Source organism: Cupriavidus oxalaticus (genome assembly GCF_038900635.1).
Classification (GTDB): domain Bacteria; phylum Pseudomonadota; class Gammaproteobacteria; order Burkholderiales; family Burkholderiaceae; genus Cupriavidus; species Cupriavidus oxalaticus_B.
Genome location: NZ_JAYMRX010000021.1, coordinates 1 through 54,970, shown reverse-complemented (window position 1 = coordinate 54,970; position 54,970 = coordinate 1). Strand labels below are relative to the sequence as shown.

Below are 54,970 nucleotides of genomic sequence, written 5' to 3'. Positions count from 1 at the left end.
CTGCCGCGTCCGCGCGACCGCGTGGCGCTGGCCGACGACAAGGACTACCACGCCTGCCGTACCGCGGTGCTCGACTTTCTCTACCGCAAGCAGCGCAATCCCGCGCTCCAGGAGGCGGCCTGAGCGTGCGCCCCGCCGTCGCGCCCATCAGCGGCGATGGGCGCGACGGCGCTGCTCCGCTATCATGAACCCAGAACAGACTCCTCCCCACGCCGCCATGACCACGCCAGCCAACCCGTTCCCCGCCGCCCGGTATATCAAGGAGGTCGGCCGTGGCGTCAACGGCGCGCGCGCGCTGCCGCGCGACGATGCCAAGACCCTGTTCGGCGCGATGCTGGCCGGGCGCGTGTCCGACCTCGAACTGGGCGCGATCCTGATGGCCTACCGCATCAAGGGCGAGGCCCCGCACGAGCTGGCCGGCATGCTCGAGGCGGCCCATGAACACTGCCAGCCGCTGCCCGCGCCGCCCGAGCGTCCGGTGGTGGTGATCCCCAGCTACAACGGCGCACGCAAGCAGCCCAACCTGGTGCCGCTGCTGGCGCTGCTGCTGGCGCGCGACGGCATCCCCGTACTGGTGCACGGGACGCGCGTCTTCAATGACCGCGTCACCAGCATGACCCTGTTCGAGGCGCTGGGCATTCCCCTGTGCGCGAGCACGGCCGAAGCCTCGGCACGCCTGCGCGAGACTGGCGGCGACGGGCCGCTGGCGGTGCTGCCGGTCGATGTGCTGTCGCCCGGCCTGTCGCAGCTGCTGGAACGGCGCACCGTGATCGGCCTGCGCAACTCGTCGCATACCGTGGCCAAGATGCTGCAGCCGGTGGGCGAGCACGCGCCGACCGAGGCATTGCGGCTGTACAGCTATACCCACCCGGAATACCGCGAGACGCTGACGGACTATTTCTCGCGCGAGCCGGCCAACGTGCTGCTGGCACGCGGCACCGAGGGCGAAGTGGTCGCCGATGCGCGCCGCAACAGCCGCATCGACTGGCTGCATGAAGGGCACCAGCAGACGCTGGTGGACCCCGCCGGCGGGTCGCTGGCGGAAGTGCCGGAACTGCCGCCCGGCAACGATGCCGGCCTGACCGCGGCATGGATCCGGCGCGTGCTCGATGGCGCCGTGGCAGTACCGGCGCCCATTGCCACGCAGGTAGAAGCCATCCGCGAGTGCCTGAAGCTGGGCACCCGCGTCACCTGGGCGAGTCCGGTCTGAGCGCGATCCGAGCGCTGCGGTCTGAGCCCGGACCGCCCTTTCAGGGCTTGCGCGCCGGCAGCGGGATGCGCTCGCGCTCGTCGCCCGGCACGCGCGGAAACTGGTCGTCCTCCCAGCGCCTGGCGGCGGCCTCGATGGCCTCCTTGCTGCTGGCCACGAAATTCCAGTAGATAAAACGACGGCCGTCGGTGGCATCGCCGCCCAGCAGCATCACGCGCGACGGCGCCGTCGCCATCAGCGTGGCCGGCTGCCCGGGTGCCAGCACCACCATGTGCTCGGCCGGCAGGGGCTCGCCGTCCAGCGCCACCGCTCCGTCCACGGGGTAAATACCGCGCTCCGCATGCTCGGCCGGAATTTCCACGCTCGCGCCGGCGTCCAGTTCGATCGCCACGTACAGGGTGCGGCTGAAGACCTTGACCGGCGAAGTCTTGCCGAAGGCATCGCCTGCGATCACCACCATGCGCACCCCCGGCTGCTCGATGCGCGGCAGCGTTGCCGCGGGATGGTGGAAAAAGGACGGCTCGGCGGTTTCGTGCGACTTCGGCAGGGCCACCCACGTCTGGATGCCGTGCAGGCGCGCGCCGTCGGCGCGCGCGGAATCGGGCGAGCGCTCCGAATGGACGATGCCGTGGCCGGCAGTCATCCAGTTGACGTCGCCCGGCCGGATCGCCTGCTCGCTGCCCAGGCTGTCGCGGTGCATGATCTCGCCTTCGAACAGGTAAGTGACAGTCGCCAGCCCGATATGCGGATGCGGGCGCACATCGGCCCCCTCCCCCGGCGGCATCTGCACCGGCCCCATATGGTCGAAAAAGATGAATGGCCCGACCGTCTGGGTCGCGGCGGCCGGCAGCAACCGGCGCACGGTGAAATCGCCCAGGTCGCGCACATGCGGCTTCAACAAGTGTTCGATAGCAGACATAACTCCTCCGGGTATGAGAGAGGCCGGCAAGCATGCCAGCTTGCCGCCGCTTGCGTCGAGTGTAGCCGTTGGCGCAACGAATCATTCCACCGGCGTGCAGAACCGGCGGGCACGCATTCGCTCTAACAGAAGTGTCTCCAGCCGCGAGTATCCCCGGCGCCGCTTAATAGCGACTTCGCTATGCGGTGCGATAAATCCATCGACGGGAACTATCAAGGCCATTGGGACTCCAATTAGCACTCACCCGGTTGGAGTGCTAAGATGCGTTGCAGTGCCGCCGCCGTTCCCATCAAGACGTACGGGACGTGCGAGGCATGACCCGGCAACCAAATCCGCCGGATGCGAAAGGAGCGATTGAGTGAACGCAGTCTTGTCTGCCGACCAAACCCTGACGAACAACCGTCTGCCGACGGCACCCCGTAGCGGGAACAGCTTTGCGCTGACCTTCCCGGCGACCGTCGGCAATCTTGACAGCTATATCCAGGCTATCCACCGGATTCCGTTGCTGACCGCGGAGGAAGAGCAGCGCCTGGCGCGCGACCTGCGCGATAACGATTCCGTCGATGCCGCCCGCCAGCTGGTGATGTCCCATCTGCGCCTGGTGGTGTCGATCGCCCGCCAGTACCTGGGCTATGGCCTGCCGCACGCCGACCTGATCCAGGAAGGCAATATCGGCCTGATGAAGGCCGTGAAGCGCTTCGATCCCGAGCAGGGCGTACGCCTGGTGTCGTATGCGATGCACTGGATCAAGGCCGAGATCCACGAGTACGTGCTGAAGAACTGGCGCATGGTCAAGGTGGCGACCACCAAGGCCCAGCGCAAGCTGTTCTTCAACCTGCGCAGCCACAAGCAGGGTTCGCACACGTTCACGCCGGAGCAGGTCGAGGCCGTCGCGCGCGAGCTGAACGTAAAGCCGGAAGAAGTGATGGAGATGGAAACCCGCCTGTCGGGCGGCGACCTGGCGCTGGAAGGCCAGGTTGACGACGGCGAAGAGGAATTCGCCCCCATCGCTTACCTGGCGGACAACCACAACGAACCGACGCGCGTGCTGGAAGCCAAGCGCCAGGACCGCATGCAGGTCGAGGGCCTGGAAGAAGCGCTGGGCCGGCTGGACGAGCGCAGCCGCCGCATCATCGAGGCGCGCTGGCTGAACGTATCCGACGACGGCTCGGGCGGCGCCACGCTGCATGAGCTGGCCGCCGAGTTCGGCGTCTCGGCGGAGCGCATCCGCCAGATCGAAGCCGCGGCGATGAAGAAGATGAAAGGGGCGCTGCAGGCATTTGCCTGATCTCGCGCGGCCCATGCAAAAAGCCGGTCCATCTGGACCGGCTTTTTTTGTCCGGGATCGCAACAGTGCGGCGTTATGCCGCACTGCCCGGCGTCAGGAAAGCAGCTGCTTCAGGTCGTGCGCGATCGGCTCCGGCCCCTGGCCGTGGCGGATGAAGAGCCGCAGCCGGCCTTCCGGATCGAACACATAGCTGCCCGCCGAGTGATCCACCGTGTAGTTGTTGGGCGAGCTGCCCGGCACCTTGGCATAGAACACCTTGAAGTCCTTGGCCAGCTTCTGCAGCGCGGCGTCGTCGGCCGGGCGCAGGCCCAGGAAGCGCGGGTCGAAGGCGGGAACGTACTGCGCCAGCAGCGCCTGCGTGTCGCGCTCCGGATCGACCGTGACGAACAGCACCTGGACCCGGTCGGCATCGGGGCCCAGCTGCTCCATCACCGCCTTGAGTTCGGCCATGGTGGTCGGGCACACGTCCGGGCAGTGCGTGTAGCCGAAGAACATCACCACGGCCTTGCCCTTGAAGTCGGCAATGGTGCGGACTTTGCCGTTGTGATCGGGGAGCGAGAAATCCTTGCCGAAGTCCGCGGCGCCGCTGATATCGACATTGCGGAACGACGCCTTCTGCTGCCCGCAGGCGGCTAGCGCCAGCGCGAGCGCGGCAAGCACGGAAAAGCGGCGGAAGGCTGAGAACAGGCCGGGAGCGGGTCTGGGCATGCGCGAAAGCTTGTGTAGAACGATCAGGGTTGGAAACGTCGGCGAAAGTACCCAGTATCGCCGATGGCGCCGCCGCGCCGCGCCGGCCGCGGCAACATGCCGCAGCCCGCTGCGTCGCGGTACTGGTCAGACCTGCGGCACGAACTTGAAGTAATGGTCGACCAGCAGCGCCGCGAACAGCAGCGACAGGTACAGGATCGAGAAGCGGAAGGTGCGTTGCGCCAGCTCGTCGGAATAGTTGCGGTACATCTTCCAGGCGTAGGCGAGGAAGCCACCACCCAGCCCCAGCGCGGCCGCCAGGTAGATATAGCCGCTCATGCCGTAGACGAACGGCAGCAGCGTCGCCGCGATCATGATCAGCGTGTACAGCAGGATATGCAGCAGCGTGTAGCGCTCGCCGTGGGTGACCGGCAGCATGGGCAGGCCCGACTTGGCGTAGTCGGCGCGGCGGTACAGCGCCAGCGCCCAGAAGTGCGGCGGCGTCCACGTAAAGATGATCAGCACCAGGAACCAGGCCTCGGCCGGCACTTCGCCGGCGACGGCGGCCCAGCCCAGCGCCGGCGGCATCGCGCCGGACAGCCCGCCAATGACGATGTTCTGCGGCGTGGCCGGCTTGAGCAGGATGGTGTAGACCACCGCATAGCCCAGGAACGTGGCGAAGGTCAGCCACATCGTCAGATCGTTGGCGAATTCGTGCAGCATCCACATGCCGGCGCCGCCCAGGATGGCGGAGAACACCAGCGTCTGCGCGGTGGTGATCTCGCCGGTGGCGGATGGGCGCCAGGCGGTACGGCGCATCAACGCGTCGATCTTCTGCTCGACCAGGCAATTGATGGCGAAGGCGGCCCCGGCGAGCAGCCAGATGCCGGCGGCGCCGCCGATCAGCACGCGCCACGGCACCATGCCCGGCGTGGCCAGGAACATGCCGATGATGGCGCAGAAGACTGCCAGCTGCGTCACGCGCGGCTTGGTCAGGGCGGCATATTGCCGGGACAGGTGCCGTATCCGGCTCAGCTTGCCCAGTGAATGAGGGTGTGTAGCGGTAACCACGGAAGGGGTCTTGTCTTTCATGTGGCGCGGGCGGCGTTCGGTGCGGGGGCAGTGGCGCGGGCGGCCCCGAGTGTGAGCCCGGCGAGCCCTATATTGTAGTGGAGGCGGACCAGCAGCATCAGGAGCACCGCCGCGCCGCCGTTGTGGGCGACCGCGGCCACGAGGGGCCAATCGAACACGATATTGGACATCCCGGTCGCCAGTTGCAGCACCAGCATGCCCAGCAGCCAGCCTGCCTGCCGGTCCAGCCCCTCCAGCCGGCGCGCGCGCAAGCCGAACCACGCCAGGTAGCCCAGCACCACGAATGCGAAGCCCCGGTGCACCCAGTGGATCGCCACCAGGGCGGCGTGCGGGATGTAGGCGCCATCGGCCGTCATGCCGAGCTGGCGCCACAGCGTGAAGCCGTGGCGGAAGTCCATCTCGGGCACCAGCTGGCCGTTGCACAGCGGGAAGTCGGTGCAGGCAAGCACCGCGTAGTTGGTGCTGACCCAGCCGCCCAGGAAAATCTGGATCACCAGCAACAGCAGGCCGATGCGCACCGGCCAGTGCAGCCGCGCTGCCTGGGGTGCCACCGGGTGCGGCGGGTCGCTGCGCGAGCCCAGCCGGATCAGCGCGGCCAGCAGACCCATGCCCAGCATCAGGTGCGTGACCACGATGATCGGCTGCAGCTTCATGGTCACCGTGAACGCGCCGAACGCACCCTGCACGCACACCAGCACCAGCACGCCGGTGGCGAACCATGGCGACTGCTTCAGCTCGCGGCGCTTGACCCAGGCCAGCACCATCAGCGCGATGATCAGCACGCCCACCGCCATGGCGAAGTACCGGTGGATCATTTCGATCCATGCCTTCATCAGCGTCACCGGGCCGCTGGGCAGCGCGGTCTCGGCCGCGCGGATCGGCTCCATCGCTGCGTGCGGGTTGGAATGTCCATAGCAGCCCGGCCAGTCCGGGCAGCCCAGGCCGGAGTCGGTCAGCCGCGTGAAGCTGCCGAACATGATCAGGTCCAGCGTCAGGAACGCGGTGATCCAGACCAGCTTGCGGTACTTGTTGCGATCGCCCTTGACCAGCACGTAGCTCAGCGGCAGCAGTGCGATCAGGACGCCGATGATGGCCAGTTGCAGCAGCATGCCCGTCCCCTTAACCGATGCGCGAGACCTTGAGCAGCTTCTTCAGGTCGCCGCTCAGCTTCTTGGGGTCCGGGTCCTGCGGGAAGCGCATCATCAGGTTGCCAAGCGGATCCACCAGGAAGATGGTGTCCTCGGCACGCTTGCCCGGTTCGGCCTGCAGCCATTGCTGCGCCACCTGGCGGTCGATGCGCAGGAAGCGCACGCCGGCGTAGGGCTCGTTGTAGGCGGCGCTCAGGCGCTCGTCGACCTTGCCGTCATCGGTGATCAGCCACACCGGCACGATGCGCTCGCGGTCCTGCCCTTGGCCCGCGCGGATCTGGCGGATGGTGAAGAGCTTCTTTGCGCAAGCCTCGTCGCACGCGGACGGGTCGGCCATCACCAGCAGCCACTTGCCGCGGTACTGCTCCAGCGGCACGGCGTTGCCTTGCTCGTCGGTGACGCGCACCGGCGGCATCGGCCGTTGCGGATCGACCAGCGCGCCGTAGTTGGTGGCGCCGCCTCTGGGCTTGATGACGTAGTAGGTGAAATACGAGGCGATCACCGGCGAGGCGCACACCAGCAACAGCATCAGCATCTGCAGGCGGCCGCGGCGCGTGCGCGCGTCGATGCGGGGATCCTGCGGCGAGGCCGGGTTCGCCGGGTTCGCCGGGTTCGCCGGAGTCCCGGCGGGCGCCGGGGCGGAGTCTTGCTGTGCCATGGAAGTACGTCTGTCCTTGTTCATCTGCAGTCAGGGACCGTCCGGGGACCTGCCCGGGCGAACCTGCCATTCGTTCATGCGTTGTTGCGGGCCGCGGACGACGCCGCGCGCCGATGCGCGCGCCAGCCCAGCACGGCCACCAATACCACCGTCAGCGCAGCCAGTCCGAACCACTGGAAGGCATAGCCATAGTGCCGGTCCGCGCCCGCATCGGCCGGCGCCCAGTCGCGGGCGAGGCCGTCGCCGCTATCGTTGCGCTGCGCGACCACCAGCGGCTGCAGCGCCAGCCTCGTTTCGGCGGCGTAGTCGGCGATTTCCAGGTTCTGGCGGATCTTGCTGCCGGCCTCGGCGCTGGCCGCCTGGCCCAGGCTATAGACCCGCGGCACGGCTGCCAGTGCCGTGCCTTCGATGGTCACCTCGCCCGCGGGCGTCGGAAACGGCGCGATCCGGGTGCGGTCCTGCGCATCGCGCGGCAGCCAGCCGCGCAGCACCAGCACCGCCCGCGTGGCGCCGGCACCGTCCTGTGCCGGACCGATCACCAGCGGCGTGACCACCAGAAAGCCGGCACGGCTGTCGCCACTGCGGCCGCCGGCGCCGTGGGGGCGATTATCCAGCAATACGGTGCGGGCCGCGTCGAAACGCCCCGTGACCCGAACCCTTCGGTCCGTCACAACTTGTGACAGCGGCGCGGTGCCCAGCACCACCGGGGGCTGTGCCGCCAGCGCCTGGAGCCGCGCGGCGCGCGCCTCCTTCTCGTGCGCGCGGTTGAGTTGCCAGTTGCCAAGGGCAGCGGTCACGACCACCACCACCAGCGCGGCGGCCAGCGGCAGCACGCCGAGTATGCGGCCTGCCTTCATTGCGCCGACATACCCTGCGGCATGCATGCGGGGCCGGTGCGATAATGTGCAGAGCCGTCATCCATCGCGGCCACTACTACTACGAGACTGCGGCAAGCTCCGCTGCCAACCCGCCCCGCCATGCGCTTTGTCATCATCGTCGCCTTCATCCTGATCATCGCCAGTCTGGCTTCCGCCCTGTTCTTCATGATGCGCGACCGCGGCAAGACGCCCAACATGATGCGCTCGCTGATGCTGCGCGTGGGCTTCTCGGTGGCGCTGTTCCTGTTCATCCTGTTCTCGAGCTGGATGGGCTGGATCCACAGCACGGGCATCCGCATGGCGCCCTGACCTGGCCACCTGGCTGGTTGCCAACGCAAAAGAGAAACGCCGCAGGCTGCCGGGCCTCCTGCGGCGTTTCTCTTTTGCGTTGGCGCCGGCGCCCCGCTGCGGGGTGCCAGCGGGTACGGCAGCTTACAGCCAGTACACCACGACGTAGAGCAACAGCCACACCACGTCAACGAAGTGCCAGTACCAGGCGGCGCCTTCGAAGGCAAAGTGGTGATCCGGCGTGAAGTGGCCCTTGAGCACGCGGCCCAGCACCACTGCCAGCATGATCGCGCCCATGGTCACGTGGAAACCGTGGAAGCCGGTCAGCAGGAAGAAGGTCGAACCGTAGATGCCCGAGGTCAGCTTCAGGTTCAGGTCCTGGTAGGCGTGCATGTATTCGTACACCTGCAGGCACATGAAGATCGCGCCCAGCAGGATGGTCAGCACCATGCCCTGGATCAGCTGGTTGCGCTTGCCGGCCAGCAGCGCGTGGTGCGCCCAGGTCAGGGTCACGCCTGACATCAGCAGCAGCGCGGTGTTGATGGTCGGGATCGGCCACGGACCCATGGTCTGGAACGATTCCACCACGCCGGCCGGCCCCAGGTTCGGCCACACCGCGGCGAAGTCGGGCCACAGGATCTTGTTGTTCAGGTCGCCCAGCCACGGCATGGCGATGGCGCGGGCATAGAACAGCGCGCCGAAGAAGGCCGCGAAGAACATCACTTCGGAGAAGATGAACCAGCCCATCGACCAGCGGAACGAGAGGTCGATGTTCTTGCCGTACATCCCGCCTTCGGATTCGCTGATGGCGTCGCCGAACCAGCTCTTGAGCACGAACAGGAACCACAGCAGGCCGAAGACGCACACGTACGGCGCCCAGGATTGCCCGTTTACCCAACCGGCGGCGCCCGCACCTGTCATCAGCAGGCCGAAGCTAGCCGTGATCGGGTGGCGCGACGGGCCCGGTACGAAGTAGTACGGAGCGTTTGCGCGATTCGCACTCATTCTTTTATCTCCAGCTCAGAGTCTTTGATTCAGTATTCGTTATCCGTGCCGGTTTCCCGGGGCCCCCCGCCTCCTCTGGACGGCCGCGCCGGCGCGGTTGTTTTTCTGCGACTGCCTTGTTGCCTACCCTTCTTGCCTTGCTACCCTGCCGCCTGGCTGACCACCATCCGCACGATGACAATCAGCACCGCGATAAAGACTGCCGCGGCGATCAGCCCGGCGATGACCACATGCACCGGGTTCAGCCGCGCCATGTCGCGCTCGTGCTCCGCGCCCTTGCGCAGGCCGATAAACGACCAGAGCACAGCGCGCATGGTCTGCGCGAAGGACATCTTGCGTTTGACGGCGTCCTTCAGCTCGTCCATCGCGCCCTCCGCCTCAGCTGCCCTTGCCCGCCGGCGCCGGTACCGTCACGGGTGCCGACAATTGGCCTTCGGGAGCCTGCGCCACCGGCGTGCCCACCTCGAAGAAGGTGTACGACAGCGTAATGCTCTTCACATCCTTGGGCAGCGCGGGGTCGATCACGAACACCACCGGCATCTCGCGCGCCTCGTTCGCCTTGAGCGTCTGCTGCTTGAAGCAGAAGCACTCCAGCTTCTTGAAATACTGGGTCGCCTGCTTGGGAGCGTAGCTCGGGATGGCCTGCGCGGAGATATCGCGCGACTGCCCGTTGGCCACCTCGTAGACGATGGTCATCATCTCGCCCGGATGCACTTCCATGCTGCTCTTCACCGGACGGAAGGCAAAGGGCCCGCGCGCGTTGGAGTCGAACTCCACCGTGACCGTGCGGCTCTTGTCGACCTGCGTGTTCTTCACCGAGCCGCCATGCAGCTCGCGCGTGGTCACCACGTTGATGCCGGTGAGGTCGCAGATCTTCTTGTAGAGCGGAACCAGCGCATAGCCGAAGCCGAACATCACGGCGACGATCACGATCAATCGCACCATCATGCCGCGGTTGAAGCGCTTATCGGCTTCCCGCGCTTCCTGCGCTTCCCTGCCCTGCTGGTCGACGCTCATCTCGCTATCCTGCCACCTCAGCCAAGGAACACCATCTTGGCGAAGAACCCCAAAAAGAAAACCACCACGATCGACAGCAGGATCAGGCCCAGGCGCCGGTTGGCGGCCTTCGGGTCCGGGTGTGATGGGCTTTTGTCTGGAGCCTGCATTTTGTGTGACTGGCTGGCGTGGCGGCGGACAGTGCCGCCACCACGCCTTGTTACGCTGGCCGCTTAGCGGACCTGCGGCGGCACTTCAAAGGTGTGGAACGGCGCCGGCGACGGCACGGTCCATTCCAGCCCTTCGGCGCCTTCCCACGGCTTGTCCGCGGCCTTCTCGCCGCCACGATACGAGGGCAGCACCACGAAGAAGAAGAAATACACCTGCATCAGGCCGAAGCCGAGCGCGCCGATCGACGCAATCGCGTTGAAGTCGGTGAACTGGGTCGGGTAATCGGCATAGCGGCGCGGCATGCCGGCCAGGCCCAGGAAGTGCATCGGGAAGAAGGTCACGTTGAAGAAGATCAGCGACCCCCAGAAGTGGACCTTGCCGCGCGCTTCGTTGTACATGAAGCCGCTCCACTTCGGACCCCAGTAGTAGAAGCCCGCGAACAGCGCGAACAGCGAGCCGGCCACCAGCACATAGTGGAAGTGCGCCACGATGAAGTAGGTGTCCTGCAGCTGGATGTCGATCGGCGCCACCGCCGGCATCAGGCCGGTAAAGCCGCCGATGGTGAACACGAAGATAAAGCCGATCGAGAACAGCATCGGGGTCTCGAAGGTCATCGAGCCGCGCCACATGGTCGCGATCCAGTTGAAGATCTTCACGGCCGTCGGCACCGCGATCAGCATGGTCGCGTACATGAAGAACAGCTGGCCGGTCACCGGCATGCCGGTCGTGAACATGTGGTGCGCCCACACGATGAACGACAGGATGGCGATCGAGGCGGTGGCGTACACCATCGAGCTGTAGCCGAACAGGCGCTTGCGGGCGAACGCCGGCACCACCTGCGAGACGATCCCGAATGCCGGCAGGATCATGATGTACACCTCGGGATGGCCGAAGAACCAGAAGATGTGCTGGTACATCACCGGGTCGCCGCCGCCGGCGGCCGAGAAGAAGCTCGTGCCGAAGTGGCGGTCGGTCAGCACCATGGTGATGGCGCCGGCCAGCACGGGCATCACGGCGATCAGCAGGTAGGCGGTGATCAGCCAGGTCCAGCAGAACATCGGCATCTTCATCAGCGTCATGCCGGGGGCGCGCATGTTGAGGATGGTCACGATGATGTTGATCGAGCCCATGATCGACGACGCGCCCATGATGTGCATGGCGAAGATGGCCATGTCCATGCCCGGGCCCATCTGCACCGACAGCGGCGCATAAAGGGTCCAGCCGGCGGCGGTGGCGCCACCCGGAGCCAGGAACGAGCCGGCCAGCAGCAGCGCGGCCGGCGGCATCAGCCAGAAGCTGAAGTTGTTCATGCGCGCGAACGCCATGTCGGACGCGCCGATCTGCAGCGGGATCATCCAGTTGGCGAAGCCGACGAAGGCCGGCATGATCGCGCCGAACACCATCACCAGGCCGTGCATGGTGGTGAACTGGTTGAACAGCTCGGGGCGGAAGAACTGCAGGCCCGGCTCGAACAGCTCCAGGCGGATCAGCAGCGCCAGCAGGCCGCCCGACAGCAGCATGATGAACGAGAACAGCAGGTACAGCGTGCCGATGTCCTTGTGGTTGGTGGCGAACAGCCAGCGGCGCCAGCCATGCGGGTGATCGTGCGCGTGGTCGTCATGCGCGTGATCGTGCGGATGGGCGAGTGCGTCCGGGGTAGCAGTACTCATCGCAAATGCTCCTCTAATCCTGTTCTGTCTTCAGCGGGTCAGCCTGCGACGCGGTTGCCCGCGAGGCTGGCCTGCTTGTCAGCCTTGTCGGCCGGCTTGGCATCGGCCTTCGGCGCTTCGCCGCCGGCCGCGCCGCCGCCTTCGGGGAACTTGCCCGCGCGGGCACCCACGAAGTCGCCCGGCTGGATCACTTCGCCCGTCTTGTTGCTCCAGGCGTTGCGCGTATAGGTCATGACCGCTGCCAGCTCGGTGTCCGACAGCTGCTTCCACGACGGCATGCCGCCCTTGCCTTCCAGCAGGATGTGCATCTGGCCGGCTTTCGGGCCATTGACCAGCTTGGAGCCGTCCAGCCCCGGGAAGGCGCCGCCGCCCTTGCCGTTGGGCTGGTGGCAGACCGCGCAGTTGGCGGCGTAGACCTTCTCGCCACGGACCTTGGATTCGTCCAGCGTCCAGGTCTTGTTGGGATCGTCGGCCTTGGCCATGAGCTCCTTCTTCTTGCCGTCGACCCACTTGGTGTAGTCGGCATCGGAAACCACGCGCACCACGATCGGCATGAAGGCGTGTTCCTTGCCGCACAGCTCGGCGCACTGGCCACGGTACACGCCGATCTTCTCGGCCTTGAACCACGTGTCGCGCACGAAGCCCGGGATCGCGTCCTGCTTGACGCCGAAGGCCGGGACCATCCACGCGTGGATCACATCGTTGGCGGTGGTAACGATGCGGATCTTCTTGTTCACCGGCACGACCAGCTCGTTGTCCACCTCCATCAGGTAGGTGTTCGACTTGGGCTGCTCGTTGTTGATCTGCTCGCGCGGGGTGGTCAGGGTCGACACGAAGGAGATGCCCTCGCCTTCGCCCTTCAGGTAGTCATAGCCCCACTTCCACTGGTAGCCGGTGGCCTTGATGGTGACGTCGGAGTTGGTAGTGTCCTTCATCGCGACCACGGTCTTGGTGGCCGGCAGCGCCATCGCGATCACGATCACGAAGGGGACGATGGTCCAGATCACTTCGACCGTGATGCTTTCGTGGAAGGAAGCGGGCTTGGAGCCCTTGGCCTTGCGGTGCGTGAAGATGGAATAGAACATCACGCCGAACACGGCGACGAAGATCACCGTGCACATGATCAGCATCATCCAGTTCAGCCAGTGAATCTGTTCGGCGATCTTGGTAACGGGCTCGGTCAGGTTGAGCTGGCGCACGGCAGGGCCGCCGGGCATGTCGCTGACCGCGAACGCCGCGTGGCTGGCAAGCAGGGACGCACCTGCCAGACAAACTGCGGATGCCTTCTTCCACATTTTCATTTGTTATCTACCCAATTTACAGATTCAAATCTGCCCCCGCCGCCGCCCCTGCCCTCTCTCAGAGGTGGCGCAAGGCCGCTGCGAGCTCCTGCGCGAACTTGCGTCGCCGGTACGGGTCCACGTAACACCCCACCTGTACCGCACGCCCGCCCGAGCGCAGCGTCACCAGCGCGCGGAGCGATTCACCCAGTTCGACCCGCACCCAGCGCGGGTTGAATTCGTGGCGCGTCACCTGCGTGCCGCTGGCTGTCTCCACGACCAGCATGCCGTCGGTAATGCTGACGCGCTCATAGTCTGTCGCATGGCGCGCATACACAAGCAGGGCGATCCCCAGCCCGGCCAGCTCGATGCTGGCAAACGGCAGCACGAGCCAGGATCCTTGCCACGCGAAAAACAACGCGATGGCAAGCGAGACAGTGAGGATCGAGAGGTAAAACCAGCCGACCTGGCGTGGACTCAGCGAGCAATTCCGCTTCATCAGCCAGTCGTGGGGCGCGGGGAGAGGTCCGTCGTGATTTCCGCCGGAGTCACCACCTGCCGTCTGGAATGCGATACCCAAGTCTTGCATCGCCAACCACCCTGCATCGGATGCACACCCGGGACGTTGGCGCCCGGGCTGCACAGTGCAGGTGCAAAACCAGGACGTTCTTGTGCCAGGGGACCACTGCGACAAACTGGCGCATTATAGGGCGCTTCCTATACACGGACAAGGGCGATCCTTGACCAGGGCGCTTGCGCGCGGCTCGATTCTGTGTATGGAAAATAGCCCGGAATGCCGCGCCAGCCCTCAGTCTGCGGCAATCTGTCGCACGCGCAAGTTAACTCTGTTTTAACCTGACCGACGGGGCTTTGCACGCCCGATCTGGTCCAGCGGCACCACGGCGCGGCCCTGGTCGTCGCGCGCCTGGCCACCGCGCGCCGGCAGCTTCCACGCATGGCCGTAGACGATCTCGAAGGTCAGCGGGATCACGCCATCGGCGTTGCGGCGCCGTTCCAGCGCCTGCGTCAGCGCCTGATACCAGCGGCGGCCGCGCAGGCCCTGCGGCAGCGCGCCGGCCGGGCCGCGCAGGCCGCCGAAGGCCTGCACCTCGTGCAGCAGCGTGGCGGGCGACTCGTAGGTCACGGTCAGCGTTTCCATGTCCATCACCGGCGTGGACCAGCCGCCGTGGACCAGCATGTCGCCAATGTCGTGCATGTCGACAAAACGCAACGTATGGGGCGCGCCATCGACTTCGGCGAAGGCCGCGCGCAGTTCGCCAAGGGTATCGGGGCCGAACAGCGAGAACAGCACCAGCCCTTCGTCACGCGTCACGCGGTGCCATTCCGGGAATACGCGGTGCGGCTCCGGATGCCAGTGCAGCGCCAGGTTAGACCACAGCAGATCGAAGCTCGCGGGCGCAAAAGGCAGTGTGGCAAGATCGCCCTGGACCAGGTCGAACAGCGGCCGCTTGCCCAGCATGCGGCCGAGCCAGCCCGGACGGCGCTGCGGGTCGCGCTGGCCGGCTTCCGCCAGCATTGCCCCGGAGATGTCCAGGCCGGCGATCTGCGCATCGGGGAAGCGGGCGCGCAGCGCCGCCAGCCCCTGGCCATGGCCGCAGCCGATGTCCAGCGCGCGTTGCGGCGCCAGCCGGATCACCTCCATGCGTTCCTGCATGCGGCGGCCGATCTCGCCCAGCAGGAAGTCGAGCTGGCCGAACTGGCGGCTGCGCCGGTCGAAGGCGAGCCGGGTCAGGCGCGCGGGCGGCAGAAAGGCATCGTTACCAGCGGAGCTATCGGGGAGATCGGCGGCATGCAGGGACACGGAAAGGCAGGGCAGCAAGAAAACCAGGAACCGGCGCACGCGCCGGACGAACTCGGCCGCCGCGCCCGATGGGCCGCGGCCGGACGGCAAGTATACGCGCGTGCCGCGATGGGCGCCGCGAGGGGGGCCGAGATGGTCCGCCGCGCCTGGCAGTCCGCTGCCCCTGCGCTGCTGCCAAGTGCCTGCGCGCTGTGCGGCAGCGTGCAGCGGGATGTGGTGTGCGCGCCCTGCGCCGACGACCTGCTGCGGCCACTAAGGCGCTGCCCCGTTTGCGCGCTGGCGCTGGGCCGCCATGCCGGCTGCCCGGCCTGCGCCGCCATGCCGCCGGCGTTCGACCATGCCTGCACGCTGGGCGACTACGCCAGCCCGCAGGACAGCCTGGTGCTGTCGCTCAAGTTCGGCCACGCGCTGCCGCTGGCCGACTGGCTGGCGGACCGCCTCGCTGCCGCCCTGCCGACGGCTTGGGCGGCGCAGGGGCTGTCCCCGCCCGACCTGCTCGCCCCCATTCCGCTGGCGCCGCAACGGCTGGCCGCGCGCGGCTTCAACCAGGCCTGGGAAATCGCCCGCCCGCTGGCGCGCCGGCTCGGCCTGCGCGCCGACCCCGTGCTGCTGCGGCGCCGGCGCGATACCGGCAGCCAGCGCGCGCTGGACCTGGCCGGGCGGCAGGTGAACCTGCGCGATGCGTTCCGGCTGACGCGGCCCGCGCGGCTGGACGGGCTGCATGTGGCGCTGGTGGACGACGTGATGACTTCCGGCGCGACACTGCATGAGGCGGCGCTTGCACTCAAGGCGCACGGCGCGGTACGCGTCAGCGTGATCGTCGCGCTGCGTACACCCTAGCCCGGATGACAGCGCCTGGTGCGCGCGTTAAGCTGCGCACCGTTCTCAAGAAGCTCCGCATCATGTTCAACGTCGTCCTGGTCGAACCCGAAATCCCGCCCAATACCGGCAATGTGATCCGCCTGTGCGCAAACACCGGCGCGCAGCTGCACCTGGTCAAACCGCTGGGATTCCCGCTGGACGACGCGCGCATGCGCCGCGCCGGGCTGGACTACCACGAGTACGCGACCATGCGCGTGCATGAGAACTGGGACGCGCTGATGGCCAGCGAGCAACCCGATCCCGCGCGCATGTTCGCGCTGACCACGCGCGGCTCGACGCCGTTCGGACAGGTGGCATTCCGGCCGGGGGACTGGTTCGTGTTTGGCTCGGAGACGCGCGGGCTGTCGCCGGAGCGGCGCGAGTGGTTTCCGCCGGCGCAACGCATCCGGCTGCCGATGCGGCCGGACAACCGAAGCCTGAACCTGTCGAATACGGTGGCGGTGGTGGTGTTCGAGGCGTGGCGGCAGAACGGGTTCGCGGGCGGCAGCTAAGCGCCCTGCCCCGCTTACTCCGGCTGCACGCCCGCAGCGCGGATGACCTTGTCCCAGCGCGCCTTCTCGCTGACCATGGTCTGGCGCAGCGACGCCGGCGCCGTGCCGGCCGGCACGAAATACTGCGCCCGCATCTTGTCGCGCACGTCGGCGCTGCCGATGATCGCCACCAGCTCACGATACAGACGATCGATCACCGGCTGCGGCGTACCGGCTGGCGCCAGCACGGCCTGCCACGAGATCGCCTCGAAGCCCGGATAGCCCGACTCCGCCACCGTCGGCACCGAGGGCAGCACCGCGGTGCGGCCGGTGGTCGTCACCGCCAGCACGCGCAGCTTGCCCGCGGCGACCTGCGGCATCGCAATGGCCGGCACCATGAAGCCCGCCTGCACCTGCCCTCCCACCATCGCCGTGGTGATCTGCGGAAAGCCCGGATACGGCACGTGCTGCAGGTCGATCCCCGCCATGGCCTTGAGCTGCTCCATCGCCAGGTGCGACGCGCTGCCATTGCCGGGCGAGCCATAGTTCAGCGCGCCCGGTTTCGACCTGGCCAGCGCCACGAAATCGCGCAGGCTATGCACCGGCAGCCGCGCATCGACCACCAGCACATTGGGCGAGGTGGCCACCAGCGTCACCGGGGCGAGCTGGCGGAACGGATCGTAGTTGAGGTTGCGCGACAGCGTTGGCGCGGTGACCAGCGGGCCGTTGATGGTGAACAGCAGCGTATAGCCATCCGGCGCCGCGCGCGCCACCATGCCGGTGCCGATATTGCCGCCGGCGCCGGGCCGGTTTTCGATCACCACAGGCTGGCCCAGCGCGACGGCCAGCTTTTCGGTGACGATGCGGGCGATCAGGTCGGGCGACGAGCCCGGCGGGAACGGCACCACCATGCGGATGGGGTGCGCGGGCCACGATTGCGCCAGGACGCCAGCGGAAGCGCCGGCAGCGCAGGCGGCGGCAAGCGCGATCAGCGCGTGTCGGCGGGTAGGCATGCGGAAAATGTCTTCAGGAGGATCGGAGCGCGCGCGGCGTCATTCATCGCGCGCATCGCGCTGGAGCAATTGCGCAACCGCATCGGCGGCACCCAGGCCATCGAACAGCACGGCGCACACCGCGCGCGCGATCGGCATCTCGACGCCATGCGCGGCGGCCAGCTCGGCCACCGCCTGCGCGCAGCGCACGCCTTCGGCGACGTGGCCCAGGCCGGCCAGGATCTGCTCCAGGCTCTGCCCGGCGGCCAGCTGCTGCCCGACCTTGCGGTTGCGCGACAGGTCGCCGGTCGCGGTCAGGATCAGGTCGCCGACGCCGGCCAGCCCCATGAAGGTCTCGACCCGTCCGCCCAGCGCCAGCCCCAGCCGCGTCATCTCGGCCAGCCCGCGCGTCACCAGCGCGGCCCGCGCGTTCAGGCCGAGGCCGAGCCCGTCGCTGGCCCCGGTGGCGATCGCCAGCACATTCTTGACCGCGCCGCCGACCTCGACACCGGTCAGGTCGTCGCTGCCGTAGATGCGCATGGCGTGGTGGTGGAAGGCCTGCTGCGCCCGCTCCGCCAGCGACGGCACGCTGCCCGCCACCGTCAGCGCGCACGGCAGGCCCTGCGCGACTTCGCGCGCGAAGCTGGGGCCGGTCAGCACGCCGTAGTCGAAGCCTTCGGTGCGGCCGGCGGCGTCGAGTTCGGCGCGCACCATCTGGTGCGGCAGCAGGTGCGTGCCGGCCTCGAAACCCTTGCACAGCCACAGCATCGACACAGGACGGGCGCTGCGGGCGGCCAGCCGGCGCGTCATTTCACGCAGTCCGGAAACCGGCGTGGCGACCACCACGATGCCGTCCGGGTCGTCCGCGGCATGGGCCACCGCTTGCTCGAAATCGGCTTGCACCGCCAGCCGCCCGGACAGCTTCACGCCAGGCAGGTAGGCCGCGTTTTCATGCGTCGCGGCGATGGCCGCGAGTTGCGCGGCATCGCGCCCCCACAGCACCACGTCATTGGTGGCCGCGGCATGGCTGGCGAGGGCGGTGCCCCACGCACCGGCACCGAGAAAGGTCAGTTTCATGGCAGCTCGATCGGAGAAATATCAGGCGCTGGAACTTGCGCACAAACAAAACGGGGCCGCAGCCCCGTTCCGTAGCATGGCGCGGCAGGCCACCCGCTCAGTGGCGAGCCTGGCTGCCGTCGGGCATCACGATGCCGCTGTTGCCGCCTTCGGCCGCCTGGGCTTCCTGCATGGCCGCCTGCAGGCGTTGCTCGTACAGCGCCTGGAAGTTGATTTCCGACAGGTGGATGGCCTGGAAGCCTGCACGGGTAATCACGTCCGCGATATTGCTGCGCAGGTACGGGTACAGGATGGTCGGGCAGGCGATGCCCAGCAGCGGGTCCAGCTGCTCCACCGGCACGTTGCGGATATCGAAGATGCCGGCCTGGTGCGCTTCCACCAGGAATGCCACCTTGTCCTGCACCTTGGTCGTCACGGTGCCGGTCACGACCACCTCGAAGATGCCTTCCTGCAGCTGCGAAGCGCCGACGTTGACCTGCACTTCCACCGACGGGGCTTCCGATTCCAGGAAGATGCCGGGCGAATTGGGCTGCTCCAGCGACATGTCCTTCAGGTAGACGCGCTGGATGTTGAAGAAGGGTTGATCGTCCTGCTGGGTGTTTTGCTGGTCGCTCATGAAAGGCTTCCGGGAGGATGGGCGTTGGGCGCGGCGGCGGCAGCGCCTGCGAGGCGCAAGGACTGGCCGGTGCCCGGTTGGAAAAGTGGAAAGCGCATATGGTACATGACGCGGGTGGCGATTTCACCCGCGCCGGCGCTCGGCTGGCCAGGAATCAGGGAGGAATCAGAGAGTTCTGACCGGCAGCGCGATCAGGCCGCCAGCAGCGGCGTCAGGCCGCCCTGGCGGTCCAGCGCCGAAAGGTCGTCGAAGCCGCCCACATGGGTCTCGTCGATGTAGATCTGCGGCACGGTACGGCGCCCGGTGCGCGACATCATCTCTTCGCGCTTGCCCGGTTCGCGGTCGATCAGGATCTTCTCGATCGTCTCGACGCCGCGGGACTTGAGCAGGCGTTCAGCCATATTGCAATACGGGCACACCATGGTGCTGTACATGACGACGCGGGCCATGCGGGTTCTCCTTCAATACGAGTGGGGCGCCCCGCCCCGCGGGCGGCGCGCCTTGTGACGGATACGGCGGAAATACGGCCAATCAGCGCCGATAATCAGCGGATAGGCCAGCGCCGGAAACCGGTTTCGGCAATCCACGCAAAAGCCGCGCCATCGGCGGCTTACTTGACCAGCGGCAACCCCGCCTGCTGCCAGGCGGCGATGCCGCCCTCGAGCGCATAGATCTCACTGTAACCGGCTTCTTTCAGCGCTGCCTGGGCCTTGCCCGAGCGCTGGCCGTTCTGGCATACGACGATGATGGGGGCCGCCTTGTCCTTTGCAAGACCCGCGGCGCGCGACGCCAGGTCGGCCAGCGGTGCGCTCTTGGCCTGCGGCAGATGGCCCTTGGCGTACTCGGCGGGCTCGCGGATGTCGACCACGACGGCGCCACGCTTGTTGATCAGCTGCGTGGCGGCGGCCGTATTGACGGACTTGGCGCCGGTGCTGCGCGAGATCGCAGGCCAGGCCAGCAGGCCGCCGGAGACCACGGCCAGGGCGATCAGGGCGAGGTTGTTGTAGTCGGCAAAGAAATTCACGTTGGCTTTCCGGTAGGTTGGGTCGGCGGCATTATAAAATATGCGGTTTGGCGTCCGGGCCCCTGTCGCAGCGGGCCACCCGCCATTGTCGCCTGTCCGAGACATGGGACGCCCATGGAGCACTTCGGATCAGGTGACGGCGCGGACGCACGCAGGTTACCTACTCTCTGGAAGCAGCAGCATGTACAAGCTCGTCCTTATCCGCCATGGCGAATCTACCTGGAACCTTGAAAACCGCTTCACCGGCTGGGTCGACGTCGACCTGACCGAAACCGGCGCCGCCCAGGCCCGCCAGTCCGGCAAGCTGCTCAAGGAAGCCGGCTTCGGCTTCGACATCGCCTACACCTCGGTGCTCAAGCGCGCCATCCGCACGCTGTGGCACGTACAGGACGAAATGGACCTGATGTGGATTCCGGTGCGCAACGAATGGCGCCTGAACGAACGCCACTATGGCGCGCTGGCCGGGCTGAACAAGGCCGAGACCGCCGCCAAGTTCGGCGACGAGCAGGTGCTGGTGTGGCGCCGCAGCTATGACACCCCGCCCCCGGCGCTGGAGCCGACCGATCCGCGTGCCTCGTTCGACGATCCCCGCTACGCCGATGTGCCGCGCAACGAGATCCCGCTGACCGAGTGCCTGAAGGACACCGTCGCCCGCGTGATGCCGTTGTGGAACGAATCGATCGCTCCCGACATCAAATCCGGCAAGCGTGTGGTCATTGCCGCGCACGGCAACAGCATCCGCGCGCTGGTGAAGTACCTGGACCAGATTTCGGATGACGATATCGTCGGACTCAACATCCCCAACGGCACCCCGCTCGTGTACGAGCTGGACGCCGACCTGCGCCCCATCCGCCACTACTACCTGGGCGACCAGGAAGCCATCGCCGCCTCGCTGGCGGCCGTGGCCAACCAGGGCAAGGCGCGCTGACGCCCGCCCGGGCAGCCGCGCCGGCGCTGGTGCGCCGGTGTGCGGCCGCCCACCCTGAACCGGGACGTGGCAGGTCCGTTTCTCCGCACGCCCTTATACTGTCGGACACAGGCGCCCCGCTAACCCGGTCTCCCCCGGCGCCGGGCGCCCGCAGCCGGCATAATCCCCATACGTACAATCCGTACACGTTCAGGCAGCCCTCATGCGCAAGACGCTCAAGAACATCAGTCTAGTTTCTGTCGGCCTCGTCGCCGGCGTGCTCGCCACGCTGCAGATCTCGGCGACCGCACAGAACTCATCGGGCCCCCTGCCGCTGGACCAGTTGCGGCTGATGGCCGATATCTTCGGGCAGATCAAGCGCGAATACGTCGAGCCAGTCGATGACAAGAAGCTGCTGACCGAGGCCATCAAGGGCATGGTCGCCAGCCTCGACCCGCATTCGTCCTACCTGGACGAGAAGGATTTCAAGGAACTGCAGGAAGGCACCCGCGGCCGCTTTGCCGGCCTGGGCATCGAGATCTCGCAGGAAGAAGGCCTGGTCAAGGTGATCAACCCGATCGAGGACACGCCAGCGTTCCGCGCCGGCATCCAGCCGGGCGACCTGATCACCCGCATCGACGACAAGCCGGTGCGCGGCCTGCCGCTGGAGCAGGCGGTCAAGCGCATGCGCGGCGAGCCTGGCACCAAGGTCACGCTGACCATCTACCGGAAGAGCGAGGAACGCACCTTCCCGGTCTCGATCACGCGCGCCGAGATCCGCGTGCAGTCGGTCAAGGCCAAGATGCTCGACAACAATATCGGCTGGGTGCGCCTGACCAGCTTCCAGGAACGCACCGTTGCCGACCTGTCGCGCAAGCTGGCCGAGCTGTCGCAGAAGAACCCCAACATGAAGGGCCTGGTGCTGGACCTGCGCAACAACGGCGGCGGCGTGCTGCAGGGCGCGGTCGGCGTGGCCGCGGCCTTCCTGCCGGAAGACGCCACCGTGGTCTCGACCAATGGCCAGGTGCCTGATGCCAAGCGTGTCTACAAGGCGTCGTACAACAACTACCGCCTGTCGTCGCTGGACGACGATCCGCTCAAGAGCCTGCCCTCGCTGTACAAGAAGATCCCGATGGTGGTGCTGACCAACGCCTACTCGGCTTCGGCTTCCGAGATCGTCGCGGGCGCGCTGCAGGACCACCACCGCGCCCAGATCATGGGCAAGACCACCTTCGGCAAGGGCTCGGTGCAGACCGTGCGGCCGCTGACCAACGACACCGGCATCAAGCTGACCATCGCGTACTACTACACGCCAAGCGGCAAGTCGATCCAGGCCAAGGGCATCCGCCCGGACATCCCGGTCGACCAGAACCCCGAGGGCGATCCGGACGACGCGCTGATCACGCGCGAGATCGACACCGAGCGCCACCTGCACAACAAGCAGGAATCGGAAGAGCCGGAGATGACCGAGCGCGAGCAGCGCCGCGTCGAGGAGCTGCGCCGCCTGGAAGAAGAGAACGCGAAGAAGACGCCGGAAGAGCGCGAGAAGGACCGCCGCAAGAAGCCGGTGGAATTCGGCTCCGCCGACGACTTCATGCTGCAGCAGGCGATCGCGCAGCTCAACGGCCAGCCGGTCAAGCGTTCCAAGTCGAAGCTGGAAACCAACCCGCCGGCTGACAACGGCAAGGCGGCGAAGCCGAAGGGCGGCGCCAAGCCGGCCGCCAAGCCTGCCGCTCCGGCCCCGGCCAAGCAGCCGCCGGCAAGCGCGCCGATCGGCGAGCCGCTGGGAACGCCGACGGGCAAGGCGCCCTGAGGCGCTGATCTACACTGCCGGCGTGCTCCCCTCTCCCGCATGCGGGAGAGGGGCCGGGGGTGAGGGCAGGAGTATCAAAGGCTGACACCTGTGCGTTAAAACCAAAGGCCCCGCTTGATCGGGTTCCCAGCTAAGCCACCCCTCACCCCAGCCCTCTCCCCGTGAGGGGAGAGGGAGAACACCTTGCCTCGGCCAGCTCGGGCGGCTTGGGAGCACCCAACACCGCTCTCCTCTTCTGCCCTGTTCGGGATTTCATCATGAGCGACGACGGTCTCAACGACGAACAACTGCTGCGCTACTCCCGGCACATCCTGCTGGACGAGCTCGGCATCGAAGGGCAGCGCCGCCTGCTGTCCGGCCATGCGCTGGTGATCGGTGCCGGCGGCCTGGGTGCCGCCGCGCTGCCCTTCCTGGCCTCGGCCGGCGTGGGCCGCATCACCATCGTCGACAACGACGAGGTCGACCTGACCAACCTGCAGCGCCAGATCATCCACACCACCGCCAACGTGGGCCGGCCCAAGGTCGACTCGGCGCGCGAAGGCATGCTGCGCATCAATCCGGGGCTGGACATCGTCACGGTGCCGGCGCGCGTGGGCGATGCCGAGCTCGGACAGCTGGTCGCCTCGGCCAGCGTGGTGCTGGACTGCTGCGACAACTTCGCCACGCGCCAGGCGGTCAACCGCGCCTGCGTCCACCATGAGGTGCCGCTGGTGTCGGGGGCGGCGCTGCGCTTCGACGGCCAGATCAGCGTGTTCGACCGGCGCCAGCCCGAAGCGCCCTGCTACGCCTGCCTGTTCCCGCCGGCAGAGCCTGCGCCGGAAGTGGCCTGCGCCACCATGGGCGTGTTCGCGCCGCTGGTCGGCATGGTCGGCACGGTGCAGGCGGCCGAGGCGCTCAAGCTGCTGGCCGGGGTGGGCGAGAGCCTGGCGGGACGGCTGCTGATGGTCAACGCGCTGACGATGGAATGGACCACGATGCGGCTGGCCCGCACGCCGGATTGCCCGGTGTGCGGCGGTCACCGAACACTCGGATGAGGCTGCCGCTCAGTCCTGCGGCGCCGAGTGCGCGAGCAGCCAGTCGGTGACTGCGGCGCGGTCGCCGCGGAACACGATGCGCGCATCGCGCTGCGCGCGCTGGTAGGCATACATGGGATCGTAGTAGTCGCGCAGCAGGATCTCGATCCAGCCGCGGTGCAGCGCCACGTCGCCTGACTCGGCCTGCCGCGCCAGCGCCTGTTCCAGCAGCGCCGACAGCTTGCCGTAGCGCTCTCCGCCGAGCCGCGGTGCGATCGCCGCCATGGCGTCGCGCAGCCGGGCGGAATACGCGTCGAATCCCACGCCGTCGCCATGCCCGGCGACGAATTCCGCCTCCAGCCCCTGCACGTAGTCGCGCAGCACGCGCTCCACACGTTCCTCGAAAGACGCCTCCAGCCACACCAGCGGGCTGGCCTGCATGCGCTGCACCAGCGCTTGCGGCACATCACGGCTGCCGATAAAGCGGCCTTCGTCTTCCACCACGAGCGCGCGGAAGCGGGCCTCGATTCGGCGCAGCACATCGATCGCCAGCGCGTTCTCGAAGTCCACCTGTGGCGGCTGCGCCTGCGCGCGCCTGCCAAAGGCCGAGCCGCGGTGCCGCGCATGGCCTTCGAGGTCGATCGCGGCCGGCACGTCGGCCAGCACGTCGGTCTTGCCACTGCCGGTCATGCCGCCCAGCACCAGCCACTGCTGCCCGGCCGCCGCTGCGTCGAGGGTGGCGATCAGGAAAGCGCGCATCGCCTTGTAGCCGCCCGTTACGCGCGGATAGTCGATGCCTGCGTCATGCAGCCATTGCTGCACCAGTTGCGAACGCAGCCCGCCGCGGAAGCAATACAGGTAGCCATCCGGATGCGCGCGGGCAAAGTCCGACCACGCGGCGACGCGGGACGCCTTGTGCTCGCCCGACACCAGCTGGTGCCCAAGCTCGATCGCGGCCTGCTGCCCTTTCTGGGCGTAGCACAGGCCAACGGTGTGCCGCTCGGCATCATCCATCAGCGGCAGGTTGACCGCGCCCGGGAAGGCGCCGCGCGCGAACTCCAGCGGCGCCCGCACATCCAGCATTGGCACGCCACTGAGAAACAGGCTGCGGAAGTCCGCGGTATCAGCACGCATGTGAGGCGGCCTCAGGCGACTTCGACGGCCAGCGCCGCACGTGCCACCATTTCTCCGATGGGCGCCAGCGACAGGCCGAGGCGCTGGCATTCGGCCGCAAACTCCGCTTCGCCAGCCAGCTCGACCGCCACCAGCAGCCCGCCGCTGGTCTGCGGATCGCACAGCACCGCGCGCTGCACCTCGGTCAGCGGCGTGATGCGGTGGCCGTAGCTGTCGAAATTGCGCTGCGTGCCGCCGGGCACGCAGCCCTGGCCGATGTAGTCGACCACGTCGTCGAGCACCGGCACCGCCGCGTAATCCAGCCGCGCGGTCAGTCCGCTGCCGTCGGCCATCTCGACCAGGTGGCCGAGCAGCCCGAAGCCGGTCACATCGGTCATCGCGCGCACGCCAGGCAGTCGCCCGAAGGCGCTGCCAGGACGGTTCAGCACGCACATCCAGTCGCGCGCGAGGTCGCGGTTGTCGGTCCGCAGCATGGCTTTTTTCTCGGCCGTGGTCAGCACGCCGATGCCCAGCGGCTTGGTCAGGTACAGCCGGCAGCCAGGCGTGGCGGTGTCGTTGCGCTTCATGTGGGCGCGCTCGACGATGCCGGTAACAGCGAGCCCGAAGATCGGCTCCGGCGCATCGATCGAATGCCCGCCGGCAAGCGGGATGCCGGCGTCGTCGCAGGCGCGGCGGCCGCCTGCAACCACCTCGCGCGCCACCTCGGGCGGCAGCACGTTGACCGGCCAGCCGAGGATGGCGATGGCCATCAGCGGGTCGCCGCCCATTGCATAGATATCGCTGATCGCATTGGTGGCGGCGATGCGCCCGAAGTCGAACGGGTCGTCGACGATGGGCATGAAGAAGTCCGTCGTCGACACCACACCCCTTCCGCTGTCCGCGCCATCAATCGCATAGACCGCGGCATCGTCGCGCGAGGCATTGCCGACCCATAGCCGCGGATCAAGGTGCTGCGCACCGCTGCCGGCGAGGATCACATCGAGCACTTTGGGGGAAATCTTGCAGCCGCAGCCAGCTCCGTGGCTGTACTGAGTCAGGCGGATGGGACCGGTGGTCATGGCTGGCTCCGTCGCAGCGTACCGGCCGGGCAGGAGCCACTACCCGGCCAGGCACGCCTGGATGAAGAAAGGAATTGGAATGAGAAGGGTTACTGCCTACAGCCGAACAACGTGGCAGCGCCGGGTGGCGCCGCGCGCGGTGGGGCTGGCCGCCTTTGCAGCATACCGCAGCGGCGGCCGGGCCTGGGACGGACGGCTTACTGCTCGCCCGGCTCCATCTGCGACTGGAGGTAGTTCTGCAGGCCGACCTTGTCAATCAGGTCCAGCTGCGTTTCCAGGTACTCGATGTGTTCCTCGGTGTCGGTGAGGATATCGACCAGGATTTCGCGGCTGACGTAGTCGCCGACCGATTCGCAGTAGGCGATGCCTTCCTTGACGGTCTGATGCGCGGTCTGCTCCAGCTTCAGGTCGCACTTGAGCATTTCGGGCGTATCCTCGCCCAGCAGCAGCTTGTGCAGGTCCTGCAGGTTGGGCAGGCCGTCCAGCATCAGGATGCGGTCGATCAGGCGGTCGGCGTGCTTCATTTCGCCGATCGATTCCTTGTACTCGACGTCACCGAGCTTTTTCAGGCCCCAGTGGCGGTACATGCGAGCGTGGAGGAAATACTGGTTGATCGCGGTCAGCTCGTTCTTGAGCTGGGCGTTCAGATGCTGGATGACCTTCTTGTCACCTTTCATTGGCGGCTCCTGTTGCATCGGGCCCGCGCAAAAACACGAAGCGGCGCCATTTGGCGCCGCGTGCAGTCGGTGAGAATAGAAATGCGCAAAACGCGCCGTGAACTGACTTTCAGTTCACATAGGCGCGTTCAGGCAACCAACGCCTTGCGCCGGTCGTTCGCGACTGCCGGGTCCCGAGTGTCCATTATGGTACATGGGCCCGACACCGAACAGGAAGAAATCTCCACAACCTGGATGCTGGCAAGGGTGGCCACTGTGACATTGCGCACCGCTGCGACGCCTTCCTGCAACACCTGCTGCGCGCAGTCGCGGCAGCGTCCGCAGCACGTGCCGACGCCAAGCGTCTCGGCCAGTTCGTCGAGGGTCTCGACGCCCAGGTGAGCGGCACCATGGATCTCACGATCGGTGATCTGGTTGCAGATGCAGACGTACACAAGTCCCTCCGTTGGGGCGCGTGGCACCGGCATGCCACTGCGAATGAACGTCAGAATATCAGAGATCGAAAATGATAACAATTCCCATTAGCGACATGGGAACGTCTCTGCACATCGGGTGGTAAAACCGCACAAGGCGTGAAAAGAAGGCGGCGGAAACAGCACTCAACGATTCGCTCAAGTGCCTCGTTTGCCGCCTCGCGATCTCGGAAAACCCTGATGTCGTCAGGGTCTGCCGATCTGGCTCAGCGCAGCCGCCAGGTCCTCGGGATCATAGGCATTGAGCACCTGGTCCACCAGCGGCTCGAGGTGCTCGCAATTGGCGTGCAGGATCTCCTGCTTGACCCGCAGCAGTTGTGCCGGGTGCATGGAGAATTCGCGCAGGCCCATGCCCAGCAGCAGCCGCGTCATGGACGGATCGCCCGCCATTTCGCCACATACGGCCACCGGAACGCCGGCGCGGTTGGCCTCGCGGATGGTGCGCGCCACCAGTTGCAGCACGGCCGGATGCAGCGGATCGAACAGGTGCGCCACGGCATTGTCGGCGCGGTCGATCGCCAGCGTGTACTGGATCAGGTCGTTGGTGCCGATGGACAGGAAATCCATCTTGCGCAGGAACAGCGGCAGCAGCAGCACCGCCGCCGGGATCTCGATCATGGCGCCGACCTTCATGCCGGGGTCGTACGGCTCGCCGCGCTCGTCCAGCTGGCGCTTGGCCTTGGCGATCAGCGCCAGGGTCTGGTCGATCTCGCTGGCGTGCGCCAGCATCGGCACCAGCAGCCGCACCGGACCGAAGGCCGAGGCGCGCAGCAGCGCCCGCAGCTGGGTCAGGAACATGGTCGGCTCCGACAGCGACCAGCGGATCGCGCGCAGCCCCAGCGCCGGGTTCAGCGCCGTTTCGAAGTCATCGCCCCGCCCGTCGCCGCGGCCATCGCGGCCGTCGCGGCCGTCGAGCGGCTTGTCCGCGCCGATATCGATGGTGCGGATGGTCACCGGCAGCCCGTGCATGGCGTCGACCGCGCCGCGGTAGGCCTGAAACTGCTCTTCCTCGTCCGGCAGCTCGCCGCGCCGGTTCATGAACAGGAACTCGGACCGGAACAGGCCGACGCCCACCGCGCCCGCGGACAGCGCGGCGCCGGCGTCCTCGGCCATCTCGATATTGGCCAGCAGCTCGATCTCGAGCCCGTCCAGCGTCACCGCCGGGGTATGGCGCAGCCGCTGCAGACGCTTCTTCTCCAGCGCGCGCTCGCTCTGCCGGTGGCGGTATTCCTCGAGGATGATGGCGGTCGGGTCGACGATCACCAGCCCGGCATCGCCGTCGATGATGATCCAGTCGTCCTGGCGGATCAGCTCGCTCGCGCTCTGCACCCCCACCGCGGCCGGTATGTCCAGGCTGCGCGCGACGATGGCGGTGTGCGAGGTGCGCCCGCCCAGGTCGGTGACAAAGCCGTGGAACACGGTATGGCGGAACTGCAGCATGTCGGCCGGGGCGATGTCGTGGGCCACCACGATCACGCCGGGCGCCGGCTCGCCGTCCGCCGCCAGTGCCGGCACCGGCGCGGGCACCAGCACGGGGGCGCCGGCCAGCGCCTTCAGGATGCGCTCGACCACCTGCCGGATATCGGCCTTGCGCTCGCGCAGGTACTCATCCTCGATCTCGTCGAACTGGCGCATTAGTTCTTCGAGCCGCGTGGTGAGTGCCCACTCTGCGTTGTAGCGGCGGCCCCGGATCAGCGCCTCGGGCTCGCGCGCCAGCGCCTCGTCGTCGAGGATCATCGCGTGCACGTCGAGGAAGGCGCCCAACTCCTCGGGCGCGTCGCGCGGCAGGTCGCGCTTGAGCGCCGCCAGTTCCGCGCGCACCGCGGCCCGGGCGGCGCGCAGCCGTTCGACCTCGGCATCAAGCTGGTCTTCATCGACCAGGTAGTGCGACACGTCCAGCGCCGCGGGCGCGAGCAGGTGCGCGCGACCGATGGCGACGCCGCGCGAGACCGGGATGCCGTGCAGGGCGAAAGGCATGTACCGCTCCGTCAGGAACGTTTAAGAATTCAAAGTTGCGGGACCGGGGCCGCCGGCCTCACTCTCCCTCACCAAACCGGTTGGCGATCAGCGCCAGCAACGCGTCCATGGCTTCCTGCTCGTCGGGCCCGTCGGTCTCGAGGGTCACCGTGGAGCCGATGCCGGCCGCCAGCATCATCACGCCCATGATGCTCTTGGCATCGACCTGGCGCCCGTTGCGGGACATCTTGACCTGGCTGACGAAGCTGCCTGCGAGCTGGGTCAGCTTGGCGGACGCGCGTGCATGCAGTCCGAGCTTATTGATGATGGTGGTGTCCCTCTGCAGCATATTTGTCGGGATGGTTGGCGGTTTGGTTCTGTACGGTGGTGGTGCCGACCTGCAGCACGCCCTGCGAGCCGCCCGCCAGCGCCTTGTTGACGAGCTGGTCGAGCTTCTCGTTGCGGTAGCAGATGGCGCGCACGAGCATGGGCAGGTTGACGCCGGCCAGCACGCGCACGCGGCCCGGCTCGGCCAGGCGCGCGGCGATATTGGCCGGGGTCGCGCCGAAGATATCGGTCAGGACCAGCGCGCCATTGTCTTCGCAGACGGCGTCCAGGCGGCGCCTGGCCTCGGCCAGCACGGCGGCGGGGTCCGCATCGGGAAGGACGTCGATGGCCTCCAGCCGCTGCGGCTGGCCACAGTAGACGTGGGCGGCGCAATCGCGCAGGGCCGAAGCCAGCGGGGTGTGCGCGATGATCAGGATGCCTGCCATGATGGTGATCCGTTGGATTGCCCAGATTGTAGCAGGCGGCCCCCCGCGCTCCCGCTGCCAGCCGGGACGTTGCCGGTCAGCTGCCGGCGGCGCCCACGGCGTGTTCGAGCGCGTCGATGAACATCGCCGCGACGTGGAACCCGGTTTGCTGGGTGATTTCCTGAAAGCAGGTCGGACTCGTCACATTGACTTCCGTCAGGTAGTCGCCGATCACGTCCAGGCCCACCAGCAGCAGGCCCTGCTCCCACAGCCCCGGGGCCAGCGCCTCGGCGATCTCGCGGTCGCGCTGGCTCAGTTCCTGGGCGCGGCCGCTGCCTCCGGCGGCGAGGTTGCCGCGGACTTCTCCAGCCATCGGCACGCGCGCCAGCGAATATGGCACCGGCACGCCGCCGATCAGCAGGATGCGCTTGTCGCCGTCCTTGATCGCCGGGATATAGCGCTGCACCATCAGGGTGCGGGCGCCATCATGGCCCAGCGTCTCGACGATGGCGGCCAGGTTCATGCCGTCCGCACTCACCCGGAACACGCCCATGCCGCCCATGCCGTCGAGCGGCTTGACGATGATGTCGCGGTGCTCGGCATGGAAATCGCGGATGCGCGCCAGGTCGCGCGTGACCAGCGTCGGCGTGATGAATTCCGGGTGCTGGGCGATCGCCAGCTTCTCGGAATGGTCGCGGATCGCGCGCGGCTTGTTGAACACGCGCGCGCCCTGCTGCTCGGCCAGCTCCAGCAGCCAGGTGCTGGTGACGTATTCCATGTCGAACGGCGGGTCCTTGCGCATCAGCACCGCGTCGAAGGCCGACAGCGGCTCCAGCGCGCTGTTGCCTTCGCGGTACCAGGCCGTGTCGTCACCGGTCAGGTGCAGGCGCGTGGCCAGTGTCTCGACGGTGCTGCCGGACAGGCACAGCTGCGGCTGCAGGCACCAGTACAGCTCGTGGCCGCGCGCGGCGGCCTCGGTCATCATGGCGTAGGTGGAGTCCTTGTAGGTCTTGAAGGTCTCCAGCGGATCGGTGATGAAGAGGATGCGCATCAGTCAGGGCTCGTCAGGGGCTCGTCACAGGATCGGGTTCGGGTCAGTCTTTTCGAGTTCGATCGACGCCGCCAGCAGCGCCAGGCGCGCCACCACGCCGTACATATAGAAGCGGTTCGGCACTGCCGCACCCGGCTTGGCATGGCTGTCGGGAATGCCGTTGGGGGCGAACGCCAGCGGCACGAAATGCATGCCCGGGGCGTTCAGGTTTTCATCGTTGCCGCGGCCGGTGTGCACGCGGTAGAAGCCGCCGACCACATAGCGGTCGATCATGTACACGACCGGTTCGGCCACCGCCTCGTTGACCTTCTCGAAGGTGTGCACGCCTTCCTGGATGATGACGTCGCTGACCTCGAGGCCTTCCTTGACGACGCTCATCTTGTTGCGCTCTTTCCGGTTCAGGCCCTTGACCTCGGACGGGTCGCGCACGGTCATGATGCCCATGCCGTAGGTGCCGGCATCGGCCTTGACCACCACATACGGCGTTTCCTTGATGCCGTACTCGCGGTACTTCTTGGCGATCTTCTTCAGCACGCCCTCGACCGCGTCGGCCAGCTCTTCCTCGCCCACGCGCTCGTGGAAATTCACGCCGGTGCAGCGGGCAAAGTACGGGTTGACCATCCACTGGTCGATGTCGATCAGCTTGGCGAACTTCTTTGCCACCTCGTCATAGGCGGCAAAGTGGCTGGTCTTGCGGCGGGTCGACCAGCCGGCATGCAGCGGCGGCAGGAGGTACTGCTCGTTGATGTTTTCCAGGATCGGCGGGATCCCGGCCGACAGGTCATTGTTCAGCAGGATCGAGCAGGGATCGAAGTCCTTCAGCCCCAGCCGGCGGCCCTTGGTGCCCAGGCGCGCCAGCGGCTCGACCACCAGGGTCTGGCCGTCGGGCAGCTCGATCGGGGTCGGCTCGGTGATTTCCTCGGACAGCGAGCCCAGGCGCACATTCAGCCCCGCCTGGCGCATGATCAGCGACAGCCGCGCCACGTTCTGCAGGTAGAACATGTTGCGCGTGTGACGTTCCGGAATCAGCAGCAGGTTCTTGGCATCCGGGCAGATCTTCTCGATGGCCGCCATCGCTGCCTGCACGGCCAGCGGCAGCATTTCCGGGGCCAGGTTGTTGAAGCCGCCCGGAAACAGGTTGGTGTCGACCGGCGCCAGCTTGAAGCCGGCATTGCGCAGGTCCACCGAACAATAGAACGGAGGCGTATGCTCCTGCCATTCCAGCCTGAACCAGCGCTCGATCGACGGGGTGGCGTCCAGGATCTTCTTCTCCAGTTCGAGCAGAGGACCGTTCAGCGCGGTGATGAGATGCGGGACCATATCCATCCTATAGATCGTCTTTATCGTTCGCCCCGATTGTAGAGGAACGGCCAAACAGGCGCTGGCACACTCCTGATAAGGATATGCAGGCCCTGGCATGAGGGAAAACGATATGGGGACGCCGCGCGGGAAATAAAGGGCCGGGGAAGGCCGATGTCAGCGGGCAAAAAAAAAGCGCGGTAAGCACCGCGCTTTTAAATGGCCTGACAGATACGGGGAGCGTTCTGCAGGTGGAGGAAACTGCCTCACTGGCAATGTATGTGCCCCGCACATTAAAGACAATTGAAGCTTTTTAAGATCGGAGTTAAGCACTTTGCGAAAAACCCGCGTGCGTGCCGGGGAGATCGCCCGCCAGCCCGCGCCAGCGTTGGGCTGGCGTCTTCTGCCAGTTTTCTCCCGCCGGCCGCCGCGCGGTCCGGCATGGCGTTGTGGGCGGTGGTAATGCCCGCTTGATAAGACAAAGAAAAAAGCCCGGCACGCGGCCGGGCAAAACTCCTGAGAGACGATTCCCAATCAGCTCTCCAGCACAACACCGTGGCGATCAGCCTTCATATGCGGTCTCGCCGTGCGAGGTGATATCCAGGCCCTCGCGCTCTTCGTCTTCCGGCACCCGCAGGCCGATCAGCATGTCCACCAGCTTGTAGGCCACGAAGGACACGATGCCCGACCACACCACCGTGGTCAGCACGCCCTCGAACTGGATCCACAGCTGGCCGGCGATCGAATAGTCTTCCGCCACCTTGTTGGCCACGTAGTCATAGATGCCGGTGCCGCCCAGGCTCGGCGCGGCGAACACACCGGTCAGCAGCGCGCCCACGATGCCGCCCACGCCGTGCACGCCGAACACGTCCAGCGAGTCGTCCATGCCCAGCATGCGCTTCAGGCCGGTCACGCCCCACAGGCACAGCAGGCCGGCCACCAGGCCCATCACGATCGAGCCCATCGGGCCGACGAAGCCGGCCGCCGGGGTGATTGCCACCAGGCCGGCCACCGCGCCCGAGGCACCGCCCAGCATCGACGGCTTGCCCTTGCCGATCCACTCGCCGAAGGTCCACGCCAGCACCGCGGCGCAGGTCGCCAGCAGCGTGTTGACGAAGGCCAGGGCGGCACCGGCGCTGGCTTCCAGGCCCGAGCCGGCGTTGAAGCCGAACCAGCCGAACCAGAGCAGCGAGGCACCGACCATGGTGAAGGTCAGGCTGTGCGGACGGATCGCCTCGCGGCCGAAGCCGATGCGCTTGCCGAACAGGTACGCGCCCACCAGGCCCGCCACGGCGGCGTTGATGTGCACCACGGTGCCGCCCGCGTAGTCGAGCGCGCCCTTCTGGAACAGCCAGCCCGACTTGGCGGTCGCGGCAGCGCCGGCGGCAGCGTCGGTATAGGCATCAGGACCCGGCCAGAACCAGACCATGTGCGCCATCGGGATGTAGGAGAAGGTGAACCACAGCACCACGAACACCAGCACGGCCGAGAACTTGGCGCGCTCGGCGAAGGCGCCGATGATCAGGCCGCAGGTGATGCAGGCGAAGGCGCACTGGAAGGCGAAGAAGCCCAGTTCAGGGATCACCACGCCCTTGCTGAAGGTGGCCGCCATGGCTTCCACCGTCAGCCCCTTCATGAAGAGACGGTCGGTGCCGCCGAAGAAGGCGTTGCCCTCGGTGAAGGCGAAGCTGTAGCCGTAGATCGCCCACAGCAGCGCCACCAGCGAGAAGATCACCAGGCACTGCATCAGCACCGAGAGCATGTTCTTGGAACGCACCAGGCCGCCGTAGAACAGCGCCAGGCCCGGCAACGTCATCAGGATGACGAAGGCGGTGGCCACCAGCAGCCAGGCCACGTCGCCCTTGTTGGGCTGCGGCGCTGCCGGTGCGGCGGCGGCGTCAGCAGGAGCGGCCGGGGCCGCCGCCGCGGGGGCGGCAGCGGGTGCGGCGGCTGGTGCCGCTGCAGCGGCGGCGGGAGCGGGGGCCGCCGAAGCGGCCGGGGCCGAAGCCTCCGCCGCCGGCTTGTCCTGTGCGGCGGCCGGCGCGGACATGCCCACGCCCGCCGTACCGATGGCCAGCGCCATTGCGCCGGCCGTCAGGAATCGCTTGATCCAGGTTTTCATGTGATTAGCCTCTGTCTCTATGTTGTCTTGGGTCACAGGGCATCGCCGCCGGTTTCGCCGGTGCGGATGCGGATGACCTGCTCGATCGGTGCCACGAAGATCTTGCCGTCGCCGATCTTGCCGGTGCGTGCCGATTTCTCGACCGCCTCGATGGCGCGCTCGACCACGTCGTCGGGCACCGCGACCTCGATCTTCACCTTGGGCAGGAAATCGACGATGTACTCGGCGCCGCGGTACAGTTCGGTATGGCCCTTCTGGCGGCCGAAGCCTTTCACTTCGGTGACGGTGATGCCGGACACGCCCACGTCCGACAGCGCTTCGCGCACTTCGTCGAGCTTGAACGGCTTGATGACTGCAATGATGAGTTTCATCCGGGTTCTCCTTGGGGCAGGCCCGCTTCAGCCTGCCCGGCCTGCAGCGGTGATTAGAAAGTCTTGGTGATCGAGGCCCAGGCCGTCGCCTTGCCCAGGTAGCGGCCGCGGTTGGCGCTGGTATAGGCCACTTCCTTGGCGTTCGTGTCGACGTAGGCCACAGCCAATGCAAAACCCTTGCCCAGATCCTTGGTCAGGCCGATCTTCCAGTCGGTGTAGGAGGCGTCGCTGTTGTGCTTGACGCCCTGGTAGCCGACGTGCGCGTTCAGCGTCAGGTCCCAGAAGTTCAGCGGCACGTTGGCGGTCAGGTCGACGTAGTAGCTGTTCTTGCTGTCGGCCCAGCCGAACAGGTTGGTGACCGAGTGCGAGTACTTCAGGAACACCGGGCCCCAGCCGATGCCGGCATACAGCTCGGTGGTGTACGGGCGCGGGTTGTTGTAGCCGCCCGGGTAGTAGTACTCGAGCACGCCCAGGTCGTAGTTCAGTTCCACGCCCGACACCTTGAAGGTGTTCTTGAAGCCGCCGTAGAAGTCCATCTCGACCGGCGCCGACACGGCGGGGTTGGCGTCCTCGAGCCAGCTGATGCTCGAGTTCCAGTTGCCCAGGTAGAAGCCGCTCTCATGCGCGTAGTCGAAGCCGCCCTGAATGGCCGGACGCAGGTTGGTCTGGCTGATGCCGCGATAGCGGTAGTCAGAGACCAGCGACACGTTGGCCGTAAAGGTGTGCGGCGATGCCGGCTCGGCAGCGGCGGCGGCGGCGGGCGCCGCGGCTGCGTCGGTGCTCTGGGCGTACGCGGTGGCGGCGGCGCCGGACAGGACGACCGCGCTGACTGCAAGGGCCAACTTCTTCATGGATTTCTTCTCCTTTTCCTGGGATGGCTCGGATTTCGTTTATTGGATTTTGGTGATGCAGGCGCGATCACTACTGCAACTGCCGTGCCAGCCGATCGGAAGTGCCGGATGAAGACGCCGTGCCGGCCGCGCCCGGTGACCCAGGCCGCGCTTCAATCTGCCTTGCGACAAAGCCAGATCCCGTGAAAAGGTGTGAAGGTGGGCACGCCGGAGCTTTCCCCCACGTGCCTCACGGGCGATAATTGAAGCCTGACGATGGCAGCGTGCGGCTACGCCACGGGATTCCGCCCGCATTCAGGGCGCCCAAAACCAGTGCGAAAGCGCGCGATACGCCAGACGTCCACTGGGATTGGCACCAGTTAGGTGCGCAAAGGAGAAACCATGAAACCGACCGATCTCTTCAACGACCTGCAGAACAAGGTCAGCGAGGCGCTGCGCAATTCGCCGGCAAGGGACATCGAGAAGAACGTGCGCAGCATGATGACCCAAGGCTTCGCACGGCTCGACCTGGTCACCCGCGAGGAATTCGACGTGCAATCGCAGGTGCTGGCCCGTACCCGCGCCCGGCTGGAAGAGCTGGAAGCCCGCGTGGCCGAACTCGAGCGCCGCGCCGGCATTCCGCCTGGCGCCGGCGCGGTGGACTCCACCGGAGGCGCGTGAGCCTGCCAGTCCCACCGGACCAAGCCAGCCTGCCTGAAGGCCGCCAATCCTGGCGGCCTTTTTTGTTAACAATTCGATGACATGGAGGGCCTGACATGAGTCTTGCCGTCCTGCGCAGCCGCGCGCTGACCGGCATCGCCGCGCCTCCGGTACGCGTGGAAACGCACCTGGCCAACGGCCTGCCGGTGTTCACCATCGTCGGCCTGGCCGACACCGGCGTGCGCGAAAGCCGCGAGCGCGTGCGCGCCGCCATCCTCAACAGCGGCTACGAGTTCCCCAACCGGCGCATCACCGTCAACCTTGCCCCGGCCGACCTGCCCAAGGAATCGGGGCGCTTCGACCTGGCCATCGCGCTGGGCATCCTGGCCGCCAGCGGCCAGATCCCGTCCGATGCGCTCGACGCCCACGAATTCGCCGCCGAACTGTCGTTGTCGGGCGAGTTGCGGCCGGTGCGCGGCGCGCTGGCCATGGCGATGTGCCTGGCGCAGGACAACGCCGCGCGCCACGCTGCCGGCGCCGCCCCACGCGCTTTCCTGGTAGCCCGCGGCAATGGTCCCGAAGCGGCATTGATCGAAGACCTGGCCGTCCACGCCGCCGTCACGCTGCGCGAGGTATGCGAGCACCTCGGTGGCCAGCCGGACGCCCGCCTGCCGCGCGCCGCGCCGGCCGCGCTGCCGAAGTCGATCGCTACCGGTCCCGACATGCGCGACGTACGCGGGCAGGCACAGGCGCGCCGGGCCATGGAGGTCGCCGCCGCCGGACAGCATTCGGCGCTGCTGGTGGGTCCGCCGGGGACCGGCAAGTCGATGCTGGCGCAACGGCTGCCGGGCCTGCTGCCGCCGATGTCGCTGCAGGAGGCGCTCGAATCCGCAGCCGTCATGAGCCTGACGCCGGGCGGCTTCCGCACCGAACTGTGGGGCCGGCGCCCCTGCCGCGCGCCGCACCACACCGCGTCCGGCCCGGCCATGGTCGGCGGCGGCGGCAATCCGCGGCCGGGCGAGATCTCGCTGGCGCACCACGGCGTCCTGTTCCTGGACGAGTTGCCCGAATTCGACCGCCGGGTGCTCGAAGTCCTGCGCGAGCCGCTGGAGTCCGGGCGCATCACCATCGCGCGCGCCAACGGGCACGCCGACTTTCCCGCGTGCTTCCAGTTCGTGGCGGCGATGAACCCGTGCCCGTGCGGCTACCTCGGGCATCCCGACCGGCCATGCCGCTGCACCCCCGACCAGGTGCGCCGCTACCAGTCGCGCATATCCGGGCCGATGCTCGACCGGATCGACCTGCAGATCGAAGTGCCCGCCCAGGACCAGGGCGAGATGCTCGACGGCCCGCCGGGCGAGCCCAGCGCCGCGGTGCGCGAACGCGTGCTGGCGGCGCGGGCCCTGCAGCTGTCGCGGCAAGGCAAGCCCAACAGCGAACTGGGCGGCCGCGAGATCGAGCAGCATTGCGTGCTGGAGCCGCAGGCGCAGGCGCTGCTGCGCGGCGCGATGACGCGGCTGGCGTGGTCGGCGCGCTCCTACTTCCGCGTGCTGAAGGTGGCGCGCACGGTTGCCGACCTCGATCGCGCCGAGGTACTGACCGCCAGCCACGTGGGCGAGGCGATCCAGTACCGGCGGGCGCTGCGGATGGCCGGCTAGCGCGAACCGCAGCGAAGCGGCAGGGGCAACCCCGATCGAACCGCTGGCGCACCGGGCAAGGCGGTGACAGAGGCGTTCAGGCCTCCTCCGACCACTGCACGCCCTCGCGCGCCATGAACGCGGACGATGCCGCCGGCCCCCAGGTGCCGGCGGTGTAGGGCCGCGGGCCTTCGTCCTGGTGCCGCCAGGCTTCCAGGATCGGATCGACCCAGGTCCACGCGGCCTGCAGTTCGTCGCGCCGCACGAACAGCGCCAGCCGGCCCCGGATCACGTCGAGCAGCAGCCGCTCGTAGGCTTCCGCGCGGCGCGTGGTGAAGGCCGAGTCCAGGTTCAGGGCAAGGCTCAGCGGCTTGAGCTTCATGCCCTCGCCCGGCTGCTTGACCATCAGCATCAGCCGCACCGACTCTTCCGGCTGCAGCCGTATCACCATGCGGTTGGCGCGCAGCGTGCTGCCAGGATCGAAGATCGAATGCGGCACCCCTGCAAACTGGATCACCACCTCGGTCACCCGTTCCTGCATGCGCTTGCCGGTGCGCAGGTAGAACGGCACCTTGTTCCAGCGCCAGGTACCCAGCTCCGCGCGCATCGCGACGAAGGTCTCGGTGCGGCTGTCGGCCGGGATGCCGTCTTCCTGCAGGTAGCCGGGCACCAGTTCGCCGCCGATGGCGCCCGCGGTGTACTGGCCGCGCACCGTGTTGCGGCGCACGTCCTCGGGCGACATCGGGCGCAATGAGCGCAAGACCTTGAGCTTCTCGTCGCGCACGGCATCCGAGTTGAGCGACGCGGGCGGCTCCATGGCCAGGATGCTGACCAGTTGCAGCAGGTGGTTCTGGATCATGTCGCGCATGGCGCCGGCCTCGTCGTAGAAGCCGCCGCGCGAGCCCACGCCGACGGTCTCGGCCACGGTGATCTGCACGCTGCACACGAACGGCGTGCGCCACAGCGGCTCGAAGATCGAGTTGCCGAAGCGCAGCGCCATCAGGTTCTGCACCGTTTCCTTGCCGAGGTAGTGGTCGATCCGGTAGGTGCGGTCTTCGCTGAAGTAGCGCGTCACCACCTCGCTGATGGCGATGGCCGAGGCCAGGTCGACCCCCAGCGGTTTCTCCAGCACCAGCCGGGTGTCGTCGGCAATCAGGCCGTGCCCGGCCAGATTGTCGCAGGTCGCGGCAAACAGGCCCGGCGGCATCGCCATGTAGTAGATGCGCAGCGCCTCGCTGCGCAGCACCGTCCCCAACGTCTCGTAGTGGCCCGGCTGCGAGGCATCGACCCGCACAAAGTCGAGCCGCTGCAGGAACGAGCGCCACTTGTCGGGATCGAGGTAGCGCGCATCGACGAAAGGCTGCGCGCGCTCGTCGGCAAAACGCGCGAAGGCTTCGGCATCCCATTCATGGCGGCCCACGCCGATGATGCGCGTGCCCTCGGGCAGGTTGCCGTCGCGATGGCACATGTACAGCGAGGGCAGCAGCTTGCGGGCCGACAGGTCGCCGGTGCCGCCGAAGATGACGAGGTCCACCGGCCGTGGATCGGGCGCGCCGAAGGAAGACGCTGAAGATGCGGAACGGGTGGTAGGCATGGCGGGCTCCTTGCTTGCCGGGAACACCGGCGCGATGTGGGTCGGGCAGCGCGAGCCCGGCCGGCACGCGCGGCAGGCCCGCATGAACCATGCCAGTCAGCACGGTGGCCCGCTCCCCAGGCACAGGCGCGGATCCAGCGCGCCCGGCACGACGCCGCGGCATGGATCGCCATACTTTGCGCGCCCAGCGTGACAGGCGAGCCATGCCAGGCGCCGCGCAAAGCGCGCCGCGACGACAAGGAGGAAGGAAGTGAGATGGCCGTTCCGCGGCCATCTCTACGCGCGTCTTCCGGCAGGCGTCGCCACCGGCGGCTCGACCGGCGGCGGCACCGGATCTTCTTCCGGCGGCAACGGCAAGTCGGGAGGCACGCCCGGCGGCGCGGGTTCTTCCACCGGAGGCACGGTGTGGCGCGGCAGCGTGCGCGCGCCGGAGCGGGGAATCGGCGAGGCTGGCATAGGGGCTCTCCGTGGCCGGGGTTCCCCCTCATTGAAGCAAACCCCGGGGATTGGCGCCAGTGCCGGCGCTCAGGCGTGCTGCCGGCGCACGAAGAACAGCGCCGCGCCAACCGCCATCAGCACGCTGCCGAAGAAGCGGTTCTGCCAGCGCACCGCGCGCGCATTGCGGAACAGGCCCTGCATGCGCGAGGCCAGCAGCGCGTAGCCATGCATCACCACCAGGTCGACGCAGCACATGGTCAGCGCCAGGATGGCCAGCTGCGGCGCCAGCGGGTGATTGGGATCGATGAACTGCGGCAGCACCGCGACCATGAAGATGATGCCCTTTGGGTTGGTCACGTTGGTCAGCAGCCCGGTGGCAAAGCGGCGGCGCGCGCTCATCACCGAAACGCGCACGGGACCGGCGCCCGCGGCCCCGTCGCCGCCGCTCTCGACCTTCGTGCGCCACTGCTGCACGCCCAGGTAGATCAGGTACAGCGCGCCCACGGTCTTGACCACCATGAACGCCTGCTCCGAGGCCAGCAGCAGCGCGCCCAGGCCGCCGCCGGCAATCAGCAGCACAATCACCAGGCCGGTCTGCAGACCGAAGATGGTGGTGCTGGTCCGGCGCAGGCCATACGACAGGCCGTGGCTCATCGACAGCACCGCCCCCGATCCCGGCGACACCGCAATCACCCAGCACGCGGCGAAATAAGCCAGCCACACTTCCCAACGCATTTCGACTCTCCTTTGACGACAATTGCCGCCGCCGCACTGACGCGGCCCCGGCGCAAACCCTGTTTACCTGCGGCGCCCCTCGGGACCTCAGAACGGATGGAAGCCGCCGAGGAACTGCTCCACCTGTTCGGCCTGGCGCTGGTCGCGCGCGGCGTCGCCCGACTCCAGCACCACCGCCTGGTAGGCACGCGCGCCCACCGCCACCAGCCGCGCGGTCAGCCGCCGTGGCGACTGGTCCTGCGGCGACACGCCGCTGGCCTGCACTTCCACGCCGGCCAGCGGCCGGCCCGGCCTGTCGGCGGTCGTGATCGTGACGGGACGCGTGCGCGGCGGCTCGCCCGACGCCGTGCCGAGGTTGGCCAGCAGGCCCGCCTGCATCGCCGCCAGCGCCTCGCGCCGCAGCCCTTCGTCGTCGGCGGGCAGCGTGACCACGCCCACGGCGAACAGCGTGTCGTCGACGCGCGCCGCCTCCATCGTCATTGGCAGCTTGCGGCCGGCGATGTTGACATCGCGCGCGGCGCTGCTGGGCTTGCCGGGATAGAGCGCGGCATAGGCGCCCTCGCCGGACTGGATCGTGCGCCAGTCATAGCGGGGCGAGCAGGCGCAGAGGGCCAGCGCTACGCATATGGCGGCGAGGCGCAATCTTGAACTGCGGGCCAGTACGACAGGACTCGATGACGGGGGCGGAAAAGGACGCATGCGGTAGCGTGTGGCGCACAGCGCGCGCAGGCCGTGGAGCGGCTCCGGCGGCCGCCGTCGCCTGCGGGCGGAAACCGGTATTATCGCGGAAGCGGCGCTCCGGTGCATGTTGCGCCGCCTGACAGTTTTTCGCGACCGCATGCCTGCTTCCGACCTGCCCCGCCTCGCCGTACCAGCCCGCACCGCCCTGCTCCGGCTTGCGCGACTGGCCGCCTGCGCGCTGCTGGCAACGGCCGCCGGCGCGGCGCTGGCCGCGGGCACGGCGCACCTGCCCGCCGCCACCGACCTGGCCGCGCACGGCGCCGAGGCCGCGCAACGCGGCGAGCCGCTGGTGCTGCTGGTGTCGATGCCGGGATGCGGCTATTGCGACGCGGTGCGCCGCAACTACCTCGGCCCCCAGGCCGCCGCCGGCGAGATCGCGGTGCGCGAGCTGGACCTGACCGCCGCCACGCCGCTGCGCGATGCGGACGGCAGCGTGACCACCGCGCGCGACTGGGCCAGGGCGCACCAGGTGCGGGTGGCGCCGACGGTGCTGTTCCTAGACCGGCAGGGCCGCGCCGCCGCCACTCCGCTGCGCGGCATGCAGCCCGATTTCTACGGCGCCTACCTGGAGCAGGCGCTGGACCAGGCACGCGCCGCCATCGCCACCCGGCGCTGAACCGCGTCGCGGCGCCGGCATGGCGGCGGATCGCCGCAGCACACCCCGGGCAGCACGGCGGCGCCCGCGGCATTAGAATGCGTTGTTGCCCGAAGAGAATCCGCTTTCCCGCCTTCCCCTTCCCATGACCACTTCCGCTTCCGCCAAGTCCTCCCGCAAGCCCTGGCCCATCGTTGCCGCCATCGTCGTGCTGGCGCTGCTGGGCTGGTTCGGCTACCGCGCGCTGGCGCCCTCCAACGCCGCGCCCGCCGCCACGTTCACGCTGCTGTCGGGCGAGAAGGTCAGCACCGCAGACCTGAAGGGCAAGGTCTACCTGGTCAATTTCTGGGCCACCAGCTGCGCCACCTGCATCAAGGAAATGCCCGACATGGTCAAGACCTACGAGCAGTTCAAGGGCAAGGGGCTGGAGTTCGTCGCCGTGGCGATGAACTATGACCCGCCGATGTACGTGATGAACTACGCCAAGACGCGCGCGCTGCCGTTCAAGGTCGCGATGGATTCGGATGGCTCCGCCGCCAGGGCTTTCGGCAATGTGCAGCTGACGCCGACCACCTTCGTGGTCGACAAGGACGGCCGCATCCTCAAGCGCTATGTGGGCGAGCCGGAGTGGGATGCGCTGCACAAGCTGCTGGACGGCGCGCTGGCAAAGTCTGCGTAACGCTGCCTCCCGCAACATCCAGGAAAAGGTGCTCATCGAGCACCTTTTTTGTTGATTCGTGCCCGATCCTGCGCGAAGCGGCTTGCACTGCGGGGCTGTATGGATATACAGTTAGCGCCAGCTTTTTTGCCCCGCCCGCCATTTCCCTGCCTCTTTCTTGCCTGTGTCACTGGACCTTGCCCCCGCCGCGGACCTCGACTCCGCCCTTGCCCCCGATGCGGCCAACGCAGGCCCCGCCTACCTGTCCAGACTCAACCCGGAGCAGCGCGCCGCGGTCGAGCATGGCAGCGACGGGCCGCTGCTGATCATCGCCGGCGCGGGATCGGGCAAGACCAATACGCTGGCGCACCGGGTCGCGCACCTGGTGCTGGGCGGCGCCGATCCGCGCCGCATCCTGCTGCTGACCTTCTCGCGCCGCGCCGCCGCCGAAATGGGCCGGCGCGTCGAGCGCATCGTCGACCAGGCGTTGGGTACGCAGACCGGCGCGGGCCGCGCCGCGCTGCAATGGTCGGGGACCTTCCACGCCATCGGCGCGCGCCTGCTGCGCGAATACGCCGAGACGCTGGGCCTGTCGCCCGCCTTCACCATCAGCGACCGCGGCGATGCCGCCGACCTGATGCACGTGGTGCGCCACGACCTGGGCCTGTCCGAGACCGCCAGCCGCTTTCCCAAAAAGGAAACCTGCCTGTCGATCTACTCGCGCGTGGTCAACACGCAGGCGCCGCTGGAGGACGTGCTCAAGCAGCAGTTCCCGCGCTACGCGATGTGGGCCGATGCGCTGCGCACGCTGTTTGCCGGCTATGTCGAGGCCAAGCAGAAGCAGCACGTGCTCGATTACGACGACCTGCTGCTGTACTGGGCACAGGCCATGGCCGAACCGGCCATCGCGCAGGACGTCGGGGCGCGCTTCGACCACATCCTGGTCGACGAATACCAGGACACCAACGCGCTGCAGGCGTCGATCCTGCTGGCCATGCGGCCCGATGGCCGCGGCCTGACCGTGGTCGGCGACGATGCGCAGTCGATCTACGCGTTCCGCGGCGCGACCGTACGCAATATCCTCGATTTCCCGCAGCAGTTCACGCCGCCCGCGCAGCAGGTGACGCTGTCGCAGAACTACCGCTCGACGCAGCCGATCCTGCAGGCCGCCAACGCCGTGATCGGACTGGCGGCCGAGCGCTATACCAAGGATCTCTGGTCCGAGCGGCTGTCGGCCGAGAAGCCCGGCATCATCGTCGTCAATGACGAGGCCGACCAGGCGCGCTACTTGGTCGAGCAGGTGCTGGCGCGGCGCGAGGCCGGCCTGGCGCTGATGGCGCAGGCGGTGCTGTTCCGTGCCGCCGACCACAGCGCGCAGGTCGAGATCGAGCTGGCGCGCCGCAATATCCCGTTCGTGAAATTCGGCGGGCTCAAGTTCCTGGAATCGACGCACGTGAAGGACGTGCTGGCCGTGGTGCGCTGGCTGGAAAACCCGCGCGACCGCATGGCGGGCTTCCGCACGCTGCAACTGCTGCCGGGCATCGGCCCCAAGACCGCGGCGCGCGTGCTCGATGCGCTGGCGCTGGCCACCGAGCCGCTGTTCTCGCTGCAGGAATTCGAGCCGCCGCCGGCCGCTGCACCCGCGTGGGCCGACCTGCTGACGCTGGCGCGCGCGCTGATGGCGCCGGCCTCGCCGTGGCCGTCGGAGTTCGAGCAGGTGCTGGCCTGGTACACGCCGCACCTCGAACGCCTGCACGACGACGCCGCCGCGCGCCAGGCCGACCTGCAGCAGCTGGAACGCATCGCCGCCACCTACGGCGCGCGCGAGCGCTTCCTGACCGAGCTGACGCTGGACCCGCCCAGTGCGTCGAGCGATGAATCCGGCGTGCCCTCGCGCGACGAGGACTACCTGATCCTGTCGACCATCCACTCGGCCAAGGGGCAGGAGTGGAAGGCGGTGTATGTGCTCAATGCCGTCGATGGCTGCATGCCGAGCGACCTGGCGACGGGCACCACGGAAGAGATCGAGGAAGAGCGGCGGCTGCTGTATGTGGCAATGACGCGGGCCAGGGACCATCTGGACGTCATCGTGCCGCAGCGGTTCTATGTACACCAGCAGGTGGGATTTGGCGACCGGCATGTGTATGCGTCGCGCACGCGGTTTATCCCGAATCGCGTGATGCCGAATTTTTACAGCCGTTCATGGCCGCCGCCGCCGATGCCGGGCGAAGGGACGGTGAAACCGGCGCTGGCGCCGGTGGATCTGGCCAGCCGGATGCGGAATATGTGGCGGTGAGGGTCGCGCGGAAGTCTGCGCGCCCTGTCGGTTTGCTCCCCTCTCCCACGCAGTGGGAGAGGGGCCGGGGGTGAGGGCGGGCGTGTGGCAAGCATGAGGCGCTTCACTTCGGGCGAGCGCCCGCCCTCACCCCCTGCCCCTCTCCCGCGAGCGGGAGAGGGGAGAAAACAAGCGGCCGGCGGACCGCTCATTGATGCAGCCTTACCCCACCCTCTCCAACAACAACCCCTTCAGGTACTCCCCTTCCGGGAACGCCGCCAGCATCGGATGATCGGTGCCGGCCGACAGCCTGCGCAGGATGCGCGCATCCGCCCGCGCATCGGTCACCGCGCCCGCCACGATCTTCTGGAACAGTTCCATGCTGATCGCGCCCGAGCACGAATACGTGAACAGCAGACCGCCCGGCCGCAGCAGCTGCATGCCGACCAGGTTGATCTCCTTGTACGCACGCGCGGCACGGTCGATATGCTGCGCCGACGGCGCGAACTTGGGCGGGTCCAGCACGATCAGGTCGAACTGACGCCCTTCGGCGCGGAATTCGCGCAGCGTCTTGAACACGTCGGCGTCGAGCCACGCCGCGCGCTCCGGGTCGAAGCCGTTCAGCGTGACGTTGCCCGCGGCGATCTTCAGCGCTTCGCCCGACGAATCGATCGACGTCACCGCTTTCGCGCCACCGCGCAGCGCCGCCAGCGAGAAGCCGCCGGTATAGCAGAAGCAGTTCAGCACCTCGCGCCCTTCGGCCAGGTCGCCCACCAGCTTGCGGTTGTCGCGCTGGTCGACATAGAAGCCGGTCTTGTGGCCGTTGCGCACGTCGACGTAATAGCGCACGCCATGCTCGGTCACCGACAGCGCCGGATCGGGCTCGGCGCCGGCCAGCACGCCGGTCACCAGTTCCAGCCCTTCGCGCTGCCGCACGGCGGCGTCGGAGCGTTCATAGACGTTGGGGCAGCCGGTCTCCTTGACCAGCGCCTGCACGATCGCGGACTTCCAATGCTCCACGCCGGCCGAATTGAACTGGCACACCAGCTGCCCGGTTTCTCCATTGCCGTAATAGTCGACGATCAGCCCGGGCAGCCGGTCCGATTCGCCGAAGATCAGGCGCACGGCGTTGCTGTCCTTCACCCACTGGCGCCGGTAGGCGATGGCCGCGGCCACGCGGCGCTTGAACAGCGCGTGGTCGACCGGCTCGTTCTCGTCGAAGGTCCACACGCGCGCGCGGATCTGCGATTCGGGACTGTAGGCAGCCTTGGCCAGGAAGCGGCCGTCGGCGGCGCGCACGGTCACGGTCGAGCCCGGCTCGCAGCGGCCTTCGGTGGTGGCGATGCCGGTGGCATAGATCCACGGGTGGCGGCGCAGCAGGGATTTTTCCTTGCCGGGTTTCAGGGTGATGGTGTTCATGTTGGTATGGGAATACAGCGCAGCCCGGGCATCAAAGCCGCGGATGGACATGCCGGAGGGCTCCCCTCTCCCGCCTGCGGGAGAGGGGTGGGGGTGAGGGCCGGAGTGTCAACGAAGTGACGCGCGTCGCTATTGCCAGCGCCTGCCCTCACCCCCGGCCCCTTCTCCCGCGCGCGGGAGAGGGGAGAAATCAAAGCGGAAAAGAAATGCCAGCGGCTACAGCACCACCTTCACCATCGGATGCGAAGTCAGCGCCCGGTACAAATCATCCAGCTGCTCGCGGCTGGTCACCCACACCGTTACGGTCAGGCCCAGGTAGTTGCCCTTGCTCGAGGGCCGCATTTCCATCTTGCCCGCGTGGAAGTCCGGATCGAACTCCTGCACCAGCGTGACGATGGCCTCGGCGAAGCCGTCCTGCATCGCGCCCATCACCTTGATCGGGAAATGGCTCGGGTATTCGATCAGCGACTGCTCCGGCGGGATATTGCCGGGCTTGTTGCCGCTGCCCTGGTTGTCGGCTGTCATGTCGTTTTCTCCAGCGCGGCCGGGGCATGCCCAGGCCGCGCATGCCAATCACTTGCGCTTGAACCACAGGCGGATGGTGTCCCACAGGCGGCCGAAGAAACCGGCCTCGGGCACTTCTTCCAGCGCCACCACGGGGAATTCGGCCACCTTGTTGGTGCCGTCCATCAGCTTGACCATGCCCACCTGCTGGCCCGCCGCGATCGGGGCGATCATCAGTTCCTGGCGCTCCAGCACTGGCTTCAGGCGACCGCCGGTGCCCTTGGGCACGGTGACGAAGGTCTCGTGCTGCACGCCGATCTTGACCGAGCCGGCCTTGCCCTTGTAGATCTCGGGCGTGGCCAGCACCTGGCCCTTGTCGTACAGGCGCAGCGTGTCGAAGAACTGGAAGCCGTAGTTGAGGATCTTCAGGCTTTCCTGCGTGCGCACCTGTTCGGTGGTGGTGCCGATCACGATCGAGATCAGGCGGCGCTGGCCGTTGGGCACATTGGCCAGCGGGCGCTGTGCCGACGAGATCAGGCAATAGCCGGCGGACTTGGTGTGGCCGGTCTTGACGCCGTCCACGGTCGGATCGATGTACAGCAGGCGGTTGCGGTTGGGCTGCCTGATCTTGTTATAGGTGAACTCCTTCTGCGAGTACATGGCGTAGTACTCGGGGAAGTCCTTGATCAGGTGCGTGGTCAGCGTCGCCAGGTCCACCGCGGTGGTGTAGTGGTTCGGGTCGGGAATGCCGTCGGTGTTGGTGAAATGGGTGCTCTTCATGCCCATGCGCTGGGCCTCGCGGTTCATCATCGCGACGAAGCCCTCTTCCGAGCCGCCCACGGCCTCGGCCAGCGCCAGCGCGGCGTCGTTGCCCGACTGCACGATCAGGCCCAGCAGCAGGTCCTGCACGCTGACCGGCTTGTTGGGCTCGATGAACATGCGCGACTCGTCGCTTTTGACCTTGAGCACCAGGTTGGTCGGCACCACGGTCTGTTCCAGCGTCAGGCGCTTTTCCTTGAGTGCCTCGAACGCCAGGTAGGCGGTCATCAGCTTGGTCAGCGAGGCCGGCTCGATGCGCTGGTCGGCATTCTGCGAGGCCAGTGCCTGGCCGCTGGTCACGTCATACAGCATCCACGACTTGGCGGCGACCTGCGGCATCGGCACGCCCTGCGCAAGGACGGCGGCGGGCGCGGCGGCCAGCGTGGCCGTGGCGACGGCAGCGACGATGGCGGCGGGTGCAAAGGCGGAGGAAAGGCGTGTCGTGGCTCTATTCAGCATTGTTTCTGTTTCCGACAAGAAAGGGATCGTGCGGGACGGGATGGCGCGCTGGCTAAGCTGCGCCGCTCACCGGTCCCACGCGTTGACGACAAGCTGCTTGATCAGGTGCAGCTTGCGGTGAAAGAAATGGTCGGCGCCGGGGATCACGATCACCGGCAGCTCCTGCGGGCGCGCCCAGTCGAACACGCTGGCGAGCGGCACGGTGTCATCCTGCTCGCCGTGTATGACGATCGTGTCGGCGGGCACCTCGGCCACCTGCCAGCGGCTCGCGGCGGTCCCGACCAGCACCAGGCGCTGCGCCGGCGTGCCGGCCTCGGCCAGGCGCCGGGCCACGTGCGTGCTGACAAAGCTGCCGAAGGAGAAGCCGCCCAGCGCCAGCGGCAGCGTCGCGGCCTGCGCGGACCACGCGGTCTGCTCGCGCATCCAGGCAACGACTGCCAGCAGGTCGTCCTGCTCGCCAACGCCGTTGTCATGCTCGCCGGCGGTCGCGCCGACGCCGCGGAAATTGGGACGCACGGTGGCATAGCCCAGTTGCACGAAGGCGCGCGCCAGCGTCTGCGCGACCTTGTTGTCCTTGGTGCCGCCGAACAGCGGGTGCGGATGCGCGACCAGCGCCAGGCCCCGTGGCTCGCCTTGCGGCAGGTCCACCGAAACGTCGATCGCGCCGACGGGGCCGGCGATGGAAAGTACCTGGGTATGCGCGTTCATAGGACGGTCAGGGGCAATCAGGATTGCGGTCGGGATGGCGCTTCAGGTGGTGATACGCCGGCTGGCTCTAACCCGGAAATCCCGGGGCAAAAAATGAAAAAACCGTCCGGCTTGCGGGCGGCGGTGTCTGGCATCGGCGCTGCGGCATCGGCAGCGCCGTAGGTTCGTTTCGCGTTCAGCGGTCCACCATCAGCCGCTCGACCGGCTTGCCGTTGAGCAGGTGGCTGTCGATGATTTCATCGATGTCGTGCTCGTCCACATAGGTGTACCAAATTGCCTCGGGGTAGACCACCAGTACCGGCCCGAGTTCACACCGGTTCAGGCAGCCCGCCTTGTTGATGCGCACGCGGCCTTCGCCGCCGGCAATGCCGAGTTCCTTGCAGCGCTTCTTGGCGTATTCCTGCATGGCCTTGGCGTTGAAGTTGGCGCAGCAGTTCTCGCCGGCCTCGCGCTGATTCAGGCAGAAGAAGACGTGGTGCTGGTAGTAGCTGCTCATGCGATGCGGTGACAAGGAGGGCAGGCCCGCGCGGCGGCGTGGCCACGGGACATTGAACGGAAGCTCGGAATTATACGGCGTCATGGCGGCACGCCCGCGCCTTCCGGCACCCGCTCCACGCCATTGGCCGCGCATGCCGGCCCTCCAGGTGGCGCCTCGGCCACCTTTGCCGGCTTCGGCGTTCCGAATCCCCGGAAGCCCGGATTCCGGATTTCCGGAATCCCGGAGGCCCCACGTCCCGGCCAAGCCTGCGTTTCCTTGCGAATCAATCAGTTAGCGATACCGGTTGGACTGGCACGCCGGTTGCAAATTCCCGTCCCTGAACGCGCCGCAACCGTGACGGCGCGCGCCCGCGGCGCCATCGCCCCGGGTACGGTCAACACCGAGGACGACACCATGAAGAAACCCTTCTACAAGATCCTGTATGTGCAGGTGCTGTTCGCCATCCTGGTCGGCATCCTGCTCGGGCATTACTGGCCCGATACGGGCGTGGCCATGAAGCCGCTGGGCGATGGCTTCATCAAGCTGATCAAGATGATCATCGGCCCGATCATCTTCTGTACCGTGGTGACCGGCATGGCCGGCATGAGCGACATGAAGAAGGTCGGCCGCGTCGGCGGCAAGGCGCTGCTTTACTTTGAAGTGGTGTCGACCTTCGCGCTGCTGATCGGCCTGGGCGCCGCGCACCTGCTCAAGCCGGGCGTGGGCTTCAACATCGATCCGTCGACGCTGGACACCAAGGCGATCGCGCAATACGTATCGAAGGCGCACGGCCAGAGCACGGTCGAGTTCTTCATGCACATCATCCCGGAAACGGTCTTCAGCGCCTTCGCCAACGGCGACATCCTGCAGATCCTGCTGGTGTCGCTGTTCTTCGGCGCCGCGCTGGCCACGCTCGGCGAACGCGCCCGCTTCGTGGTGCAGCTGATCGAGCAGGTTTCCAAGGTGTTCTTCCACATCGTGCACGTGATCACCAAGGTGGCCCCGATCGGCGCCTTCGGCGCGATGGCGTTCACTATCGGTAAGTACGGCCTGGGCTCGCTGGTGCCGCTGCTCAAGCTGATCGGCACCTTCTACTTCACAGCCATCATCTTCGTGCTGGTGGTGCTGGGCACGATCGCGCGCATGACCGGCTTCAGCATCGTGCGCTTTATCTCGTACATCAAGGAAGAGCTTCTGATCGTGCTGGGCACCAGCTCGTCCGAGGCAGCGCTGCCGCACATGATGGAGAAGCTGGAGAAGCTGGGCTGCTCCAAGTCGGTGGTGGGCCTGGTGGTGCCTACCGGCTATTCGTTCAACCTGGATGGCACCAACATCTACATGACGATGGCGGTGATCTTCATCGCGCAGGCGACCGGCATCGAACTGACGTGGATGCAGCAGCTGACCATCCTGGCGGTGGCGATGATCACCTCCAAGGGCGCCAGCGGCGTGACCGGCTCGGGCTTCATCACGCTGGCCGCGACGCTGGCGGTGGTGCCGACCATCCCGGTCGCGGGCATGGTGCTGATCCTGGGCATCGACCGCTTCATGAGCGAGTGCCGCGCGCTGACCAACATCATCGGCAACGGCGTGGCCACGGTAGTGGTGTCGGCATGGGAACGCGAGCTGGACCGCAAGCGCCTGGCGCAGGTGCTGCAGGGCGGCGGCGATGCTGACGAGCTTGCCCAGGCGGGCCAGGGCGCCCGCTAAGTGCAACGCGGCGGGATTGGCCGCATGGGTTGCCGCATGAGCGGCAGCCCCGGCCGCCCGCCAGCGGGTATCATCGGCGCGACAGCCCTTGCGCACGCCGATGCCACACTCAGACGATTTCCTCGCCGTGCATGATCCCGCCGCCACCCGCGCGGTACATGCGCCGGACACCGGCAACAGCCGGTGGTGGGGTTTCGCCGTCGCACTGGCGGCGGGCCTGCTGCTGTTGTGCGGGCTGACCTGGCTGGTGTCGTTCCAGCGCGGCCTGGCCGCGCTGCAGCAGAGCACCGCCACGCGTGCCGACCGCTACGCCGCCACGCTCGAAAGCACCCTCGACCGCTACGAATTCCTGCCCGCGCTGGTGTCGCTGCACCCGTTCGTGCGCGGGCTGCTCGAATCCCCCCACGACCCGGCGCGCGTCGCCGCTGCCAACCACTACCTGGCCGAGGTCAACCGGCGCGCGCATGCGTCGGCCACCTATGTGATCGCCGCCAACGGCATCGCGCTGGCCGCCAGCAACCATGGCCAGCCCGGAAGCTTTGTCGGCACCGACTACCGCTTTCGCCCCTATTTCCAGATCGCAGCGGGCGGCAAGATGGGCCGCTTCTACGCCATCGGCATCACCAGCGACGAACCCGGCTACTACATCGCGCAGCCGGTGGAATCGAACGGCAAGGTCATCGGCGTCACCGTGGTCAAGCTCAACCTGGAGTGGTTCCAGCGCGCCGGCAGCGGCGCCGAGCCGCTGATGGTCAGCGACGACCACGGCGTGATCTTCCTGTCGTCGGTGCCGGCCTGGCAGTACCGCACGCTGCAACCGCTGCCGCCGGCATTGCAGGCCGAGATGGAAAACACTCGCCAGTACCACGGCCGCGCCATCACGCCGCTGCCGCTGGAGCCGCTGGACTCGCTCGTCACACGCTGGCTCGTGCAAACCACGCTGGGCGCCAACGCGCGGCTGGTGCGCGTGCGCGACGAATCGCCCGCCGCCCGCACCACTTTTACCCCTGACGCCACCGCGCGCGCCGACCGCTACCTGGAACTGGGCCGCACCGTAGGCCCGGCCGACTGGACCATGCAGGTGATGGCTCCGCTGGAGCCTGTGCTGGCCAACGCCCGCAACGCCACCGTGGCCGCGGCGCTGGCCTATGCCTGCATCTGCCTGCTGCTGGTCAACTGGCGCCAGCGCCGCCAGCGCGCGCGCGACATGCAGTACAGCCGCCGGCTGCTGGAAGCTGCCTATGACGAGCTGGAGCGGCGCGTGGAAGCGCGTACCGCCGACCTGATGGCAATCAACGAGAAGCTCGAGGAACAGGTTGCCGAGCGCACCCGCGCCGAAAGCGAACTGCGCGCGGCGCAGGACGAACTGGTGCAGGCCAGCAAGCTGGCGGCGCTCGGGCAGATGGCTGCCGGCATCACGCATGAGCTGAACCAGCCGCTGGCGGCGCTGCGCACTTTCTCCGACAACACCCGCGTGCTGCTGGAACGCGGCCAGCTTGCTGCCGCAGAAGGCAACCTGGCCGCCATCGCCGACCTGACCGAGCGCATGGGCAAGATCACCAGCCAGCTCAAGCTGTTCGCCGGCAAGGCGCGCCCGGTGCGGCGGCCGGTGGTGGTGCGCACCGCGCTGGACCACGTGCTGGCGCTGCTGGCGCCGCGGCTGGGCGCGGTGACGGTCAGCGTGGCCGGCCTCGACGAACAGCCCGGCCTGTCCGTGCGTGCCGACGAACTCAAGCTTGAACAGGTGCTGCTGAACCTGATCGGCAATGCGCTCGATGCCATCGCCTCGGCGGCGCCGGCGCAAGGCCGCATCGACATCGAGGTGCAGGCCGATACCGACACCAAGAGCGGCACCGTGACCCTCGCCGTGCGCGACAACGGCACCGGCATCGCGCCGGAAGCGCTGCCGCGCCTGTTCGAACCCTTCTTCACCACCAAGGAAACCGGGCAGGGCCTGGGACTCGGGCTGGCGATCTCGTCGTCGATCGTGCGCGAGTTCGGCGGCCAGCTCAGCGTGGCCAACGTGCCCGGTGGCGGCGCGCAATTCACGCTGGTACTGGCGCGCGCGCCGGCCAGCGAAGCCGCGCTGCCCGTTTCCACTCCCCACTGAGCATTAGCATGCAAGACGGTCTGCGTGTCCTGTTTGTCGAAGACGAGCCGCTGGTGCGGCAGGCTACCGCGCAAAGCCTGGAGCTGGCGGGCTTTACCGTGCTGGCACTGCCATCGGCCGAAGCTGCCATGCCGCATCTGCACGCGGGCTTTCCCGGCGTGCTGGTGACCGATGTGCGCTTGCCCGGCGCCAGCGGGCTGGACCTGCTGCAGCACTGCCGCAATGCGGCACCGGGCGTGCCGGTGGTGCTGGTGACGGGGCATGGCGATATCACGATGGCCGTGCAGGCGATGCGTGAAGGCGCTTATGACTTTATCGAGAAGCCGTTCGGGGCTGACCGGCTGACCGACACCGTCCGTCGCGCGCTTGAACGGCGCGCGCTCGAACTGGAAAACCAGGCGCTGCGGCGCGAGCTTGCGGGTCCCGCGGCGGGTACGCGGATCATCGGGCGTTCGCCGGCGATCGAGCAGGTGCGGGCCTTGGTTGCCAATGTGGCCCCGACTGACGTGCCGGTGATGATCAACGGCGAGACCGGCACCGGCAAGGAGCTGGTGGCGCGCAGCCTGCATGCCTTGTCCGGCCGCGCCGAGGGGCCATTTATCGCGCTGAACTGTGGTGCGGTGCCCGAGGCTATCTTCGAGAGCGAGATGTTCGGGCATGAGGCTGGTGCCTTCACCGGCGCGGGCAAGCGACGTATCGGCAAGCTGGAGCATGCTTCGGGCGGGACGCTCTTTCTCGATGAGATCGAAAGCATGCCGCTCGCGCTGCAGGTCAAGCTGTTGCGGGTGCTGCAGGAAGGGACACTGGAGCGGCTGGGGTCGAATGCATCGGTGAAGATCGATGTGCGGATCGTGGCAGCGGCCAAGGGGGATATGGATGCGCTGGTGGCGCAGGGGACTTTTCGTGAAGACCTGTATTACCGGCTGAACGTCGTCACGATCGCTCTGCCTCCACTGCGGGAGCGGCGCGAGGATATCGTGGCGTTGTTCGAGCATTTCATGCTGGTGGCGGCGGTGCGTTATCAGCGGCCGGCGCCGATCTTGTCGGAGGCGCAGCGGCAGGGGCTGCAGCAGCGGCCCTGGCCGGGGAATGTGCGGGAGTTGCGCAATGCGGCGGACCGGCTGGTGTTGGGGGTGCCAGAGGGAGGGCAGGCAGGTGCGCATACGGCGGCGTCCGACGAGACCGCACCGCTGCGGGAGCGGATGGAGCGGTATGAGCGGGCGGTGATTGCCGATGCGCTGGCGCGCACGGGGGGCGCCGTCAGTCAGGCGGCTGACTTGCTGCAGGTTGGGAAGGCTACGCTGTATGACAAGATCAAGCGGTATGGGCTTTGATGCCTGGGTGTCATTGGCTGTTCACCTTGCTGCCATGCGGGCGTCACATTGGATTTCTATGCTTCGGATGCGGTTGTGGCATTGGCAGGTGCCCTGCCGGCTGTATCAGTCTTCGTGGTAATTGATGGCCCCGCGTGTTGCGGGGCGTTTTTTTTTGTGGGCTGAATTTGGGTTGGCGAATGTGGTGGCTGATGGTGACATCCTGTCGGGCTGTTGACGCCTTTTTTCGCTGTTGATGACATGCTGTCGGCCGTTGAAGCTTTGTTGTCGTCGTTGATGACATGCTGTCGGCCGTTGAACCGCCTGGTTCCGCCCTCCTGGGCGGGTAACTTTTTGTCCGTGTCAAGTCCTGACATAGGTTGACAGGTTTTGGTAGCGCCATTCGGCGGCTAGCGCCCGGTGGAAACAGACGCCCGATGAACATCATCGGGCGTTTTGTATTTCAGGGCCTGATGGGGGCGTTCGCG

At 67.3% G+C, this 54,970-nt stretch carries 57 protein-coding genes (1 of these 57 cut by a window edge); 17 read left to right on the top strand and 40 right to left on the bottom strand.

Annotated elements, in window-relative coordinates; all coding sequences use genetic code 11:
• On the top strand, positions 1-123 hold the 3' portion of the coding sequence (locus tag VSR71_RS26420; RefSeq protein WP_342916727.1) for an ABC transporter ATP-binding protein. It extends 681 nt beyond the left edge of the window; 123 of the gene's 804 nt are visible here — the last part of the coding sequence; the start codon falls outside the window, past its left edge; the stop codon is at positions 121-123.
• A 94-nt stretch (positions 124-217) separates the two neighbouring features.
• Positions 218-1,210 (top strand): DNA-binding protein YbiB, encoded by a 993-nt coding sequence (ybiB, locus tag VSR71_RS26415; protein WP_342916800.1) that lies wholly within the window; start codon positions 218-220, stop codon positions 1,208-1,210.
• Between the two features lie 40 nt (positions 1,211-1,250).
• Here ybiB and VSR71_RS26410 read toward each other — a convergent pair whose 3' ends face one another.
• The gene (locus tag VSR71_RS26410; protein ID WP_342916726.1) at positions 1,251-2,129 is read right to left on the bottom strand and encodes a pirin family protein; all 879 of its coding nucleotides are present in this window, start codon (positions 2,127-2,129) and stop codon (positions 1,251-1,253) included.
• Positions 2,130-2,487: 358 nt separating this feature from the next.
• Between VSR71_RS26410 and rpoH the strand changes: the two genes are divergently transcribed.
• Positions 2,488-3,417 (top strand): RNA polymerase sigma factor RpoH, encoded by a 930-nt coding sequence (gene rpoH, locus VSR71_RS26405; RefSeq protein WP_342916725.1) that lies wholly within the window; start codon positions 2,488-2,490, stop codon positions 3,415-3,417.
• A 93-nt stretch (positions 3,418-3,510) separates the two neighbouring features.
• Here rpoH and VSR71_RS26400 read toward each other — a convergent pair whose 3' ends face one another.
• From VSR71_RS26400 to VSR71_RS26380, 5 genes are all read right to left on the bottom strand, one after another.
• Positions 3,511-4,125 carry an SCO family protein gene (locus VSR71_RS26400; RefSeq protein ID WP_342916724.1) on the bottom strand — a complete coding sequence of 205 codons (615 nt, stop codon included), beginning with the start codon at positions 4,123-4,125 and terminating at the stop codon, positions 3,511-3,513.
• Between the two features lie 126 nt (positions 4,126-4,251).
• Positions 4,252-5,196, bottom strand: coding sequence for a heme o synthase (gene cyoE / locus VSR71_RS26395; protein WP_342916723.1), 945 nt, complete (start codon positions 5,194-5,196; stop codon positions 4,252-4,254).
• A complete protein-coding gene (locus VSR71_RS26390; RefSeq protein ID WP_342916722.1) occupies positions 5,193-6,305 on the bottom strand; it encodes a COX15/CtaA family protein in 1,113 nt (370 codons plus the stop codon). The genes cyoE and VSR71_RS26390 overlap by 4 nt, the downstream gene beginning before the upstream one ends.
• A gap of 10 nt (positions 6,306-6,315) precedes the next feature.
• Complete coding sequence (locus VSR71_RS26385; protein WP_342916721.1) at positions 6,316-7,002, bottom strand: cytochrome C oxidase subunit I; 687 nt, start codon at positions 7,000-7,002, stop codon at positions 6,316-6,318.
• A gap of 74 nt (positions 7,003-7,076) precedes the next feature.
• A complete protein-coding gene (locus tag VSR71_RS26380) occupies positions 7,077-7,886 on the bottom strand; it encodes an SURF1 family protein (protein WP_342916720.1) in 810 nt (269 codons plus the stop codon).
• Between the two features lie 93 nt (positions 7,887-7,979).
• Here VSR71_RS26380 and VSR71_RS26375 point away from each other — a divergent pair, with 93 nt between their 5' ends.
• Entirely contained in the window at positions 7,980-8,189 is a 210-nt protein-coding gene (locus VSR71_RS26375) for a twin transmembrane helix small protein (protein WP_029046742.1), read from the top strand.
• Positions 8,190-8,312: 123 nt separating this feature from the next.
• On the opposite strand, the gene VSR71_RS26370 is transcribed toward VSR71_RS26375, so the two are convergent.
• The 8 genes from VSR71_RS26370 to VSR71_RS26335 form a co-directional block, all read right to left on the bottom strand.
• Complete coding sequence (locus VSR71_RS26370; RefSeq protein ID WP_342916719.1) at positions 8,313-9,173, bottom strand: cytochrome c oxidase subunit 3; 861 nt, start codon at positions 9,171-9,173, stop codon at positions 8,313-8,315.
• A 140-nt stretch (positions 9,174-9,313) separates the two neighbouring features.
• Positions 9,314-9,538 carry a DUF2970 domain-containing protein gene (locus VSR71_RS26365; RefSeq protein WP_342916718.1) on the bottom strand — a complete coding sequence of 75 codons (225 nt, stop codon included), beginning with the start codon at positions 9,536-9,538 and terminating at the stop codon, positions 9,314-9,316.
• A gap of 13 nt (positions 9,539-9,551) precedes the next feature.
• Entirely contained in the window at positions 9,552-10,190 is a 639-nt protein-coding gene (locus VSR71_RS26360) for a cytochrome c oxidase assembly protein (RefSeq protein ID WP_342916717.1), read from the bottom strand.
• Between the two features lie 17 nt (positions 10,191-10,207).
• Positions 10,208-10,339 carry a cytochrome oxidase small assembly protein gene (locus VSR71_RS26355; RefSeq protein WP_342916716.1) on the bottom strand — a complete coding sequence of 44 codons (132 nt, stop codon included), beginning with the start codon at positions 10,337-10,339 and terminating at the stop codon, positions 10,208-10,210.
• 63 nt (positions 10,340-10,402) lie between these two features.
• Positions 10,403-12,010, bottom strand: coding sequence for a cytochrome c oxidase subunit I (ctaD, locus tag VSR71_RS26350; RefSeq protein ID WP_342916715.1), 1,608 nt, complete (start codon positions 12,008-12,010; stop codon positions 10,403-10,405).
• Between the two features lie 38 nt (positions 12,011-12,048).
• On the bottom strand, positions 12,049-13,311 hold the full coding sequence (gene coxB, locus VSR71_RS26345; protein ID WP_342916714.1) for a cytochrome c oxidase subunit II: 1,263 nt from the start codon (positions 13,309-13,311) through the stop codon (positions 12,049-12,051).
• A gap of 58 nt (positions 13,312-13,369) precedes the next feature.
• On the bottom strand, positions 13,370-13,879 hold the full coding sequence (locus VSR71_RS26340; protein ID WP_342916799.1) for a DUF2244 domain-containing protein: 510 nt from the start codon (positions 13,877-13,879) through the stop codon (positions 13,370-13,372).
• A gap of 261 nt (positions 13,880-14,140) precedes the next feature.
• Positions 14,141-15,112: a methyltransferase domain-containing protein gene (locus VSR71_RS26335; RefSeq protein WP_342916713.1), complete on the bottom strand. Its 972-nt coding sequence runs from the start codon at positions 15,110-15,112 to the stop codon at positions 14,141-14,143.
• On the opposite strand from VSR71_RS26335, the gene VSR71_RS26330 reads away from it, so the two are divergent.
• Together VSR71_RS26330 and trmL are read left to right on the top strand one after the other, a co-directional pair.
• A complete protein-coding gene (locus VSR71_RS26330) occupies positions 15,101-15,952 on the top strand; it encodes a ComF family protein (RefSeq protein WP_342916712.1) in 852 nt (283 codons plus the stop codon). The genes VSR71_RS26335 and VSR71_RS26330 overlap by 12 nt on opposite strands.
• 62 nt (positions 15,953-16,014) lie before the next feature.
• Positions 16,015-16,485: a tRNA (uridine(34)/cytosine(34)/5-carboxymethylaminomethyluridine(34)-2'-O)-methyltransferase TrmL gene (trmL, locus tag VSR71_RS26325; protein WP_342916711.1), complete on the top strand. Its 471-nt coding sequence runs from the start codon at positions 16,015-16,017 to the stop codon at positions 16,483-16,485.
• A 14-nt stretch (positions 16,486-16,499) separates the two neighbouring features.
• Here the strand turns inward: trmL and VSR71_RS26320 are convergent, their stop codons facing one another.
• From VSR71_RS26320 to VSR71_RS26300, 5 genes are all read right to left on the bottom strand, one after another.
• Positions 16,500-17,477 (bottom strand): tripartite tricarboxylate transporter substrate binding protein, encoded by a 978-nt coding sequence (locus tag VSR71_RS26320; RefSeq protein WP_342916710.1) that lies wholly within the window; start codon positions 17,475-17,477, stop codon positions 16,500-16,502.
• Between the two features lie 39 nt (positions 17,478-17,516).
• Positions 17,517-18,533: an NAD(P)H-dependent glycerol-3-phosphate dehydrogenase gene (locus VSR71_RS26315; protein ID WP_342916709.1), complete on the bottom strand. Its 1,017-nt coding sequence runs from the start codon at positions 18,531-18,533 to the stop codon at positions 17,517-17,519.
• Positions 18,534-18,630: 97 nt separating this feature from the next.
• Entirely contained in the window at positions 18,631-19,149 is a 519-nt protein-coding gene (gene secB, locus VSR71_RS26310; RefSeq protein ID WP_342916708.1) for a protein-export chaperone SecB, read from the bottom strand.
• Between the two features lie 191 nt (positions 19,150-19,340).
• A complete protein-coding gene (gene grxC, locus VSR71_RS26305; RefSeq protein WP_342916707.1) occupies positions 19,341-19,598 on the bottom strand; it encodes a glutaredoxin 3 in 258 nt (85 codons plus the stop codon).
• A gap of 161 nt (positions 19,599-19,759) precedes the next feature.
• The gene (locus VSR71_RS26300) at positions 19,760-20,173 is read right to left on the bottom strand and encodes a rhodanese-like domain-containing protein (RefSeq protein ID WP_342916706.1); all 414 of its coding nucleotides are present in this window, start codon (positions 20,171-20,173) and stop codon (positions 19,760-19,762) included.
• Positions 20,174-20,354: 181 nt separating this feature from the next.
• On the opposite strand from VSR71_RS26300, the gene gpmA reads away from it, so the two are divergent.
• The 3 genes from gpmA (at position 20,355) to VSR71_RS26285 (ending at position 23,927) form a co-directional block, all read left to right on the top strand.
• A complete protein-coding gene (gene gpmA, locus VSR71_RS26295) occupies positions 20,355-21,101 on the top strand; it encodes a 2,3-diphosphoglycerate-dependent phosphoglycerate mutase (RefSeq protein ID WP_342916705.1) in 747 nt (248 codons plus the stop codon).
• Positions 21,102-21,303: 202 nt separating this feature from the next.
• On the top strand, positions 21,304-22,893 hold the full coding sequence (locus VSR71_RS26290) for a S41 family peptidase (RefSeq protein ID WP_342916704.1): 1,590 nt from the start codon (positions 21,304-21,306) through the stop codon (positions 22,891-22,893).
• Positions 22,894-23,150: 257 nt separating this feature from the next.
• On the top strand, positions 23,151-23,927 hold the full coding sequence (locus tag VSR71_RS26285) for a molybdopterin-synthase adenylyltransferase MoeB (RefSeq protein WP_342916703.1): 777 nt from the start codon (positions 23,151-23,153) through the stop codon (positions 23,925-23,927).
• A gap of 9 nt (positions 23,928-23,936) precedes the next feature.
• Here VSR71_RS26285 and mnmH read toward each other — a convergent pair whose 3' ends face one another.
• The 12 genes from mnmH to VSR71_RS26225 form a co-directional block, all read right to left on the bottom strand.
• Positions 23,937-25,040: a tRNA 2-selenouridine(34) synthase MnmH gene (gene mnmH, locus VSR71_RS26280; RefSeq protein ID WP_342916702.1), complete on the bottom strand. Its 1,104-nt coding sequence runs from the start codon at positions 25,038-25,040 to the stop codon at positions 23,937-23,939.
• Between the two features lie 11 nt (positions 25,041-25,051).
• A complete protein-coding gene (gene selD / locus VSR71_RS26275; protein WP_342916701.1) occupies positions 25,052-26,098 on the bottom strand; it encodes a selenide, water dikinase SelD in 1,047 nt (348 codons plus the stop codon).
• 197 nt (positions 26,099-26,295) lie between these two features.
• Positions 26,296-26,775 carry a bacterioferritin gene (bfr, locus tag VSR71_RS26270; protein WP_061957256.1) on the bottom strand — a complete coding sequence of 160 codons (480 nt, stop codon included), beginning with the start codon at positions 26,773-26,775 and terminating at the stop codon, positions 26,296-26,298.
• A gap of 128 nt (positions 26,776-26,903) precedes the next feature.
• The gene (locus VSR71_RS26265) at positions 26,904-27,209 is read right to left on the bottom strand and encodes a bacterioferritin-associated ferredoxin (protein WP_342916700.1); all 306 of its coding nucleotides are present in this window, start codon (positions 27,207-27,209) and stop codon (positions 26,904-26,906) included.
• 225 nt (positions 27,210-27,434) lie between these two features.
• Positions 27,435-29,225 (bottom strand): phosphoenolpyruvate--protein phosphotransferase, encoded by a 1,791-nt coding sequence (gene ptsP / locus VSR71_RS26260; RefSeq protein WP_342916699.1) that lies wholly within the window; start codon positions 29,223-29,225, stop codon positions 27,435-27,437.
• Positions 29,226-29,283: 58 nt separating this feature from the next.
• Entirely contained in the window at positions 29,284-29,553 is a 270-nt protein-coding gene (locus VSR71_RS26255) for an HPr family phosphocarrier protein (protein WP_029046719.1), read from the bottom strand.
• Complete coding sequence (locus tag VSR71_RS26250) at positions 29,522-29,977, bottom strand: PTS sugar transporter subunit IIA (RefSeq protein ID WP_209756314.1); 456 nt, start codon at positions 29,975-29,977, stop codon at positions 29,522-29,524. The genes VSR71_RS26255 and VSR71_RS26250 overlap by 32 nt, the downstream gene beginning before the upstream one ends.
• 76 nt (positions 29,978-30,053) lie before the next feature.
• On the bottom strand, positions 30,054-31,007 hold the full coding sequence (gshB, locus tag VSR71_RS26245; RefSeq protein ID WP_342916698.1) for a glutathione synthase: 954 nt from the start codon (positions 31,005-31,007) through the stop codon (positions 30,054-30,056).
• Between the two features lie 24 nt (positions 31,008-31,031).
• Positions 31,032-32,327, bottom strand: coding sequence for a glutamate--cysteine ligase (gene gshA / locus VSR71_RS26240; protein WP_342916697.1), 1,296 nt, complete (start codon positions 32,325-32,327; stop codon positions 31,032-31,034).
• Positions 32,328-32,868: 541 nt separating this feature from the next.
• Entirely contained in the window at positions 32,869-34,428 is a 1,560-nt protein-coding gene (locus tag VSR71_RS26235) for an ammonium transporter (RefSeq protein WP_342916696.1), read from the bottom strand.
• A gap of 32 nt (positions 34,429-34,460) precedes the next feature.
• Complete coding sequence (locus tag VSR71_RS26230) at positions 34,461-34,799, bottom strand: P-II family nitrogen regulator (protein ID WP_010814843.1); 339 nt, start codon at positions 34,797-34,799, stop codon at positions 34,461-34,463.
• 53 nt (positions 34,800-34,852) lie between these two features.
• Complete coding sequence (locus tag VSR71_RS26225) at positions 34,853-35,650, bottom strand: TorF family putative porin (RefSeq protein WP_342916695.1); 798 nt, start codon at positions 35,648-35,650, stop codon at positions 34,853-34,855.
• Between the two features lie 381 nt (positions 35,651-36,031).
• Between VSR71_RS26225 and VSR71_RS26220 the strand changes: the two genes are divergently transcribed.
• Together VSR71_RS26220 and VSR71_RS26215 are read left to right on the top strand one after the other, a co-directional pair.
• Positions 36,032-36,310: an accessory factor UbiK family protein gene (locus tag VSR71_RS26220; protein ID WP_133093584.1), complete on the top strand. Its 279-nt coding sequence runs from the start codon at positions 36,032-36,034 to the stop codon at positions 36,308-36,310.
• 95 nt (positions 36,311-36,405) lie between these two features.
• The gene (locus VSR71_RS26215) at positions 36,406-37,947 is read left to right on the top strand and encodes a YifB family Mg chelatase-like AAA ATPase (protein WP_342916694.1); all 1,542 of its coding nucleotides are present in this window, start codon (positions 36,406-36,408) and stop codon (positions 37,945-37,947) included.
• A 76-nt stretch (positions 37,948-38,023) separates the two neighbouring features.
• Here VSR71_RS26215 and zwf read toward each other — a convergent pair whose 3' ends face one another.
• The 4 genes from zwf to VSR71_RS26195 all read right to left on the bottom strand — a co-directional run bounded on the left by zwf (position 38,024) and on the right by VSR71_RS26195 (position 41,392).
• Entirely contained in the window at positions 38,024-39,520 is a 1,497-nt protein-coding gene (zwf, locus tag VSR71_RS26210) for a glucose-6-phosphate dehydrogenase (protein WP_342916693.1), read from the bottom strand.
• Positions 39,521-39,796: 276 nt separating this feature from the next.
• Entirely contained in the window at positions 39,797-39,976 is a 180-nt protein-coding gene (locus VSR71_RS26205; RefSeq protein ID WP_342916692.1) for a hypothetical protein, read from the bottom strand.
• A gap of 69 nt (positions 39,977-40,045) precedes the next feature.
• A complete protein-coding gene (locus VSR71_RS26200; protein WP_342916691.1) occupies positions 40,046-40,693 on the bottom strand; it encodes a LysE family transporter in 648 nt (215 codons plus the stop codon).
• Positions 40,694-40,780: 87 nt separating this feature from the next.
• Positions 40,781-41,392, bottom strand: a complete 612-nt coding sequence (locus tag VSR71_RS26195) for a hypothetical protein (protein ID WP_342916690.1) — start codon at positions 41,390-41,392, stop codon at positions 40,781-40,783.
• Between the two features lie 139 nt (positions 41,393-41,531).
• Between VSR71_RS26195 and VSR71_RS26190 the strand changes: the two genes are divergently transcribed.
• The 3 genes from VSR71_RS26190 to VSR71_RS26180 all read left to right on the top strand — a co-directional run bounded on the left by VSR71_RS26190 (position 41,532) and on the right by VSR71_RS26180 (position 44,983).
• On the top strand, positions 41,532-42,050 hold the full coding sequence (locus VSR71_RS26190) for a thioredoxin family protein (protein ID WP_342916689.1): 519 nt from the start codon (positions 41,532-41,534) through the stop codon (positions 42,048-42,050).
• A gap of 124 nt (positions 42,051-42,174) precedes the next feature.
• Positions 42,175-42,708, top strand: coding sequence for a TlpA disulfide reductase family protein (locus VSR71_RS26185; RefSeq protein WP_342916688.1), 534 nt, complete (start codon positions 42,175-42,177; stop codon positions 42,706-42,708).
• A 163-nt stretch (positions 42,709-42,871) separates the two neighbouring features.
• A complete protein-coding gene (locus VSR71_RS26180) occupies positions 42,872-44,983 on the top strand; it encodes an ATP-dependent helicase (RefSeq protein WP_342916798.1) in 2,112 nt (703 codons plus the stop codon).
• Between the two features lie 201 nt (positions 44,984-45,184).
• Here VSR71_RS26180 and VSR71_RS26175 read toward each other — a convergent pair whose 3' ends face one another.
• From VSR71_RS26175 to VSR71_RS26155, 5 genes are all read right to left on the bottom strand, one after another.
• Positions 45,185-46,381, bottom strand: a complete 1,197-nt coding sequence (locus VSR71_RS26175; protein WP_342916687.1) for a class I SAM-dependent rRNA methyltransferase — start codon at positions 46,379-46,381, stop codon at positions 45,185-45,187.
• A 216-nt stretch (positions 46,382-46,597) separates the two neighbouring features.
• Entirely contained in the window at positions 46,598-46,906 is a 309-nt protein-coding gene (locus VSR71_RS26170; protein ID WP_342916686.1) for an HP0495 family protein, read from the bottom strand.
• 48 nt (positions 46,907-46,954) lie between these two features.
• Positions 46,955-48,163, bottom strand: coding sequence for a D-alanyl-D-alanine carboxypeptidase family protein (locus tag VSR71_RS26165; protein WP_342916685.1), 1,209 nt, complete (start codon positions 48,161-48,163; stop codon positions 46,955-46,957).
• A 66-nt stretch (positions 48,164-48,229) separates the two neighbouring features.
• Positions 48,230-48,871: an alpha/beta hydrolase gene (locus VSR71_RS26160; protein WP_133093574.1), complete on the bottom strand. Its 642-nt coding sequence runs from the start codon at positions 48,869-48,871 to the stop codon at positions 48,230-48,232.
• A 175-nt stretch (positions 48,872-49,046) separates the two neighbouring features.
• Entirely contained in the window at positions 49,047-49,367 is a 321-nt protein-coding gene (locus VSR71_RS26155) for a (2Fe-2S) ferredoxin domain-containing protein (RefSeq protein ID WP_133093573.1), read from the bottom strand.
• A gap of 396 nt (positions 49,368-49,763) precedes the next feature.
• On the opposite strand from VSR71_RS26155, the gene VSR71_RS26150 reads away from it, so the two are divergent.
• The 3 genes from VSR71_RS26150 (at position 49,764) to VSR71_RS26140 (ending at position 54,503) form a co-directional block, all read left to right on the top strand.
• On the top strand, positions 49,764-51,059 hold the full coding sequence (locus VSR71_RS26150) for a dicarboxylate/amino acid:cation symporter (RefSeq protein ID WP_342916797.1): 1,296 nt from the start codon (positions 49,764-49,766) through the stop codon (positions 51,057-51,059).
• A gap of 100 nt (positions 51,060-51,159) precedes the next feature.
• Entirely contained in the window at positions 51,160-53,169 is a 2,010-nt protein-coding gene (locus tag VSR71_RS26145) for a sensor histidine kinase (protein ID WP_342916684.1), read from the top strand.
• An 8-nt stretch (positions 53,170-53,177) separates the two neighbouring features.
• On the top strand, positions 53,178-54,503 hold the full coding sequence (locus VSR71_RS26140; RefSeq protein ID WP_342916683.1) for a sigma-54 dependent transcriptional regulator: 1,326 nt from the start codon (positions 53,178-53,180) through the stop codon (positions 54,501-54,503).
• Positions 54,504-54,970: the final 467 nt, after the last annotated feature.

Excerpts from the sequence above, each read along its gene's own strand:
- ybiB (WP_342916800.1), top strand. The coding sequence starts at position 218 with ATGACCACGCCAGCCAACCCGTTCCCCGCCGCCCGGTATATCAAGGAG.
- VSR71_RS26410 (WP_342916726.1), bottom strand. The coding sequence starts at position 2,129 with ATGTCTGCTATCGAACACTTGTTGAAGCCGCATGTGCGCGACCTGGGC.
- VSR71_RS26400 (WP_342916724.1), bottom strand. The coding sequence starts at position 4,125 with ATGCCCAGACCCGCTCCCGGCCTGTTCTCAGCCTTCCGCCGCTTTTCC.
- cyoE (WP_342916723.1), bottom strand. The coding sequence starts at position 5,196 with ATGAAAGACAAGACCCCTTCCGTGGTTACCGCTACACACCCTCATTCA.
- VSR71_RS26390 (WP_342916722.1), bottom strand. The coding sequence starts at position 6,305 with ATGCTGCTGCAACTGGCCATCATCGGCGTCCTGATCGCACTGCTGCCG.
- VSR71_RS26385 (WP_342916721.1), bottom strand. The coding sequence starts at position 7,002 with ATGGCACAGCAAGACTCCGCCCCGGCGCCCGCCGGGACTCCGGCGAAC.
- VSR71_RS26380 (WP_342916720.1), bottom strand. The coding sequence starts at position 7,886 with ATGCATGCCGCAGGGTATGTCGGCGCAATGAAGGCAGGCCGCATACTC.
- VSR71_RS26375 (WP_029046742.1), top strand. The coding sequence starts at position 7,980 with ATGCGCTTTGTCATCATCGTCGCCTTCATCCTGATCATCGCCAGTCTG.
- VSR71_RS26370 (WP_342916719.1), bottom strand. The coding sequence starts at position 9,173 with ATGAGTGCGAATCGCGCAAACGCTCCGTACTACTTCGTACCGGGCCCG.
- VSR71_RS26365 (WP_342916718.1), bottom strand. The coding sequence starts at position 9,538 with ATGGACGAGCTGAAGGACGCCGTCAAACGCAAGATGTCCTTCGCGCAG.
- VSR71_RS26360 (WP_342916717.1), bottom strand. The coding sequence starts at position 10,190 with ATGAGCGTCGACCAGCAGGGCAGGGAAGCGCAGGAAGCGCGGGAAGCC.
- VSR71_RS26355 (WP_342916716.1), bottom strand. The coding sequence starts at position 10,339 with ATGCAGGCTCCAGACAAAAGCCCATCACACCCGGACCCGAAGGCCGCC.
- ctaD (WP_342916715.1), bottom strand. The coding sequence starts at position 12,010 with ATGAGTACTGCTACCCCGGACGCACTCGCCCATCCGCACGATCACGCG.
- coxB (WP_342916714.1), bottom strand. The coding sequence starts at position 13,311 with ATGAAAATGTGGAAGAAGGCATCCGCAGTTTGTCTGGCAGGTGCGTCC.
- VSR71_RS26340 (WP_342916799.1), bottom strand. The coding sequence starts at position 13,879 with ATGCAAGACTTGGGTATCGCATTCCAGACGGCAGGTGGTGACTCCGGC.
- VSR71_RS26330 (WP_342916712.1), top strand. The coding sequence starts at position 15,101 with ATGCAGGGACACGGAAAGGCAGGGCAGCAAGAAAACCAGGAACCGGCG.
- trmL (WP_342916711.1), top strand. The coding sequence starts at position 16,015 with ATGTTCAACGTCGTCCTGGTCGAACCCGAAATCCCGCCCAATACCGGC.
- VSR71_RS26320 (WP_342916710.1), bottom strand. The coding sequence starts at position 17,477 with ATGCCTACCCGCCGACACGCGCTGATCGCGCTTGCCGCCGCCTGCGCT.
- VSR71_RS26315 (WP_342916709.1), bottom strand. The coding sequence starts at position 18,533 with ATGAAACTGACCTTTCTCGGTGCCGGTGCGTGGGGCACCGCCCTCGCC.
- secB (WP_342916708.1), bottom strand. The coding sequence starts at position 19,149 with ATGAGCGACCAGCAAAACACCCAGCAGGACGATCAACCCTTCTTCAAC.
- grxC (WP_342916707.1), bottom strand. The coding sequence starts at position 19,598 with ATGGCCCGCGTCGTCATGTACAGCACCATGGTGTGCCCGTATTGCAAT.
- gpmA (WP_342916705.1), top strand. The coding sequence starts at position 20,355 with ATGTACAAGCTCGTCCTTATCCGCCATGGCGAATCTACCTGGAACCTT.
- VSR71_RS26290 (WP_342916704.1), top strand. The coding sequence starts at position 21,304 with ATGCGCAAGACGCTCAAGAACATCAGTCTAGTTTCTGTCGGCCTCGTC.
- VSR71_RS26285 (WP_342916703.1), top strand. The coding sequence starts at position 23,151 with ATGAGCGACGACGGTCTCAACGACGAACAACTGCTGCGCTACTCCCGG.
- mnmH (WP_342916702.1), bottom strand. The coding sequence starts at position 25,040 with ATGCGTGCTGATACCGCGGACTTCCGCAGCCTGTTTCTCAGTGGCGTG.
- selD (WP_342916701.1), bottom strand. The coding sequence starts at position 26,098 with ATGACCACCGGTCCCATCCGCCTGACTCAGTACAGCCACGGAGCTGGC.
- bfr (WP_061957256.1), bottom strand. The coding sequence starts at position 26,775 with ATGAAAGGTGACAAGAAGGTCATCCAGCATCTGAACGCCCAGCTCAAG.
- ptsP (WP_342916699.1), bottom strand. The coding sequence starts at position 29,225 with ATGCCTTTCGCCCTGCACGGCATCCCGGTCTCGCGCGGCGTCGCCATC.
- VSR71_RS26255 (WP_029046719.1), bottom strand. The coding sequence starts at position 29,553 with ATGCTGCAGAGGGACACCACCATCATCAATAAGCTCGGACTGCATGCA.
- VSR71_RS26250 (WP_209756314.1), bottom strand. The coding sequence starts at position 29,977 with ATGGCAGGCATCCTGATCATCGCGCACACCCCGCTGGCTTCGGCCCTG.
- gshB (WP_342916698.1), bottom strand. The coding sequence starts at position 31,007 with ATGCGCATCCTCTTCATCACCGATCCGCTGGAGACCTTCAAGACCTAC.
- gshA (WP_342916697.1), bottom strand. The coding sequence starts at position 32,327 with ATGGTCCCGCATCTCATCACCGCGCTGAACGGTCCTCTGCTCGAACTG.
- VSR71_RS26235 (WP_342916696.1), bottom strand. The coding sequence starts at position 34,428 with ATGAAAACCTGGATCAAGCGATTCCTGACGGCCGGCGCAATGGCGCTG.
- VSR71_RS26230 (WP_010814843.1), bottom strand. The coding sequence starts at position 34,799 with ATGAAACTCATCATTGCAGTCATCAAGCCGTTCAAGCTCGACGAAGTG.
- VSR71_RS26225 (WP_342916695.1), bottom strand. The coding sequence starts at position 35,650 with ATGAAGAAGTTGGCCCTTGCAGTCAGCGCGGTCGTCCTGTCCGGCGCC.
- VSR71_RS26220 (WP_133093584.1), top strand. The coding sequence starts at position 36,032 with ATGAAACCGACCGATCTCTTCAACGACCTGCAGAACAAGGTCAGCGAG.
- VSR71_RS26215 (WP_342916694.1), top strand. The coding sequence starts at position 36,406 with ATGAGTCTTGCCGTCCTGCGCAGCCGCGCGCTGACCGGCATCGCCGCG.
- zwf (WP_342916693.1), bottom strand. The coding sequence starts at position 39,520 with ATGCCTACCACCCGTTCCGCATCTTCAGCGTCTTCCTTCGGCGCGCCC.
- VSR71_RS26205 (WP_342916692.1), bottom strand. The coding sequence starts at position 39,976 with ATGCCAGCCTCGCCGATTCCCCGCTCCGGCGCGCGCACGCTGCCGCGC.
- VSR71_RS26200 (WP_342916691.1), bottom strand. The coding sequence starts at position 40,693 with ATGCGTTGGGAAGTGTGGCTGGCTTATTTCGCCGCGTGCTGGGTGATT.
- VSR71_RS26195 (WP_342916690.1), bottom strand. The coding sequence starts at position 41,392 with ATGCGTCCTTTTCCGCCCCCGTCATCGAGTCCTGTCGTACTGGCCCGC.
- VSR71_RS26190 (WP_342916689.1), top strand. The coding sequence starts at position 41,532 with ATGCCTGCTTCCGACCTGCCCCGCCTCGCCGTACCAGCCCGCACCGCC.
- VSR71_RS26185 (WP_342916688.1), top strand. The coding sequence starts at position 42,175 with ATGACCACTTCCGCTTCCGCCAAGTCCTCCCGCAAGCCCTGGCCCATC.
- VSR71_RS26175 (WP_342916687.1), bottom strand. The coding sequence starts at position 46,381 with ATGAACACCATCACCCTGAAACCCGGCAAGGAAAAATCCCTGCTGCGC.
- VSR71_RS26170 (WP_342916686.1), bottom strand. The coding sequence starts at position 46,906 with ATGACAGCCGACAACCAGGGCAGCGGCAACAAGCCCGGCAATATCCCG.
- VSR71_RS26165 (WP_342916685.1), bottom strand. The coding sequence starts at position 48,163 with ATGCTGAATAGAGCCACGACACGCCTTTCCTCCGCCTTTGCACCCGCC.
- VSR71_RS26160 (WP_133093574.1), bottom strand. The coding sequence starts at position 48,871 with ATGAACGCGCATACCCAGGTACTTTCCATCGCCGGCCCCGTCGGCGCG.
- VSR71_RS26155 (WP_133093573.1), bottom strand. The coding sequence starts at position 49,367 with ATGAGCAGCTACTACCAGCACCACGTCTTCTTCTGCCTGAATCAGCGC.
- VSR71_RS26150 (WP_342916797.1), top strand. The coding sequence starts at position 49,764 with ATGAAGAAACCCTTCTACAAGATCCTGTATGTGCAGGTGCTGTTCGCC.
- VSR71_RS26145 (WP_342916684.1), top strand. The coding sequence starts at position 51,160 with ATGCCACACTCAGACGATTTCCTCGCCGTGCATGATCCCGCCGCCACC.
- VSR71_RS26140 (WP_342916683.1), top strand. The coding sequence starts at position 53,178 with ATGCAAGACGGTCTGCGTGTCCTGTTTGTCGAAGACGAGCCGCTGGTG.